Raw genomic sequence first — 40,727 nt, forward strand, 5'->3', positions numbered from 1 at the left:
GAGCGCCCGCGCCGGACCGGGACTCCCGGCGCGGGCCGGGACCGAACCGCTCTAGAACATCGGGCGGACCAGGTAGTAGGTGAGGGCGGCCATCGCCCCGGCGGCTGGGAAGGTGAGGACCCAGGCGCCGACGATGTTGCCGGCTACGCCCCAGCGGACCGCGGAGAGCTTCTTGGTCGCGCCTACGCCCATGATCGCTGAGGTGATCGTGTGGGTCGTCGAGATCGGGGCACCGAGGACGAGGGCGTTGAAGTAGAGGACGCCGCTCGCCACCGTTTCCGCCGCGAAGCCCTCTGGTGGGCCCAGGTGGATGATGCGGCGGCCCAGCGTGCGGATGATGCGCCAACCGCCCGCGTACGTGCCGAGGGCCAGCACCGAGGCCGACGTCCAGAACGCCCATTCCGGGATGAAGTCCGAGCTGCTCTGGTGCCCGCCGACGTACAGCGCGAGCACGATGATGCCGATCGTCTTCGCCGCGTCCTGCATGCCGTGGCCCACCGACATCGCCGCCGCGCTGGCCGTCTGTGCCCAGCGGAAGCCGCGGTTGAGCTTGGCCGGGTGGCCGTTCCGGAAGATCCACCGGATCAGCACCATCACGACGTAGCCCAGGGCGAAGCCGACGAGCGGCGAGAGCACCATCGGCAGCACGACGCTGTCGAGCACCTTGGCCCAGAGCACCGTGCCGGACGCCGCGATCGTGCTGCCGACGAGGCCGCCGATCAGGGCGTGTGACGAGGACGAGGGCAGGCCGAAGTACCAGGTGATCAGGTTCCAGACGATCGCGCCGGCTACGCCCGCGAAGACCACGCCCAGGCTGCCCGCGCCGGTGGGCAGGTCGACCAGGCCTGAGCCCACCGTCTTGGCGACCTTCTCGCCGAAGTGGGCACCGATGAAGTTGCCGATCGCGGCCATCAGCAGCGCCACGCCCGGGGTCAGCGCCCGCGTCGAGACGCTGGTGGCGATGGCGTTGGCGGCGTCGTGGAAGCCGTTGGTGTAGTCGAACGCGAGCGCGATGACGATCACCGCGAGCACGGCGATGAGGGGAGCGTCCAACGGTTCAGGATTCCTTGACAGCGATCGTCTGCACGGTGTTGGCCACGTGCTCGAAGGCGTCGCAGGCCGCCTCGAGCTCGTCGGCGACCTCCTTCATCTTGAGCACCGTCAGCGCGTCGTACTCACCGGAGAAGAGCCGGACCAGGAGCATCCGGTACGACCGGTCGCCCTCGTTCTCGAGCCGGTTGCACTCGATCCAGTAGTCCTCGAGGTCCTTCATCGACTTGAGGCGGGGCATCGCGTCGGCGGTCAGCTTGGCCTGCTGGTCGAGCACGTTGACGAGCTCGTGCATCTCCCGGGGCAGTGCCGGCAGCTTGGTCAGCCCGTAGAGGTAGAGCAGGTTGCCGACGGCTTCCAGGTGGTCCATCACGTCGTCGAGCAGCGAGCCGAGACGGTAGATGTCCTCGCGGTCGAACGGCGTGACGAACGTCGAGTTGATCTTCTGGTAGAGCTCGTGGGTGAGCTGGTCGCTGTCGTGCTCGACCTCGGTCAGCCGCTCGCTGACCGATTGCACGTCCACGCCGGGCAGGGCGAGTTCCTGGAGCAGCTCGGTGCCGCGGACGTGGTTGTCCGCCGCTCTGCTGAACAGCTCGTAGAAGGCGCCGTCGGTGGGGCGGAAGGAGAACTTCACGGCACGGACCTCGTCGCGTCGAAGGGGGTGTCCGGACGCGCTGCCGGAGAACGCGTTCACCGAATGCTAAGAAACCTCTGAACTGGCCTTTCGCCGGGCTACCAAGGTCAACCCGACCGCAACCCCGCGTTCACCTGTTGTTCACCTGAATCAACCGTCCGCTTCCAGACGGCGACGCTGCGCGGCCAGGTCGTAGTCGGGCTGGGGGTAGCTGAGGTTCAAGTCCGCGAACGTCTCGCGCAACAGGTGCGCCAGCGCCCAGTCGCGGTACCACTTGCGGTTGGCGGGCAGCACGTACCAGGGCGCCTCGTCGGTGCCGCAGCGCGCCAGCGCCTCGCCGTACGCGGCCTGGTAGTCGTCCCACTTCGCCCGCGAGTCGAGGTCGTCGGGGTTGAACTTCCAGTGCTTGGTCGGGTCGACCAGCCGCTGCGTCAGCCGCTCGCGCTGCTCGTCCCGGGAGATGTGCAACATCACCTTGACCACGGTGGTGCCGGCACCGACGAGTCGGCGCTCGAAGTCGTTGATCTTCTGGTAGCGGGGTCGCCAGACCGACTCCGGCGCGAGTCCGTTGACCCGGACCACCAGCACGTCCTCGTAGTGGGACCGGTTGAACACGCCGACGTAGCCGGCCGGCGGCAGTGCCTTGCGGATCCGCCAGAGGAAGTCGTGGCGGCGCTCCTCGGGGGTGGGCGGGCCGAACGCCTTGATGTGCAGGCCCAGGGGGTTCATCGCGCCGGCGACCCGCTTGACGGCACCGTCCTTGCCGCCACAGTCCATGGCCTGGAGTACGAGCAGCACCGAGCGCCCGAGCTGCGGCTCGACGGTGGCCTGGGCGAACAGCATCTCCTGCTGGGTGGCCAGCTCGGCGCCCATCAGCTCGAGCTCGGCCCGCGCCCAGACCTTGGGGTCGCGGCCGGTGGTCTTGCGACCGGGCAGGCCCGGCGTCGAGTTCGGATCGATCGCGGCAAGATCGACCGGCACGTCGGGGTCGGTGGACCCGACTCGCAGCAAGCTGCGCATATCCGACATATCGGTCACTCCCGGTGCGGCGACTGTGGCAACGACGACGCTGGCAGAATGCCCACAAGGGGAGGCTGGCATGCAAGACCTTGCGCGCGAGTTCGAAGCTGAGCGGGATCATCTGACCGCGGTGGCCTACCGGATGCTGGGCAGTCGCGCCGAGGCCGAGGACGCCGTGCAGGAGGCCTGGCTGCGCTACGCCGGCGCGCTGGCGGACCCGGCGGCACGGGCCGAGATCCGCGACCTGCGCGGCTGGCTGACCACCACGACCGCCCGGATCTGCCTCGACGTGCTGCGCTCGGCGCGGGTGCGGCGCGAGGCGTACCCCGGTCAGTGGCTCCCGGAACCGCTGGTGACGCGCCTGGCGGACCCCAGGCCCGACCCCGCGGAGCGGGCGGTACGCGGCGACGAGGTGGGCATGGCGCTGATGGTGGTGCTGGAGCGGCTGACACCGGAGCAGCGGGTGGCGTTCGTGCTGCACGACGCGTTCGGAGTGCCGTTCGACGACATCGCGGCGGCGCTGGGCACGACCGTGTCCGCCGCCCGGCAACTCGCCTCCCGCGGCCGGCGCGCGGCGACCGACGGCGCCCCGCGCAACACCGCCTCGCCCAGAGAGCAGCGCCGGGTCGTCGAGGCGTTCCTGACCGCGACGCAGACCGGTGACATCGAGAAGCTGATGGCCGTGCTGGCGCCGGACGTGGTCTTCGTCGGCGACTCCGGCGGCTACTTCCCGGCCGCCCGGCGGCCGCTGCTCGGTGCTTCGCAGGTGGCGAAGTTCGTGCTCGGGCTGGTGCGCCAGATGCCCGGCATGACGGCCAACCTGCGGGCGGAGATCGTCGACGTCAACGGGATGCCGGGCGTGCTGGTCGACGCGGTCTACAAGGACGGGCGCCCGTTCCGCTCGGTCATGTCGTTCGCGGTCTCGGACGGCGTGGTCACCGCGGCCTACAACCAACTCAACCCGGAGAAGATGGCCCGGGTGCCCGCGCCGGCAGCGGACGCGCGAGGGTGGCCGCCCCGCTAGACGACCAGGGCGAGCCACTTCCGGTACGCGGTGGCGAACGGCTCGGTGCCGTCGCCCAGTGCCTGGAAGAGCAGCTTGGCGGCGGCCTCGGCGTTGGCGACCAGGTCGTCCGGGTAGCCGAAGCGGGCGCGGTGGTCGGCGAACTCGTCCTCGTCGCGCAACTCGACGGTGCCGGTCGTGCGGCGGCGGACCACGTCGAGGTCGAGGTCGATCAGATGCACGGTGTCGCCGCGCCAGCGGGCCGGTGTCGTGATGTCGCAGTAGACCTCGCTGGTGCGCGGCGGCGGGTTGAACATGCCGCTCCACCAGGCGTCGTGGGGCACGAGCACGACGAACGGGATCTTCTCGACCGACGGCCGGCCGTGGTAGACGGACTCGGTGCCGCGGGTCACGCCGAGCCAGACACCAAGGTCGTCCTCGGCCAGGCGACGAGCGGGGTAGTCCCGGTGGGCTGATCCGTCATATTTGCGGTAGACGACCCGGACGATGTCGCTCGGCACACAGCTACCCTAGCCGATTTGTTGGTAACCGCTCTCGCGTTGCCGGGTTAACGGCACGTGGCGCGGAGCGGGTTCGTCGGTGGGTGCGGGTACCGTCGCACGGTGACCTCGTCAGCGCGTACCCGTCCGTCCGCCGAGGCATTGCTCACCGCCGCCGTCGGCGCGGTCCCCGGCGGTGCGGCCCGGCCGGGTCAGCAGCGGATGACCGACGCGATCGCGACGAGCCTGGCCGACCGCGAGCACCTGCTGGTGCAGGCCGGCACGGGCACCGGCAAGTCGCTGGGCTATCTCGCGCCCGCGCTGACCGTCGACGGGCCGGTGGTCATCTCGACCGCGACGCTGGCGCTGCAGTCGCAACTCGTCGACCACGACCTGCCCCGGCTCGCGGACGCGGTCGAGCCGGTGCTGGGGCGGCGGCCCACCTACGCCGTCCTCAAGGGACGCCACCACTACGTGTGCCTGGCCCGCCTGGAGAGCTCGGCCGAGGAGGAGCCCGACGACGCGCTCTTCGACGCGCCCGCCACGACGGCCGCGGCGCCGGTCAAGTGGCTCGGCGAGGCCGGCCGCCTCGGCAAGCAGATCCTCCGCCTGCAGGAGTGGGCGATGGAGACGGCGACCGGCGACCGCGACGAGCTCGACCCGGGCGTCGACGACCAGGCGTGGAAGCAGGTCTCGATGCCGGCCCGCGAGTGCGTCGGCGCGCAGCGCTGCCCCTACGGCACCGAGTGCTTCGCCGAGGCGTCCCGGGTGCGGGCCCGCGAGGCCGACATCGTCATCACCAACCACAGCCTGCTGGCGGTCGACATGCTCGCGGGCCGGCACATCGTGCCCCCGCACAAGCTGCTGGTCATCGACGAGGCCCACGAGCTGGCCGACCGGGTCTCGTCGGCGTCCCAGGCCGAGCTGACCCCGGAGCTGGTCGACCGGGCCGCCCGCCGGTCGCGCCCGTTGATCCAGCCGGAGCTGGCGGAGACGCTGCTCGAGGCCGGCGACGCGCTGGCGGTGGGCCTGGCCGAGGCGCCCGCCGGCCGGATCGTGGCGGGCCTGCCCGACGCCCTGCGCGAGGCCTGCACGCTGCTCGACGCCGCCACCCGCGGTGCGCTCGACAAGATCGGCGACGTCAAGGCAGACGATCCCGACCCGGTGACCAAGCAGCAGGCCAAGGCGCTGATCGACGACATCTCCAAGACGGCGCAGCGGTTGCTCGAAGAGGCCGACCACGACGTGGCCTGGGTCGAGAAGCCCGAGCGGCCAGGGCCGGGCCGGCGGGCGCTGGTCGTGGCGCCGCTGTCGGTGGCCGGCACGCTGGCGACCCACCTCTACGAGGAGCGCACGGTGGTCGCGACGTCGGCGACGCTGGCGCTGGGTGGCCGCTTCGACACGGTGGCCCGCGCGCTGGGGCTGCCGGCGGCGGAGCCCGGCGCCGTCCCGGCGCCGCGCACCGACAGCGCCCGCACCCCCGTGGCGGCCGCGGCGGCGGCGAAGACGGCGGCCCGCTCCCCCAACCTGTCGGTCGCGGCCGGTGAGGTCGCCGAGCAGGGCGGCCCGGGTTGGCGCTCGCTCGACGTCGGGTCACCCTTCGAATACGCCCGCCAGGGCATCCTCTACGTCGCCGCCCACCTGCCGCGCCCGGCCGCGTCGGGGCTGCCCGACCAGGCGGGTGAGGAGTTGCTGACGCTGGTGGGCGCGTTGGGCGGCCGCACGCTGGGGCTGTTCTCGTCGCGCCGGGCGGCCCAGCAGGCGGCCGACCTGGTCCGCGCGCGCACCGACCTGCCGGTGCTGCTCCAGGGCGACGAGTCGCTGCCGCTGCTGGTCCGCCGCTTCCGCGAAGACAAGGCGAGCTGCCTCTTCGGCGTGATGTCGCTGTGGCAGGGCGTCGACGTCCCCGGCGACGCCTGCCAACTGGTGGTCATCGACCGCCTGCCGTTTCCCCGCCCGGACGAGCCCCTGGCCGCGGCCCGCGCGGCGGCGGTCGACGCCAGCGGCGGCTCGGGCTTCGCGGCGGTCAGCGTCCCGATCGCGGCGATCCGCCTGGCCCAGGGCGCGGGCCGGCTGATCCGCTCCCACGGCGACAAGGGGGTGGTCGCGGTCCTGGACAGCCGCCTGGAGACGGCTCGTGGCTACGGCCCGTTCCTGCGCAGGTCTCTGCCGCCGTTCTGGTACACGACGAAGCAGGACGTCGCCGTCGGCGCCCTGAAACGCCTGGCCGCCACCAACTGAGTCCCTCGGTTTGAGGGTGACCCGCCGCGGAGGTGGCAGCGCAGCGGTGTCTGGCGGGAGCGGCGGTCGTGCCCACGACGGGCCCGAGCCCCGCATTCGCCGTTATTCGCGCGTGCTCACGACTTCGACGCCGGGCGGGATGCTGGGTGGGCGGCGTTTGTTCAGGCGGCGGATCGCCGTGTTCAGCACCGCGATCAGTGGCACCGCGATCAGCGCCCCCACGATGCCCGCGATGACCACGCCCGAGGCGATGCCGACGATCACCGCGAGCGGGTGGATCGCCACCGCGCGGCCCATGATCAAGGGCTGGAGGACGTGGCCTTCCAGTTGCTGCACGCCGATGACCGCGCCCAGGACGATCAGGGCGACGATCGGGCCCTGGGCCACCAGGGCGACCAGGACCGCCACCGCGCCCGAGAGGGTGGCGCCGACGATCGGGATGAAGGCGCCCAGGAAGACCAGGGCCGCCAGCGCGAACGCGAACGGGATGCGGCAGATCATCAGGGCGATGCCGATGCCGAGGGCGTCGATGAAGGCGACCAGCACCGTCGCCCGCACGTAGGAGCCCAGCGCCGACCAGGACGCCTGGCCCGCGTCGTCGATCCGCCAGCGGGCGCCGACCGGGAAGAGCCGCACGATGAAGCGCCAGATCTTGCGGCCGTCGCGGAGGAAGAAGAACGTCGAGAACATCACCAGCAGGGCGGCCGTCAGGACCTCGGCGACCGTCGCCGCCGTGGCCAGGGCGCCGCTGGTGACGCGGGACGAGTTGTCGGTGATCCAGGACTGCGCCTCGTCGACGTACCGGTTGATCTGCGCGTCGCTCATGTGCAGCGGGCCGGTCTGCAGCCAGTTCTGGATCTGCTTGATGCCCTTGGCGGCGTCCGCGCCGAGTTGCGGCGCGCCGGCGACGAACTCGTTGACCACCAGGGTGAGCGTGCCGGCCACCGCGGCCACGCCGCAGATCATCACGACCACGGTCGCCAGCGTGCGGTGCAGGCGCGCGCGCAGCAGCCAGCCGACGGCCGGCGAGAGGAACGCCGTGAGGAGCAGGGCGATCGCCAGCGGGATGACCACGAAGCGCAGGATCCCGATCACCCGGACCACGCCGTAGATCGCGATCGCCAGGACCAGTAGGCGCCAGGACCAGGCGGCCGAGATGCGCAGGCTGTACGGGACGTCCGCGTCGTCGCGGCTGGCCGTGGACGGGTGCGTCGGTGGCGGTGGCGGCGGGGGCGGTGGCGGCTCCGCCTCGGGGAGCACCGGCTGGAACCGGTCGCCCGGGCTCGACACCTCCCGCGCGACGCGTGCCGCCCGCACGGAGTCGCGGCCCGCCCGGTAGGCGCGCCGCAGGCTCGCCTGAACCTTCTGGAACCGACCCAAGACTCCCCCTGACGCGTGAATCGCCCTCCCACCGTAGCGGCTGGACCGATCGGCCCTTGGCCCATCCGACCCCGATCCGACCCCGGAGTTTGCCCAGATGCGGCCGCGCGGACAGCGCGAGGTACCGTTCCCGCGTGATGGCCGACGCTGACACTGAGAAGCTGCCCATCCGGATGCTCCACGACCGCGTGCTCGTCAAGCTCGACGGTGCCGAGGGTGAGCGCCGCTCGACCGCCGGCATCGTGATTCCGGCGACAGCGTCCATGGGCCGACGGCTCGCCTGGGCGACGGCGGTGGGCGTCGGCCCGCACGTCCGCTCGATCGTGATCGGTGACCGGGTGCTCTTCGACCCCGAGGACCGCTCCGAGGTCGAGTTGCAGGGCCGCGAATACGTGCTGCTCCGCGAGCGGGACGTGCACGCCGTCGCGGCCCAGCGGGTCGACAACGACGGCACGGGCCTCTACCTGTAGCCGGGCCCTCCGTAGTAGGGCCGTGGCGGCGCCAGCACCACCGGGATCGGCACGACCGGGTCCTCGGGCGCGGGCAGCGGGCGCCGCACCCCGTCCGGGAACATCACCTCGTAGCGCTCGCCGTCCCAGAGCGCCGGCGGCACCTGCGGGTCGCGGCCCACGAACGCCTGGCGGTAGGTCGAGATCTCGGCCAGCAGCCGCTGCTCGTCGCGCTCGGCCCGGCCGCGGTCGACCGGCCGGCTGTCGAGACCGCGCTCCAGCCCGTCGCGGAGCAGCGCGAGCCGGGTCGCCGCGAACTGGAAGCCGCGCATCGCCTTCACGCCGTCGGGGCCGGCCACCCGACGGGCCCACTGCCGGGCCGCGTGCCGGCGGGCCAGGGAACCGAGCGCGGCGACCTCGGGCGGGCTGAGCCAACCGGCCTGTACGTAGATCGGCAGCGCCCGCTCGGTGAGCCGCCCCTCGAAGCCACGCAGCCAGATGGTCAGCCCGAGCACGCCGAAGAAGACCGGCACCATCAGCGCGATGTAGCCGTACAACAGGATCAGTTCCTGACCCGTGGCCAGCGCCAGCGTCGGCAGCAGGTTCCAGGTGCCGTGCAGCATCATCGCGACCAGCAGGCCGGCCAGCGGAGCGCAGACCCGCACCCAGCGGTCGGCCGAGCGGGCCGCGATGCCGAGGCCGATGCCGGTCATCGAGGTGAACAGCGGGTGCGCGAAGCCCGTCAGGAAGATCCGGACGATGAACGTGAGGATCAGCATCTGCGCGCCGAAGGCGGGGCCGACCTCCTCGCGACCGGCGGCGTAGCCGTGCCCGCCCAGGTAGAGGATGTTCTCCACCATCGCGAAGCCGACCGCGGAGAGCCCGCAGTAGACGATGCCGTCGGTGATGCCGGAGAACTCCCGCCGGTAGAGCACCAGGATCAGCGCCGGCCCGAGGGCCTTCATCGTCTCCTCGATGAACGGCGCCACGAGCACGGCGACCAGGCTCTCCGGCAGGCCCCACTGGGCGAACCTGTCGGCGGCGAAGGAGTTGACGCCGTAGGCGGCCAGCGTCGCGACGAACGCGCCCCAGGTGAAGGCGACCGCGAGCAGCTTGGCCGGCTCGGGCTCGTAGCGGTCGAGCCAGAGGAAGCAGGCCACGAGCACCGGGACCGGCAGGATCGCGGCGGCGAGGCCGATCACGGTGGCCTGGACGCCGATGTTCCAGCCGAGCACGATCGACATGGTGATCGCGCAGAGCGCGATGAAGAGGATGACTCCCAACAGCACCAGGACCCGCCAGCCCCGGCGCTCCTCGGCCGGCGTGGCGATCATGGGCTGCGTCATGAAGACAGAGTAACGACGCCGACCACCCCCGGTCCGGCGAGAATGGTGGGGTGAGGGATCTCGCCACGCTGTGGCGTGCGGCCGCCCGGTCCGCCGGGGCGACCGCCGACGACCAGGCCGTCGACGCCGCCGGTTCCATGCTGCTGGCCCGCTGGGCGGAGCCGCACCGGCGCTACCACACGCTCGAGCACCTGGGCACGGTGCTCGCCGTCGTGGACGAGGAGGCCGACAGGGCCGACCACCCCGACCTGGTCCGGCTGGCGGCCTGGTTCCACGACGCGGTCTACGACCCGCGTACGCCCGGCGACGGCAACGAGCAGGCCTCCGCCGCGCTCGCGGTGAGCTGCCTGGGCTCGCTCGGCGTCCCGACGGCCGCGATCGCGGAGGTACGGCGGCTGGTGCTGCTCACGGCGGGCCACGCCGTGCCGGCGGAGGACGCCGACGGGGCGCTGCTCTGCGACGCGGACCTGGCGGTGCTGGCGGGCGCGCCGGCCGCCTACGACGGGTACGCCGCCGCCGTGCGGGAGGAGTACGAGTTCGTCCCCGAGGCCGAGTTCCGGGCGGGCCGGGCGGCGATCCTGCGCCGGCTGCTGGACCTGCCGGCCCTCTACCGGATCCCGGTGCTGGCGCGGCGCTGGACCGAGCCGGCCCGGGCCAACCTCATCCGTGAGCTGGGCGCTCTCGACCGTTGAGATGCTTGGGGCGGCGCAGGCCCGCGTCCCGCAGCAGCCGCGCGATCTCCCGGCTCGGCACCACGGTCGCGCCGAGCCACACCGCCGTCGCGAACCGGTCGGCCGGCACGTCGTAGTGGTCCCGGTCGAACGCGCGCCGGGGCGATCCCAGCATCTCCGCGAACGCGTGGAGCTCGGCGTACGAGACGTCGCTGATCAGATGTGACCAGAGTCGCCCGCGATGCGGCCACGCCGGCGGATCGAGATAGACCACCTCCAAAGGCTAACGTCGCGGGTATGGCAGACCTCATCTCGGAGTTGCGTGCCGGCTTGCCCGACGGTGCCGTGCTGACCGATCCCGACCTCCTCCGGGGCCACCAGCGTGACGAGGCCGACCTGGTGCCGTTCGGGCTGCCCGCGGTGGTGGTGCGGCCGCGGACGACCGCCGACGTGGTCACCGTGCTGCGGGCGGCGGCCCGGGCCGGCGTGCCGGTGGTGCCGCAGGGCGCCCGTACGGGCCTGGCCGGGGCCGCGAACGCCGTGGACGGGGCGGTGGTGCTCTCGACGGTCGCGATGGACCGGATCGTGGAGATCGACCCGGTCAACCGGTTCGCGGTCGTGCAGCCCGGCGTGGTCAACGCCGCCCTGGCCGGCGCGGTCGCCGCGGTGGGGCTGCGCTACCCGCCCGACCCGGGCTCGTGGGAGTCGTCGACGATCGGCGGCAACGTGGCCACCAACGCGGGCGGCATGTGCTGCGTGAAGTACGGCGTCACCGCCGAGTACGTGCTCGGCCTCGAGGTCGTGCTGGCCTCCGGCGAGGTCCTGCGCACGGGCCGCCGGACCGCCAAGGGCGTCGCCGGGTACGACCTGACCAAGCTGTTCGTCGGCTCCGAGGGCACCCTCGGCGTGATCACCGAGGTGACGGTGGGCCTGCGGCCGGCGGCCGACGCCGCGCTCACGCTGATCGCACTGTTCCCGACCACCGCGGCGGCCGGCGACGCGGTGGCCGCGATCTCCTCCGGCGGCTTCGCGCCGAGCCTGCTGGAGCTGCTCGACCAGACCCACCTGCGGGCGATCGAGGCGCTGCGGCCGATGGGGCTGCGCACCGACGCCAAGGCGCTGCTGCTGGCCTCCGTCGACACCGGCAGCCGGGCGCCCGACGACCTGGCCGCGCTGGAGGCGGTCTGCGCGTCGGCCGGCGCGCTGGAGGTGTTCGCGGCGACCGACGCGGTCGAGGCGGCCGAACTCCTGCGCGCCCGCCGGCTGGCGCACCCGGCGATGGAGAGGTTCGCCGCGGAGACCTACCCGGACGGCAGCGGTGGGCTGATCATCGACGACATCGCGGTGCCCCGGACGGCGCTGGCCGCGATGCTCGACGGGATCGAGAAGATCGCCGCCGAGTACGCGCTGCCGATCGGCGTCGTCGGGCACGCCGGCGACGGCAACCTGCACCCGAACATCGTGGTCGACCGCCACGATCCGGACTCGGTCGCGCGCGGCCGGGCCGCCTTCGACGAGATCATGCGGATCGGCCTGGAGCTGGGCGGCACCTGCACCGGCGAGCACGGTGTCGGGCTGCTCAAGAAGGACTGGCTGGCCCGGGAGATCGGCCCGGTCGGGATGGCGGTCCACCGGTCGATCAAGGCGGCGTTGGACCCGGGTGGTCTGCTGAACCCGGGCAAGATCCTTTAGCCGCTCAGGGCGTCACCAGCGGCGGTGGGGCGGTCGGGATCTCGAGGCCGCGGTCGGCGGCCAGGCCGCGGACGTCGGCGGCGCCCATCCGGGCCGCGTCGGCCGTGGCGTCGTCGGGCATCCGCTGGGACTCCCGCTCGGCGTCGACGCGGGCCAGGTAGTGCTCGATCTCGCGCTGCCGCACCGCGTCGTCCCAGCCGAGCACCCCGGCCATGACGGCCGCGGCGTGCCGGGCCGACTCGGCGCCCCGGTGGGCGGTCTCGAAGGAGATCCGGGTGCGCCGGGTGAGCACGTCGTCGAGGTGCAGCGCGCCCTCGGCGTAGGCGGCGTAGGCGACCTCGGCGGCCAGGTATTCCGGTGCCCCGGCCAGCGGCGCCGCGAGATCCGGGTCGGCGTCGATCAGCGCGAGCAACTCGGTGGTGAGCGTGCCGTAGCGCTCGAGCAGGTGCTCGACCACGCCGCCCTGGACGCCGCGCCGGCGGGCCAGGTCGGCCCGGTCCCGCCAGGCGGCGGTGTAGCCGTCGGCGCCGAGCAGCGGCAGTTCGGCGGTGCCGGACGGCTGGCCGCCGCCCAGCCGGCGGACGGCCCGGTCGACCACGTCGGCGGCCATCACCCGGTAGGTCGTGTACTTGCCGCCCGCGACGAGCAGCAGGCCGAGCATCGGCTCGATCACCGCGTGCTCGCGGGACAGCTTCGAGGTGGCGTCGGCCTCACCCGACAGCAGGGGGCGCAGGCCGGCGTACACGCCCTCGATGTCGTCCGTCGAGAGCGGCCGGGCGAGCCACGGGTTGACCTGGTCGAGGATGTATTGGATGTCCCGGGCCGAGGCGGCCGGGTGGGAGCGGTCGAGCTGCCAGTCGGTGTCGGTGGTGCCGATGATCCAGTGCCCGCCCCAGGGGATCACGAACAGCACCGAGGTCGGCGTGCGCAGGATCAGGCCGGCCTCGCCGGTGATCGCGCTGCGCGGCACGACGAGGTGGACGCCCTTGGAGGCCCGCACCCGGAAGCCCGGGCGGACGCCGACGTCACCGAGCATCCGGGACATGTCGTCGCTCCACACGCCGGTGGCGGCGATCACCGTGCGGGCGCGTACCTCGAACTCGGCGTCGGGATCGCCGGGCCGCGCCTCCATGTCGCGGACCCGGACACCGACGACCTCGCGGGCCTGGCGCAGGAAGCCGACCGCGCGGGCGCTCGTCACCATCGCGGCGCCCATGCTGGCGGCGGTGCGGGCGAGCGTGACGACCAGGCGCGCGTCGTCGACCTGCCCGTCGAAGTAGCGGATCGCGCCGGTCGTCACGTCGCCCCGCAGGCTCGGGAACATCCGGCGCGCGCCCTCGCGGCTCAGGTGGCGGTGCAGCGGCATGCCCCGGCCGTGACCGAAAACACCCGCGAAGACGTCGTACGCGGCGACGCCCATGCCGTAGTAGGACCGGCGGAACGCCCGCGCCGGCAGCTTGCCCGCCTGCAGCGGCACCAGGATCGGGACCGGGCGCACGAGGTGCGGGGCGAGGCGGGTGGCCAGCAGGCCGCGCTCGGTGAGCGCCTCGTGCACCAGGTGGAACTCGAGCTGCTCCAGGTAGCGCAGGCCGCCGTGGATCAGCTTGCTGGACCTGCTGGAGGTGCCGGCGGCGTAGTCGCGGGCCTCGATCAGGGCGACCTTGAGGCCGCGGGAGGCGGCGTCGAGGGCGGCGCCGACGCCGGTCACGCCGCCGCCGATCACCAGCACGTCGAACCGCTCGCCGCGCAGTCGGCGCAGGTCGTCGGCCCGCCGGCCGGCGGAGAGGTGGCTGGCGGTGAAGCGGGATATCGCGGGGTCTCGCACGAGACCACGGTAACCCTGCCGGCAATCGGGGTCAGCCCGGTAGCGTGCTGGCTCGTGGATCATGCGTACCAGCTCGCCGAGCTGACCCCCGAACGCGTACCGTCCGTGGCCGCGCTCTGCCGGGTGGCCCTCGACCTGCCCGAGGACGCCGCGGAGGCGGACGCCATCGTGGCCCGGCTGCGCGACCCCGGGCCGGTGCCGGGGTCGGCCGGGGCCCGACTGACCGTGGGCTGGGTCGCATTGTCCGGCGCCGAGGTGGTCGGGGTGGTGCTCGGATCATCCGGGTACGGGGACCCCGCGGTCGGGCACGTCGACCTGGTGGCGGTGCACCCCGCGCACCGGCGGCGCGGGATCGGGCGGGCGCTGTTGACGCAGGTGTCGGCGGGCCTGGCCGGGTTCGGCGCGACGTCGGTGGCGCTGGTCGGGAACGCGCCGGTGTACGCGTGGCCGGGGATCGACGTGCGCTACACGGCGGCCGTCTGTCTGGCTGCGGCGTGCGGGTTCGAGCGCACCGACATCGCCTGGAACATGACGGCGGACCTGACGCCGGGGTCGCCGGCGCTGGCTCCGACGGTGGCCGCGGAGGAGCGCCTCGCGTCCGCCGGGGTCGCCGTGCGGCGGGCGGTTCCGGCGGACGTACCGGGGCTGGTGGAGTTCGCGGTCACGCATTTCGGGCCCGGCTGGGGCGCCGAGGTGGGCGGGTCGGCGGGGGTCCACTACGCGGTGCGGGACGGCGCGGTGCTCGGGTTCGCCGCCTGGGGGTCGTCGCGGCCGTCGTGGTTCGGGCCGATGGGGACGGCCGCGGCCGCCCGGGGGTTGGGCGTGGGCGGGGTGCTGCTGCGGCGGTGCCTGCGGGACCAGTACGAGGCCGGGATGTCGTCGGCGCAGATCGGGTGGGTCGGGCCGGTGCCGTTCTACTCCGCGAACGCGGGGGCACGGATCGAGCGGGTCTTCTTCCTCTACCGACGGCGGGCCTGACGCTCCGGCCGCCACCGGCGGGGCCGCGAGCTCGAGGAGATGTAGCCCGAGCGGTGCATTGTGTCGCGAAACCCGGCGAAGGGCGGCGCGAGGGCCTAGCGTGCCGGCATGAGCCTCGAGGACGAGCCGCCCGGCCCGCCGCCGGTCGACGAGCCGTCACGGCCGGGGTCACCACCGGGCCCGACTCCCGCGGCCGGCGAATGGTGGTCGGCCGAGCAGCCGTCGCCGGGCGACTGGGCCGTGGCGCATGGCCTGTCCGTGCCGTTGGACGGCCCTGCGGACGAGGCGCCCGGCCTGCCGATGCCTCGCGACGGGTCGCTGGACGCGGATCGGCCCGGGCCGCTCGACGACGGGTGGGCGGGCGAGGACCGCAGCCCGCCGCGGAACGCCACGAGCCGGGCGGACAAGCGCCGCAACCAACGCCGCTAGGCCCGCCCACGGCGCGACATGCCGAAGGGCGGTCCGCTCGCGCGGACCGCCCTTCGGATGCTGCTTGGCTGGACTCAGAAGTCCATGTCACCGCCACCCGGCGCAGCCGGGGCCTTCTCCTTCTCCGGCTTGTCCGCCACCACAGCCTCGGTGGTGAGGAACAGGGCCGCGATCGACGACGCGTTCTGCAGCGCCGAGCGGGTCACCTTGGCCGGGTCGATGATGCCGGCCTTGAGCAGGTCGACGTAGTCACCGGTCGCCGCGTTGAGGCCGTGGTTGGTGTCCAGGTTGCGGACCTTCTCCACGACGACGCCACCCTCGAGGCCGGCGTTGACGGCGATCTGGCGCAGCGGGGCGTCGAGCGCGATCTTCACGATCGTCGCGCCGGTCGCCTCGTCGCCGACCAGGTCGAGCTTGTCGAAGGCGGTCTTGCCGGCCTGGACCAGCGCGACGCCACCACCGGGGACGATGCCCTCTTCGACAGCGGCCTTCGCGTTGCGGACGGCGTCCTCGATGCGGTGCTTGCGCTCCTTGAGCTCGACCTCGGTGGCCGCGCCGACCTTGATGACCGCAACACCGCCGGCCAGCTTGGCCAGGCGCTCCTGCAGCTTCTCGCGGTCGTAGTCGGAGTCGCTCTTCTCGATCTCGGCGCGGATCTGGTTGACCCGACCCTGGATCTGGTCCTGGTCGCCACCGCCGTCGACGATCGTGGTCTCGTCCTTGGTGACGACGATCTTGCGGGCGTGGCCCAGCATGTCGAGGCCGACGGCCTCGAGCTTGAGGCCCAGCTCCTCCGACACGACCTGGCCACCGGTCAGGATCGCGATGTCGGTCAGCATGGCCTTGCGGCGGTCACCGAAGCCCGGGGCCTTGACGGCGACGGACTTGAAGGTGCCACGGACCTTGTTGACGATCAGGGTGGCCAGGGCCTCGCCCTCGACGTCCTCGGCGATGACCAGCAGCGGCTTGCCGCCCTGCATGACCTTCTCGAGGATCGGGAGCAGGTCCTTGACCGACGAGATCTTGCTGTTGACGATCAGGATGTACGGGTCGTCGAGGACGGCCTCCATACGCTCCGGGTCGGTCCAGAAGTAGGGCGCGATGTAGCCCTTGTCGAAGCGCATGCCCTCGGTGAGCTCGAGCTCGAGGCCGAAGGTGTTGCTCTCCTCGACGGTGATGACGCCTTCCTTGCCGACCTTGTCCATCGCCTCGGCGATGATCTCGCCGACGCTGGTGTCACCGGCGGAGATCGAGGCGGTGGAGGCGATCTGCTCCTTCGTCTCGACGTCCTTGGCGATCTTGGCCAGCTCCTCCGCGACGCGCGCGACGGCGGCCTCGATGCCCCGCTTCAGGGCCATCGGGTTCGCACCGGCGGCGACGTTGCGCAGGCCCTCGCGGACGAGCGCCTGGGCGAGGACGGTCGCCGTCGTCGTGCCGTCACCGGCCACGTCGTCGGTCTTCTTGGCGACCTCCTTGACCAGCTCAGCGCCGATCTTCTCGTACGGGTCCTCGAGCTCGATCTCCTTGGCGATGCTCACACCATCGTTGGTGATGGTGGGCGCGCCCCACTTCTTCTCGAGCACGACGTTGCGGCCCTTGGGGCCCAGCGTCACCTTGACGGCGTCGGCGAGGGTGTTCATGCCCCGCTCGAGACCGCGGCGCGCCTCCTCGTCGAACGCAATGATCTTGGCCATCTGGCGTTGTCCTCCTGGACACTCACGGTCGCCGCGGCCCGGTCGGCCACGGAGAAACCGCCTGTTTTACGCACCTTCGGACGTCACTACCTGGCGACAGTGACGTCCGCCGGCCGGGCCGGATAGCCCGCGACGACCGGCCCCTTGCCGCGCCCGTCTCCATAGGGCGTCAGCGGTGGCCCCACCGTCCCGACCATTGGCACTCGCGGTTGGCGAGTGCCAAGACCTGTTTAGCACTCGGACCAGGCGAGTGCAAGCGAAGTCGGCCCACCGGGGGTGCGCCGCGACACCCCGATGATCTTGTCGCGGCGGTCGCCCGTACCCCGGTCGATTAATGACCTGTCAATTGTTGAAAGGCCTCGCTGTCCGCAATGCGCAAAGTCGCGAATAGATGGTGAGGTCAATGCATCATGCATCGAATCTCACTAACGCTGTGCCTTACAGCCAAAAAAGCGCCGATCCCGTGGGGGATCGGCGCTAGGTCGTCGTGGACCCGGGTGTGGTGCCCGGCTGAAGTTGGATCAGGCTCGAACCATTAGATGAGACGGACCTGCTCCGCCTGCGGGCCCTTCTGACCCTGCGCGATCTCGAACTCGACGCGCTGACCGTCGTCGAGTGCCTTGTAGCCGTCCATCTGGATCGCGGAGAAGTGGACGAACACGTCCTGGCCCCCATCGACCGCGATGAAACCGTAGCCCTTTTCACTGTTGAACCACTTGACGGTGCCCTGTGCCACGGTGCACTTCCTAACCTTTGATGCGCCTGCCGGTCCGAGACCGCCCATTCAAGGGTGTAGGTGAGCCCTCGAACATTGCGGCCGAAATCGTAAGGTACACGAGGAGTGACAAGCGTGCACTACCCCAAAATGGACACCCTGAGCGCCGACACCGGCGTCTCGCTCGTTAACCGAGCGTGTTTCGAGGCAAACACGGCGCACAGCCCGGCCGGCACCGGTCCCGTCAGCGGAACACGCTCCCGGTGCTCGTCGCGGTCCTGCTGATCACCCTCGGCGCCGCCCTCGCCATCCGCCACCTGGCACCGAAAGAGCAGGTCACGGTGGCCGCCGCGAAGCGCTCCGCACCGGCCGCCGGCGCCACCGCCATGCGGGTCGGCGAGGTCACGGCGCCGGGCGAGGGCTTCCGCTCCTGGGCGCTGCTGGACCGGACGACCGGCACGATCACGGGCTCGCCGAACATGGCCGCACCGAGCGACACGATGTCGATGGTGAAAGCCTGGTTGGCCGCGGATTATTTGCGAACGTCGGCCGAGAAAGACGAAGAGCCTTCGGATTTCCATCTGGGCCAACTCCGCATCATGATCCGCGACAGCGACAACGCGTCGGCGGTAGCCGTGTACAACCTGAACGGCGGCCGCGACTCGATCCTCCGCATGATCAAGATCTGCGGATTGACCGACAGCGCGCCCCATGCCGACAACTGGAGCAACACGACGATCTCGGCGCGCGACACGGTGCGCCTGGGCACGTGTCTGGCCGACGGCCGCGCGGCGGGCGCGACGTGGACACCGTGGCTGCTTTCGGAGATGCGCGCGGTCCGGGGAGTAGGCGATTTCGGCGTACGCCGCGCGCTTCCCGCACCCGCCGCGGCGGAAGTCGCGATCAAGAACGGCTGGCTCCTCCGCGACGAGGACGGCCAGTGGCACATAGCCTGCCTCGCGGTCACGGACCGCTGGGCGATCGGCGTACTGCTGCGCTATTCCGGATCACTCGGATTCGCGTACGGCGCGGCCCAGTGCACGGCGGTCGGCGCCGAACTCCTGGCCCCCACGACCCGCCTGGCGACACCCACGATGGCCGCGGCCGCGAGCCCGGGATGATCATTGCCATGCCTCTCCTCTTCTCGTACGGCACGCTCCGCGACCCGGCGGTCCAACAGGCCAACTTCGGCCGCCCACTGACGGGCCACCCGGACGCGGTGCCCGGTTACCGACTGGGCGTGCTGACCATCACCGACGCGGAGGTGGTCGCCCTCAGCGGCACGGCTGAACACCCGGTGGCGACCCCGTCGCCGAACCCCACGGACTCGATCGCCGGCGTGGTCTTCGAGATCACGGACGCGGAACTCGAGGCGGCCGACGGGTACGAGGTAGCCGACTACAAGCGGGTGCTACTCCCCCTGGCCTCAGGCGCGGAGGCCTGGGTCTACGTGGCCGCGTAGCGGGGGCTTTGCTCTGCACCCACATACGCACCACCCGCTCTGACCTGCGGTGCGTATATGGGTGCAGAGCAAAGCGGCCGGACAGGTTGCCGGCGTGGCCGGGCCGATTGCGTTGCATCAGAGGGGCTCGGCCCGGTAGGCATGCCCCCATGACCCGGACCGCGCCCATCCGCCCGCCGCAGCCGCCGCCCGCGGTGGAGGTGCGCCGGGTTCGCCCCGCGGACGCCGCCCGTACCCGGGCCATCCGCCTCGAGATGCTCGCCGACTCGCCGCTGGCGTTCCTGGAGACGCTGGCGCAGGCGGCGGCGCGCCCCCACGCCGACTACGCGGCCCGCATCGCGGCCAACGCAGAGGGCGACCGCGTGGCCCAGTTCATCGCGGTCGTGGACGGCCGGGTCGTGGCGCACGCCGGCGGCACCGTGATCGCCGAGGAGCCCGGGGTGACGGTGATCTTCGCGGTGTACGTGACCCCGGCCTGGCGCGGCAAGGGCCTGATCGCGGCGCTGACGGAGGCGGTCGCGGGCTGGTCCCGCGCGGCCGGCCGGCCGGACCTGATGCTCGAGGTGGTCGTCGGAAACGACCGGGCGGTACGCGCCTACGAGCGGGTCGGCTTCGTCGACACGGGAGTACGCCTCCCCCACCCGACAACGGCCGCGATGACAGAACTCCAGATGCGCCGCCCTGCGTAACCTGCCCTGGCTGCGCGGCCTCCGGGATCGGGTGCGTCACGATTGCGGCGACGCCTCCCCGGCGGAGGCCGCGGCGGCCGGTCCGGCAGGTCAGGCCGTCGTGTGGCGGCGGGATTGGACCACGCGGAAGCGGTTGCTGACGTAGGCCCCGTCCGTCAGGGCCGCGTTGGCCGCCGGGTTGGCGCCCGTCGCGTGGAAGTCCGAGAAGGCCGCCGACTGGTTGACGAAGACGCCGCCCGTCAGGTTGCAGGAGAGGTGGACGCCCGCGTCCAGGGAGGCTGATTCGACTGCCGCCAGAACTGACTCGTCCGTTGAGTAGACCGCCGCCGTCAGGGCGCCCTTCGAGAGGACCGTCGAGCGGAAGATGTCGATGCTCGACGTCGTCGAGTCGGTGGCGATGACGAAGGAGATCGGGCCGAACCACTCGCGGCCGTAGACCGCGGCGTCGGCCGACGTCAGCTTGACCACCGTGGGCGTGCGGACCGTCGCCTCGGCGAAGGCCGGGTGGGTGACCGACGACGACGGCAGGACCGCGTCGCCGATCGACTCGATCTCGGTCAGGCGGGCCAGGACGCCGTCGTTGACGATCGCGCCCGTGAGCTCGACGGCGCGGGCCGGGTCGCCGGTCAGCTTGGCCACCGTGCCCGCGATGCCGGCGGCGACCTCGTCGAAGGACTTGTGGCCCTGGTCGGTCTCGATGCCGGCCGCCGGGACCAGGATGTTCTGCGGCGTCGTGCACATCTGCCCGCTGTAGAGGGTCAGCGAGAAGCCGATGTTGCGGCACATGCCGGCGAAGTCGTCGGTCGAGTCGACGACGATCGTGTTGACGCCCGCCTTCTCGGTGTAGACGGCGGCCTGGCGGGCGTTGTCCTCGAGCCAGTCGCCGAACTCGGTCGAGCCCGTGAAGTCGATGATGCGGACCGCCGGGTCGAGCGCCAACGTCTTCGCCAGGCCCTCGCCGGGCGCCTCGGCCGCGAGCTGGATCAGGTTGGGGTCGAAGCCGGCCTCTTCCAGGGCGGCCCGGGCGTAGCGAACGGTGATCGCCAGCGGCAGCACCGCGCCCGGGTGGGGCTTGACCACGACCGGGTTGCCGGTGGCCAGGCTGGCGAACAGGCCCGGGTACGAGTTCCAGGTGGGGAACGTGTTGCAGCCGATCACCAGCGCCACGCCGCGCGGGACGACGTGGAAGGTCTTGGTCATGCGGAGCGGGTCGCCCTTGCCGGCCGGCTTCTCCCAACCGGCCACCGCCGGATGGCGGGTCATCTCGGCGTACGCGTAGGCCAGCGCCTCCAGCGCACGGTCGAGCGCGTGCGCCCCGCCCGCCTGGAACGCCATCACGAACGCCTGGCCGCTCGTGAACTGCACCGCGTTGGCCAGCTCGAAGATGTGCGCGTGCAGGCGCGACAGGATCTCGAGGCAGACGCCGACGCGGGTCTGCGGGCCGGCGTCGCGCCAGGCGGGCAGCGCGGCGGTCGCGGCCGCGATCAGCGTCGCCGGGTCGACGTGCGGGTAGGACACGCCGAGCGGCACGCCGAACGGGCTGCGCTCGGTGGCCACCCAGTCGCCCGCGCCCGGCTGGTCGAGCGGGAACTTGGCGTCGAGGTAGCCGCGGAACGCGGCCTCACCGTCGGCCGCGGCGGTCTCGCCGTAGACCCGGGGGCTGGGCGACTCGGGGTAGGCCGACCAGTAGCCGCGCTCCTTGATCGCGGTGGTGGCGCGCTCGAGCGTCTCGGCGTGGTTGGCGAACCAGGGGTGCGGGGTCTCCGTCATATGAGCATCATGCCCCGACCGGAGTGCCGGAGCGCCACAGGCGGAAACCTCACAGGGCGAGTTGCCAGTTGTGCCACCCGTCGACCGGTCGGAACCCCATCGCCTCGTTGATCGTGATCATGTGGGAGTTGACCGCCGCGTTCCAGGTGTCGATCGCCCGCAGCGCCGGCTCCGCGGGCAGCGCCGTACGCAGGTTTTCGACCTTGACCAGCACGCCGAGCCGGTGACCGCGGTGGTCCGGGTCGACCAGGGTGATCTGCTGGAAGGCGTGCCAGTCGACGGTCGCCCCGAGCTCCAGCGCCGTCACGGCCACGAGCCGCCCGGTCGCGTCGTGCCGGGCCGCGGTGGTGTAGCCCCGCTTGCCCCGCAGCTCGCGGGCCGCCTCCTGCTCGCGGATCCGCGCGCCGTCGATCTTCTCGGCCTCGTAGGCCAGGTCGCCCAGCGGCGCGTCGGCCATCAGCCGGCCGTCGAGATAGGCGACGTCGGCGAGGTATTCCTCGGGCACCGGCCCGTGCCAGCTCACCAGGCTGTAGCCGGCGGCCTTGGACCAGGCCGCGGCGACCATCGCGTCCAGCGCCGCGTCGTCGAGGGTCGAGATCTCCAACCGCCGGCGTACGTCGGTCAGGGCGAGCGTGGCGCCGGCGGAGCGCGCGAACGCCTCGCCGTCGACGGGGCGCGCCGGGCCACCGGGCAGCGCGTGCACGGTCGTGGCGATCAGCTGCTTGCGACCGTCGGCCCGCGCGGTGTTCGCGGCGAACTCGAGCAGCGCGCGCCCGACGCCCCGGCGCCGGTGCTCCGGCAGCACGTCGAGGCGCAGGTCGGCGATCGTCGTGTTCTCCAGGAACGGCAGGTCGAGCTCCAGGAACCCGACGGGCTCGTCGTCGAGCCAGGCGAGCGCGTTGCCCTTGCGCTTGCCCGGCCACGGGTGCGACAGCGACGGGAAGAAGTGTCGTGGGCACACCGGCGGGAAGTCGGGCACCTCGGCGGCGTCGCTCCGTGACCGGATGTCGAAGGCGTGCCGGGCGCCGACCTCGTCGGCCGACTCGAGTGGGGTGACCACGATGCTCATGCCCGCCAGGGTGCCCAACCCCCGGCGGGCGCGCGAGCCATTTACGCGGTCGCGCAGGTGACCGCCGGCGCCGGGTTCGCACCGGTCCAGCCGGCCAGGAAACCGAACGTGGCACTCGTACCCGGGGCGAGCGAGCCGTTCCAGGCGACGTTGCGCGCGGTGACCGCGGGCCCGGACTGGCTGACCGCCGCGTTCCAGGACTGCGTCACCTGCTGCCCGGCGAAGCTCCACCGCACGGTCCACCCGGCAATCGGGGCCGAACCGGAGTTCCGGACCGTAACTTCGCCCTGGAACCCATTCGTCCACTGATCGACGACACGGTAGGACGCCACGCAACCGCCATCGGCCGGCGGCGGCGTGGTGGGCCCGGACGTCGGCCCGGACGTCGGCGTCGCCGTCGGCCCCGGCGTCGGAACCCCGCCGTCCAGAATCGCGGTCAACGCCGGATACCACCGGTTCGCCATCTTCTGGTCACCGGCGGCATTCGGGTGTACGCCGTCGTAGGTGTCGCTCGCCGTGCTGAACCCGGTCCACTGGTCCACGACCACCACGGGACTCCCGGCGGTCGTGATGCCGGCGGCCCATCCGGGGATCGCGTCGTTCAGCGCCACGACCCGCGCCCCACAGGCGGCGCAACTGCTCGGCGCCATCGGGATGATCTGCGCGACCAGCACCCGCATGGCCGGGTTGCTGGCCCGCATCTGGTCGACCAGCCGGGTGTACGCGGCCAGAATCGTCGCCGTCGGCAGGTTGCTCCACACGTCGTTGGTGCCGAAGTGCATGAGCACGACGTCCGGCCGCGTCGCGGCGAGCCAGCCGGGCGATCCGGTGATCAAGTCGCGACCACGATCCCGAGGAGCGCGGTCGCGACCACCGACCTCAGTTCGGCGGCGCCAGGTAGTAGCCCGCCTGGTCGACGATCACGTGCACCGACCCGCGCCCGCCGTTGTAGATGTCGAAGGAACCGTTCTTCGTCGCCACCGTGGCGAGGTTGGAGATGGTCTGGCCCGCGGCGAAGTTGACCGTGGAGGCCGTGGGGACCGCGTCGCCGGACGGGTACGCGGTGACGTAGCCCGACGTGGTCGACCGCGTCAACGTGACGGTGGCGACCACCGACGTCGGCCGGCACCGGTAGCCACCGGTCAGGCAGGTGTCCCAGTAGTACTGATCCGGGTAGACCCGCAGCGACTTGCCGGGACCGAGGACGACCTCGCCGAGCTCCCGCGTGTCGAGGATGCGCACCGGCCCGGTGGGCACGTAGTTGTTCGACCCGCCCGCGGCGAACTGGCCCGCGAGGTCGACCAGGACGTGGACGGTGCCACGACCCGTGTGCGACAGCGCGATCTTCCCGTTGACCACGGGCGCGATCACCATGTTGGCGATGGTCTGGCCGGCCCCGAAGTTGAGGTTGGAGACGGTCGGCACCGCTCCGCCCGGCGGGAAGAACGTGAGCAGGCCGCCGTTGGTGGCACCGGTCGCCGTCGCGTTGAGCACCACGGCCGTCGTGCCCGCCGGGATCCGGCCCGTCAGGTCGACCTCGACCCGCCCGTCCGCCGGCACGGGCACGGTGCCCGGCACGCCGACCGCGGCCCGCGTGTCGAGGACCCGCAGCGGTTCCCGGGTCGTGATGCCGTGGCCACCGGCGCCGTAGAAGCCGGCGAGGTCGGCGATGACGTGCACCGTCCCCGCGCTGCCGTTGCGGAATCGCACGGCGCCGTTGCTCACGGGCACGGTCACCAGCGCGGCGACGGTCTGTCCCGGCTCGAAGAGCAGGTTCGACGCGGTCGGCGGCGAGCCCGGACCCGGGTACGCGGTGATGTAGCCGTTCTTCGTCGCCTGGGTCACCGTCACGTTCAGGACCACCGCGCTGATCCTGTCGGCCGGCACCCCGTCGATCGGGCCGACGGGAAGCACCACGTCCGAGTTCGCCGCGACCGGCGTCGTGGTCGGGACGCCGAGGGCCGCCCGGGTGTCGAGCACGCGGCTCGGCGGCACGGCCGTGAACCCGGCTCCGACGACGACGCAGCTCCGTGACTCGCTGCCCTGGCCGGTACGGAAGGAGTCGCTGTTGACGAACGTGTTCACGCAGTGCTCACCGGCGCGCGGGAAGGTGTGCCGGACGTCGGTCTCCCGGGTCACCACCTGGAAGCCGTCGTCGAACGTGTGGAAGACCGTGCCCGACGGGCCGTCGGTCACCCACGGGGACGTGAACTCGGCGCTCGCGACCGCCGTGAGCGGTTCGCCGTCCGGCGCGTTCGCGAACGGTGCCGGGTGGCCGCTAGCAAGGGACAGCTCCACCGAGCCGCGGTCGACGTAGCCGATTCCCGTGCCGGTGTTCGGAACGTCCGGGTTGTCGGCGTGCGCGTCACCGCCGATCCCGTACGGGAGCACGCCGGGCGCGTCCGCCCGGCCGGAGTCGACGGCGGGCGAGGTGGGCCGCGGAGTCCAGCCGACGTCGTCCCGGGTGAAGCGGTCGAGCTGGGGGTCCGCGGCGATGTCGTGCGCGGCCTGTCCGGTGGCGGCGCGGAACTCCGCCGGCGTCGCGTAGCGGGTGCCGGCCCACGAGTAGAGCGGGCCACCGAAGACCGGGTTGACCACGTTGTAGTCGACAGTGCTGCCCGCGGCGGAGGCCGCCGACACGGTCAGCGGCAACGCTTCGTCCGGCTTCGCGCACGGCACCGGGCCCGGGTTGTCCGCGAGGTTGTACTGCGCGGTGTCGATGATGTTGTTCTGCACCGCGAGCCGGGGCGAGGCCCCGTCGACCACGATCGCGGCCCGGCAGAACGGCGTGAGCGTGTTGTTGGTGATCACCGTGTCCGGCGCGTCGGTCACGGAGACGGCCGGCAGCGACGAGAGCACGGAGTTGCCGGCGATCACGGTGCCGGTGGCCCCGGCCTCGACGAAGATCGCCGCGGCGCTGGACTGGAACCAGGTGCGGGTGATGGCGACTCCCCGCGACGCACCCCGCACCACGACCCGCGCGACGCGCCCGTTGAACATCCGTGCGTCGGTCACCTCGACGTCACGCGCGGCATCGACCACGACGGCCGGGGTGGTGACCGTGCCGTACTCGAACCCGGCCACGACGACGTCGTGCACCCCGGCCAGGGTGACACCCGGGCCGGCCGCACCGGGCGTGATGCGCGCGAGCCCGCGCGGCACGCGCTCACCGCGGATCGTGATCGGGCGGCCAGGCTCCCCGGATCGCGTGACGACCACCGACTCCGCGTAGACGCCGGATCGCACGTAGACCGTCTGACCGGGCTCCGCGACGGCGACGGCCGCGCCGATCGTGCAGTAGGGCCGTTGCCACGAGCCGTCCGACGGCGACGCGCACGCCTGCGACGAGACATAGATGGTCGACGACGGTGCCGCCGCCGTGGCGGCGACGCCGGTGACTGTCAGCGACAGCAGCAACCCGACCGTGGACAGCGCGACGGTGCGCCAAGCTCTCATGTTGATCTCCCCGAGTGCGACGCGCGCACCTTACCGAAGATCACTCATGAAAGAAGGCCCCGTCCGCACCGGACGGGGCCTTCCATCAATGTTTGGTCGGAAGGGCGGTCGCACAACGCCTCCGGCGCTGGGTCGCTAGAACTTCAAAAGTCTACGGCGGCTCGCCCTCCCGCACGGAGCATCCTGCGGGGTACCCATCATGGTCGTCAAGTCCCTACGGACATGTTTTCTCGACGGACGGCAAAATCACCACTACGGGGCGCACATGACGCATCACCCGAACGGATGAGTCCATCCTGGATAAGGGCCTGCGTCAGCCCAGCAAACCGGCTTCGCGAGCTGCCCGAAGCGACGGCTTGACGCGATACGTCGGCCCCACCTGGCCCGCCACCGCGTCGATCGTCTTGAGGCCCTCGCCGGTGTTGAACACGACCGTCTCCAGCGAGGGGTCGAGCCGGCCCGAGGCGACCAGCTTCTGCAGCACCGCCGTCGTCACGCCGCCCGCCGTCTCCGCGAAGACACCCGTCGTGCGGGCCAGCAACCGGATCGCCGCGCGGATCTCGTCGTCGTCGGCGTAGTCCATCCACCCACCGGTGCGGCGCACCGCCTCCAGCGCGTACAGCCCCGCGGCGGGGTCACCGATGTTCAGCGACTTCGCGATGCCCGTCGGGCGTACCGGCGTGATCTCGTCGGTGTCGTTGTGCAGTGCCGTCGCGATCGGGTTGCAGCCCGCCGACTGGGCACCGAAGACGCGCCACCCGCCGGACGGCGCCGTCGCCAGCCCGATCTCGACCAGCTCGCTGAACGCCTTGTCGATCTTGGTGAGCAGCTCGCCGCTGGCCATCGGGATGACCACCTGCGCCGGGATCCGCCAGCCGAGCTGCTCGGCCACCTCGTAGCCGAGGGTCTTGGAGCCCTCCGCGTAGAACGGCCGCACGTTCACGTTGACGAACGCGGTGTCCTCGAACTCGTCGGTCTCCACGAGCTCGCTGCAGAGCCGGTTGACGTCGTCGTACGAGCCGTCGATGGCGACCAGGTCACCGCCGTACACCGCGGTCGTGATGACCTTGCCCTGCTCCAGGTCGCCGGGGATGAAGACGATCGACGGGACGCCGGCCCGGGCGGCGTGCGCGGCCACCGAGTTGGCCAGGTTGCCGGTCGACGCGCAGGCGAACCGGGTGAAGCCGAGCCCGCGGGCGGCGGTCAGCGCCACGGAGACCACGCGGTCCTTGAACGAGTGCGTCGGGTTGGCGCTGTCGTCCTTGACCCACAGCGGCGCGCTGATGCCCAGCTCGGCGGCGAGCGCGGGGGCCGACACCAACGGCGTCAGGCCCGGGTCGAGGGTGACCCGGCTGGCCGGGTCCTGGCCGACCGGCAGCAGCGGCGCGTACCGCCAGATGTTCTGGGGACCGGCGACGATCTGACCGCGGGTGACCCGCGCCAGCGCGGCCTGGTCGTAGGCGACCTCGAGCGGGCCGAAACACTCGTAGCAGGCGTGCTGTGCGGCCAGCGGGTATTCGGCGCCGCAGCCGCGACAGACGAGGGCGCGCGCGGGCGACTCGGCGACGGGAGAGGTGGTGGTCTCGTCGATGATCGACGTCATGAGGCTGAGGTCCTCTCATCTTCCCCACGCCGCACCGTGCGACGGGGACGGAATTGGCACCTGCGCACCGCACGCTCTGCGATGAGTCGTCAGCGGTGGTGGTTGCCGGGGCGTCTTCGGGCCGTATCCCTCAGCCCCTCTGGATGAGGTATGCAGTTGTGCTCACAAGAGTAAGGCCTGGACCACCAAACAGTCCTGTCCCTTCCCAACGTGTGAACCAGGCCTCAGCGGATCAACTGGTCACGTCCTTGCGGGTGAACCGCCAGAACGCCAGCGACCAGAACAGCGTCGCGTAGACGACGGCCGATATGACCCCTTTGACGATGTCGTCGACCTGCACCGGCGTGGAGAGCAGGCCGAGCCACGCCGTGCTGTAGTGGGTCGGCAACAGGTTGCGCACGAACCCCAGGGCGGTGATCTGGTCAAGGATGCTCGACAGGATCCACACCAGCACCGCACCGCCGACCGCGCCGAGCGGGGCGTCCGTCGTCACCGAGAGCAGGAACGCCAGCCCGGCCACGACGAGCAGCACCACCGCCAGATAGCCGAGGATGCCCAGCAGGCGGAGCAGGCCAGGGCCGGCGGCGATCTCGTTGGCCACCGTGCTCCGCAGCGGCTCCCAGCCGTACCGGGCCGTGCCGATCGCCAGCGCCGTGCCGGCCAGCGTCAGCAGCGCGAGCCCCGAGTAGCCGAGCGCGACGACCAGCTTGACCGCCACGAGCCGGGCCCGCGGCACCGGGACCGCCAGCAGGTAGCGCAGGCTGCCCCACTGCGCCTCGCTGGCCACGGTGTCGCCGCAGAACAGGGCCACGGCGACGACGAGCAGGAAGGTCGCCGACACGTAGAGGCAGAACAGCGTGAAGTTGAGGCCGCCGGAGGTGGCGAGGTCGATCAGGCTGCCGAACTCGCCGCCGCCGTTGTCGTCGTCGCCGGTGCTGTCGAACTGGAACGCGATCAGGATGATCACCGGAAGCAGGACCATCAGGCCCAGGGCCCATCGGGTACGCGCACGCGACCACTGCCGTCGCCACTCGGCGCGGATCGGCAGGGTACGGGCCGCCCGATAGTTCACGGCCGCACCGGCCTGGACGTCGGTCATCAGCGGTCTCCGCTTCCACTAGAGCTCTCGCCGACCAAGGCGAGGAACGCGTCTTCGAGGCGGCGCCGGGGCACCACCCGCTCCACGCCGATGCCGGCCCGCACCAGCGAGGCCACCACCTCGCTGCGCGCGGTGCCGTTGGTGTCGACCACGAGCTGCCGCGGGTCGCCGTCGACCGCGACCGACCGCACGCCGGCCAGCTTCCCGAGCAGCTCGACCGCCGCGGGGGCGTCCGAGACCTCGATCTGCACGGTCGGCGACTCGCCGACGATCTCGTCGACCTGCCCGGACGCCACGATCGCGCCCTTGTTGACCACGACCACGTGGGTGCAGGTCTGCTCCACCTCGGCCAGCAGGTGGCTGGAGACCAGCACCGCCCGCCCGTCGGTGGCGTACCGCTTGAGCACGCGGCGCATCTCGGCGATCTGCGGCGGGTCGAGCCCGTCCGTCGGCTCGTCGAGCACGAGCAGCTCCGGCAGGCCGAGCATGGCCTGCGCGATGGCGAGCCGCTGCCGCATGCCGTGGCTGTAGGTCTTGACGCGGCGGTGCACCGACGCGCCCAGCCCGGCGATCTCCAGCGCGCGCTCGAACTGGGCGTCGGCCTCCGGGCGCCCGGTGGCGGCCCAGTACGCGCGCAGGTTGGCCAGCCCGCTCAGGTGCGGCAGGAACCCCGGCCCCTCGACCAGCGCGCCGATCCGCGAGAGCACCGGCGAACCGGGCACCAGCGGGTGCCCGAACACGTGCACCTGGCCGGCGGTCGGCTTGGTCAGCCCCATCAGCACCCGCAGCGTCGTCGTCTTGCCGGCGCCGTTCGGGCCGAGCAGACCGACCACCTGGCCGCGGCGCACCTCGAAGTCGACGCGGTCGACCGCCACGAAGTCGCCGTACACCTTGCGTAGTCCGTCGACCCGCAGCGGCACGTCCGCGTACTCGGGATGCACCGAGCTGTCGTGCCGGTTCCGCCGCCGGCGCACGACCAGGACGACCACGACGAGCCCGACCACGATCGCGGCGAGCAGGGCGACCAGCACGTACCGCCAGATCACCTGGGGGCTGGCGATCGGCTCGCCGGTCACGGTCGGCAGCGTCACGGCGGTCGCGTCGCCGGGCAGCCCCACGGTGTAGACGGTCGGCTGGGCCGGGGTCGTGAACGCCTGGTCAGCCGTGGCCACCGCGATCCGCAGCGTGTGGCCGGCCTCGACCCGGTGCACGATCGCCGGCAGCGTCACCGTCACGGGCTGGGCGGCGGCGAGGTCCGCCGGCAGACCGGTCAGCCGCACCGGCGCGATCAGCCCGCTGGACAGCGTCGCCGTCCCGCTCGGGTCGACGTCGTAGAGCTTGACGAAGAGCACCGCCTCGCCGGTCGGGGACGCGGCCCTGATCCGGACGGTCGGCGCGCCGACGATGTCCAGCGGCCGGTCGAGCGGCTCCGAGGTGAACCGGGCGTGCTGGCCGGGCAGATCGCTGACCACCCCGTTGACGAACGAGGAGAGCCCGCCGCCCGTGCCCGGCAGCGAGGAGATCGCCGCGGGGTTGCCGGCCGGCGGGTTGGCGACCGGCTGCGCCGGCCCGGCGACGGTCACCGTGGAGGAGCCGGTGCCCGCCAGGCCGGGGTACGCGGGGTCCGAGTAGCCGCTGGTCACCACGCCCCGGTCGAGGGCGTTGAAGCCGGTGATCCGCGACCAGGTGAAGCTCGTGGCCGGTGCGTCGCCGGTGCCCTTGACGTAGTGGTCGAGCCACTGCGCCATCACGAACTTGACCCGGTCGCGGTCGGACTGCGGCCCGTCGCCGCCGTCGTGGCCGCCGGTGAACCAGGCGACCCGCACGGGCGTGCCGGTGGCGGCGATGCCCCGGGCGTTGGCGTCGGCCTCGGCCAGCGGGAACAGGGTGTCCGCGGTGCCCTGCACGAGCAGGGTGGGCGCCTTGATTCGGTCGAGCACGCCGGCGGGGCTGGACCGGCGGAGCAGGTCGACGGCGGCCTGGTCGGCCCGGCCGGTGGTGGCGATCCGCTGGTAGGCGGCGCAGACGTCGGCCGCGAACCGCCCGCAGGACGGGTCCAGGCCCGGCAGCGCCGCGCCGGCGAGAGCCGCGGGGTCGGGGGCGGCGGCGCTGTCGCCCAGCGCGCCGAGGCCGACCCCGGCACCGTTGCCGAAGAACAGCCCGGCCCAGGTCTTCTTGAAGACGCCGTCGACCGGGCCGCGGCCGGTGGACTCGGGCAGGAACGCGTTCGCGAGGTCGTTCCAGGTGGCCATCGGCACCGCCGCGTCGACGCGCTGGTCCTGGGCTGCCAGCAGCAGGGCCAGACCACCGCCGTACGAGCTGCCGACGACTCCGACCCGTGGGTCGCCCGGGCCGTCGGTGCTGATCTCCGGGCGGGCGGCCAGCCAGTCGACCAGTCGCTGCGCGTCGCGTACCTCGTAGTCGGGGTTGTCGAGGTGGATCTGCCCGCCGCTGCGGCCGAAGCCGCGGGCCGTCCAGGTCAGCACGGCGTATCCGATGCCGGCCAGCTCCTCGGCGTCGGCGTAGGTGCTCTCCTTGGTGCCGCCGAAGCCGTGCGCCAGCAGCACCGCCGGCACCGTGTCGGTGGCCGACGCGCCGTCGGGCAGGAACAGCCGGGTGTCGAGGTCGACCGGCTCGTCGCCGCCCGGCCCCGAGCGGACCGTGATCCGCGCGTCCTGGGTGCGGTAGTCCGGGTCGTCCGGCCAGGCCGCCCACGTGCCGACTCCGGCGAGAACGAGCAGGACCGCGCCGGCGGCGAACAGCCGGCGGCGCGCACGGGACAGCGGTGGCGACATGCCGCCAAAGGTACGGCGCGGACGCTGAGCATTTTCTGAGTCCCGCAGGGAGCCGATCCGTGGGACACATGCTTATCCCGCGAAATCCGACGTATCACGCCGAGCGGGCAATGAACCGACAGCAAGTTACCCTGCGTGATCATTCGCGTCGTGATCCATCACAGAGGGCCATAGAAACCGACGGATGAAGGAGAAATGGCTGTTCGGTTTGGCCCGGCCTGGGTGCCCCTCCACTAGTTTCTCCGTCCGGTGGACGGGACGGTCGGGGTGCGCATTTCAACCCGTGCCACCACTTCGTGGAGGGGTTGCCGATGACACGTTCCGCACCGCGTTCCCGCGTTCGCTCGGGAGCGCTGACCGTGCTGCTGTCCATCCTGGTCCTGGCGCTACTGGTGCCGACCGGGGTGCTGTTCGCGCAGAACTGGCGCAGCGAGGGCGACCGCGCCCGGGCGACAGCACGCGAGCTCGACGGCGTCGCCTACCTACGCACCCTCCAGCAGGTCGCGTTCGCCGTCGCCGACGCCCAGTCCGCGGCCGTGGCCGGCCAGACGGGGGGCCGGGAGGCGCTCGCCGTCGCGGTGCAGCAGGCCGACGCGACCGACGCCCGGCTCGGCGGCACCCTGCGCACGACGGAGCGCTGGACGGGCATCCGCAGCCGGCTCGAGACCCTGCGCGCCGCACCCGCCGGCAGCGACCCGACGCAGACGCTGGCCGCGTACCGCGAGATCGGCGACCTGGTGCTCGCCCTCTACGCGAAGGTGCGCGACGAGAGCGGCCTCGCGCACGACCCCGACGGCGACGCGTTCCACCTGCAGAGCACGGCCGCCGGCGAACTGCCGGTCGCCGTCATCGCGGTGGGCCGGCTGGCCGACGCCGCCGTGCTGGCGAAGGCCGCGACCGCGCCGGCGCAGCCCGGGCAGAACCGGCCGCAGCTGACCCCGGAGCAGATCGCGCGGCTGCAGGCCCAGCTCACCACGCAGCTCATCACGGAGCGGGTCCTGCTGCTCGACGCCTCGAACCGGCTGGTCGACAACCTGCGGGCGGCGGTGGACAGCACCGAGAGCCGCACGCTGGGCGGCAACCTGCTCAGCCGGCTCGACCGCTACCAGCGCGCGGCGGACGGCATCTCGGCGATGTTCGCGCAGGCGAGCGCGGCCGGCGCCAGCATCACCCAGGCGGATCCGTCGCTGATCAACGTGGCGCGCGGCGAGCTGCAGACCGCGGCCGGCGAGCTGTCCAGCACGATCCTCAACGAGGTCGAACGGCTGCTCGACACCCGCGTCGAGGGCATCGACCAGGCCCGGCTGCTGGCCGGCGGCGCGGCGCTGCTCGCCGTGCTGCTCACGGTCGGGTTCTTCCTCGCCTACTTTCTCGGCGGCCGGCCGCGCACGCAGCGCCCCGCCGGCCCGTTCCCCGCGGGTGACCCGGGCGCGCCGCAACCGGACGAGGCCGTGGCGTGGCCGACCGTCGCGCCGATCACCGGTGCGCCCTACCAGGGCGCGCCCCAGGACAAGCCGACACAGTGGGAGCGATCCGGTGCTGCTCGGTAGGTTACGCATCCGCGGAAAGCTCGCGCTGCTGCTCATCGCCCCGCTGCTCGGCATCGTCGCGCTGGCGGTGCCGGTGGTCGGCGACCGGATCAGCATCGCCGCCCGGGCCGAGGAGACCGCGCGCACCGTCGAGATCGCGGGTCAGGTCGGTTCGCTGGTGCAGAACATCCAGCAGGAACGGATGCTCTCCATCGGCTACCTCTTCCGCGTCGTCGACCGCAGCCGGCTCGTGTTGCAGAGCGCCCAGGTCAGCGACGACGTCGCCGACCTGCGGGCCAACCAGGACCTGCCCGGCGAGCTGCGGGACGCGCTCGACGGGCTGCCCTCGCTGGCGATCACCCGGGCGTCGGTGCTCACCGGCGAGGGCCGGCCCGACGTGGTGCTGGCGCAGTACGGCGCACAGGTCAAGGGCCTGATCAACTCGCTGCAGCTGCAGCTGAAGGCCGACACGACCACCGCCGCCGGCCGGCAGGTCATGGCGCTCGACTCGGTGCTCCGCTCCGACGAGGGCATCAGCCTGGTCGCCACCCAGCTCGTGCTGCTCGCCGCGCTGCGCGAGCAGGCGCCGGCCGGCGTCTCCGGGACGACCATGGCGGTCCTGCTGCAGGACGTCGACCGGTTCCGCGCGTACGCGACGGTCGAGCAGAACGGCCTGTACGACCTGGTGCAGCAGGGCGTCGACGCGCGCAGCACGACCGGCAACTTCCTGGGCCGGCTCGCCGAGGACCCGATCGCCGCGCTGCGCGACATCACGCTGCCCGCCCTGTTCCCGATCGCCGAGTCGCTGATGACGCTCGGCCGGTTCGTCGAGGACCGGATCATCGCCGACGTCAAGGTCGAGGTCGCCGACCGGGAGCGCCGAGCCCTGACCGAGGCGTACGGCGTGGGCCTGGCCTGCGTACTCCTGCTGCTCTGTGTCGTGCTGTTGAGCGTCGCGGTGGCCCGCGCGGTGGCCCGGCCGCTGACCCGGCTCACCGAGTCGGCCGACGGCGTCGCCAAGGTCGCCGAGGCCGAGCTGACCAAGGTGGCCGACGGCGAGCTGGACCCGTCGGTGCCCGTCCGGTTGGAAGCGGTCGACGTGCGCGCCAAGGACGAGGTCGGCGACCTCGCCCGGGCGTTCGAGCGGGTCCAGGCGACCGCCGCCCGGCTGGTCGAGCGCCAGGTCGCCGGCCGGCGCAACGTCGCGCAGATGTTCGGCCACGTCGGCCGCCGCACCCAGAACCTGGTCGGCCGCCAGCTCGCGCTGATCGACCGGCTGGAGCGGCAGGAGACCGACCCCGGCCGGCTGCAGCACCTCTACCGGCTCGACCACATCTCCAGCCGGCTGCGGCGCAGCGCGAGCAGCCTCGTGGTGCTCTCCGGCTCCGCCGGCGCCGACAGCCACGTCGCGCCGCTGCCGCTGACCGACGTCATCCGGCTGGCCCTCGGTGAGATCGAGGACTACCTGCGCGTCGACATCAAGGTGCCGACCGAGATCAGCGTCGCACCGTCGATGATCGGCGACCTGGTGCTGGTGCTGGCCGAGCTGATGGAGAACGCGACCACGTTCTCGCCGCCGCACACCCGGGTCACGGTCACGGGCGTCGTCAGCGACCCGGGCATCCGCCTGCTGGTCGTCGACCACGGCCTGGGCATGTCGCCCGAGCGGATGGCCGAGGAGAACGCCCGGCTGGCCCGCCGCGAGCGGCTCGACCTGGTGCCCACCGAGGTGCTCGGCCTGTTCGTGGTCGGCCGGCTGGCCCGCCGCCACGGCATGCGGGTCACGCTGACCCCGACGCCCGGTGGCGGCGTCACCGCCGAGCTCGAGGTGCACGAGCGCGACCTGGTCACCGACGGCCGCGAGGTGCCGCCGGTCGCCGCGGTCGCCCGGGCCCGGGTCGGCAGCCCGCCCGAGCCGCCCGTGGAGCGGCCGATCTCCCCGCCGGTGATCGGCGGCGACGGCTCCGCCGCACCCGTCTACGACCCGTTCCGGCCCGACCGCCGCACCGGCGTCGGGCCCGGTGGATCGTCCGCGGCACCGGCCTCCGGGCCGGCACCCGCGCCGGCCGGTGCCGCGGATCCCCACCAGGAACCCGAAGCCACCCCGGCGGCCGCGCCCCCGGCGGCGGCCGCACCCGAGTGGCCGATCCGCCAGCGCGTGCCCGGCCGCACGGACCCGCCGACGCCGACACCGGCCAAGGCGGACGAGCCCGACGAGCCGCAGGTGACCCGCCGGTCGGCCCCGGTGAGCCGCCGCACCACCGCGCCGGCGGGCAACGGGCCCGGCTTCGACGAGGCGGCGCTCGACCGGGCCAGCCGGATGCTGGCCAACGGGCAGCCCTGGAACGCGTTCGTGCCCCAGCCGCGGGTCACCGGTGAGGCCGAGGCGCCGGCGAAGCCGGCCGGACCGCCGGCCAACCAGCGCCCGACCCGGCCGGCCGCCGCCGAGACCAACCAGCCGCCCGGGCCCGGCACACCGGCCCGCCCGGCCCAGCCCGCGCGGCCGGCGCAGCCCGCCCAGCCACCCAAGCCGGGCAAGCCAGGCCCGGCACAGGGCAAGCGCAAGCCGCAGCCGGAACTCTCCGACGAGGAGACCCAGGCCGTCCTGCGCCGCCGGGTGCCGGGGGCGCAGCTACCGACCGCCGAGCCCGAGCCCACGCCGACCTCCGCACCGCCGTCGCCGGCCGACCCGGCCGCGGCCCGCGCGCTGGTCGAGGAGTTCGAGGCCGGCGTCCGGTACGCCGAGCGCCAGGTGCGCGGCGGTGGCGTGCCGGGGGCGAAGCCCGTACCCATGAACGGCTCGTCGAACGGCTCCAACGGTGCCGTGGCGACCAACCGCAAGCCCGCGGCGGCCGAACCAGGTCAGCCGCTGCGCAGGCGCCAACCCGGCGCCACGCTGGACGAGCCGGCGGTCAACACCGAGCGCCAGACGTCCGACCAACCACCGGACCCGGACGCCGCGCGCGACCTGGTCCAGCAGTTCGAATCCGGTGTGGCACGCGCGTTGCGCCAGATCAGTGCCGGCAATGGCGACGAAGAGGGAACCCGATGACGAGCCCGTACATCCACGAAAGCATCGAGCGGCCGGATGCCGACGTGTCGAATGGCCAGCTCAGCCAGGAGGCGCAGACCTTCAACTGGCTGCTCGACTCGTTCACCTCGGGCACCGCCGGTGTCCTGGAAGCCATCGCCGTCTCCAGCGACGGCCTGCTGATGGCGATGTCCGCGATCAAGGACCGGGCCAACGCCGAGCGGCTGGCCGCGATCGTCTCCGGCATGACCAGCCTGGCCGGCGGAGCCGCCAACTGGTACACGCTGGGCGGCCTCAACCGCGTCATCGTCGACATGGCCGACGGCTATCTGCTGATCACCTCGATCAGCAGCGGCTCGGTGCTCGGCGTGATCGCCGACCGGTCGGCCAACCTCGGCACGCTGGCGTACGAGATGACGCTGTTCGCGAGCCGGGCCGGCGGTGCGCTGACGCCCCGCCTGATCGCCGAGCTGAAGAACTCCGTGCAGTCATGACCCCGGCGCAGGACCCCGAGCCGGGTGCGGGCGTGCGCCCGTACCTGCAGGCGGGGCTGACCGGCGGCGACGGCGGCCCCGCGCCGCCCGACGTCGACCCGTCGGCGGCGCTGCGGCCGTTCGTCCTGACCTCCGGTCGGGTCGTCGGCGTCGATCCGGCGATCGGCATGGAGACGCAGGTGACCGTCCACGACGGACCCCCGCACAGCCACCTGCCGAGCAGCGCGCGCGAACTGCACGCGATCGTGGCGCTCTGCGTCAACCCGTTGTCCGTGGCCGAGATTTCGGCGCGGTTGCGCATGCACCTCGGGGTGACCCGGGTGCTGGTCGGAGACCTCCGGGCGACCGGCCATCTGGATGTACACACGCTTGATGTCGCGGACCCTCGCGACCCAGAGACGATACGGCGGGTGATCCGTGGACTACGTGCGATCTCCTGAGTGGCCGTTGACCATCGACCGCCCGCCGGTCGTTGGCCCTGGCGCGGACCCCGGTGGGCGGCACCGGGAGCAGCAGTCGGCCTATGCGCCCAACGTGGGCTGGCACCACATCGGCGCGCCCCCGCCGGCCGTCGACGCGCGCGTGGTCGGCCCGCCGCAGAAGCGGCGCCGGGCGCCGATCCCGGTCAAGATCGTTATCGCGGGCGGCTTCGGCGTCGGCAAGACCACCACGGTCGGCGCCATCTCCGAGATCGCGCCGCTGACGACCGAGGCCGAGATGACCACCGCCTCCATCGGCGTCGACGACCTGCATCCCGACTCGACCAAGACCACCACCACGGTGGCGATGGACTTCGGCTGCGTCACGATCGACGGGAGCCTCAAGCTCTACCTGTTCGGTACGCCCGGCCAGTCCCGGTTCGGTTTCATGTGGGACGACCTCACCCGCGGCGCTCTCGGCGCGCTGGTAGTGGTTGACAGCGCTCGATTGGACGAGTGTCATTTCGCCATCGACTACTTCGAACGGGCCGATCTGCCGTTCGTGGTGGCCGTGAACGCGTTCGACGGGCAGCTGACCCACGACCTCAACGCGGTGCGGTGGGCGCTGGCGGTCGGCGACCACGTGCCGGTGGTCCGGTTCGACGCGCGGCAGCGCCTGTCGGTCCGCGACGCGCTGCTCGTGCTCCTCGACCGGGCACTGGATCGGGCCCTGCGCGAACGCGGAGGTGTGTAGAGCTGGGCAGGGTGACGGGGACGGAGGTCGGTCCGGATGAGAGACGCGTTCGGCGACGCGCTCGACCGCATGGCGCGGCGGGAGGAACTCGAACGGCTGCGGGCGGACGCGGCGACCAACAGACGGACGTCCGTGGCGGCTGAGGTGGCCGAGGCCGTCCGGCGGATCGTCGAGCGGCATCCCGACACGATGGTGACGATCTCCGTCGAGTCGGCGGGCGACAGCACGGCGTTCACGGTGGGCTGGGTCAACGAGACGGTGTCGATCTCGCCGGGCCCGGTCAAGGACGCGGCGGCGCAGCTCGCCGACCTGATCCGCCGCGACCACCGGCTGCTCGGGCCGGATCCGGATTAGTGTCGGCGGGGTGGCCGATCGTGACCTTGTCCTGACCGTCAGCCTGCGCCCGGCGGCACTCGACGCCCGGCGCGGCATCGTCCGGTTGCACCCCGAGGTGCTCAGCGCGCTCGGCCTGCGGCCCGGTGACCCCGTGCGGCTGACCGGGCGGCGCACCACCGCCGGGATCGTCGCCCCCGGGGAGGCTTCGGACGGGCGCGGGCTGCTCCATGCCGACGACCTGATGCTCGGCAACCTGGGCGTACGCGACGGCGCCCAGGTGACCATCGCGCCCGCGCCGGTGGTCGCGGCCCGGCGGGCGACGCTGCGGGGTGCGCCGCAGGTGGTGGCGGTGGTCTCGCCGGAGATGCTGCGGCTGGCGCTGCTGGGCAAGGTCATCTCTACCGGCGACGATGTGTCACTGCTGCCGCAGGACGTCGTGCCTGACGAGGCGGCGCGGTCCTTGGTGGCCGCGGCGCGGCAGAGCCTGGCCAACCGGGTGGGTTACGCCTGGACCAGCACGTTGCTCAGCGTGGTGGATGTGACGCCGGCGGATGCGGCCTTGATCACGATGGACACGGTGGTGGGCTGGGAGAACGGACAAATAACCCAAGCCTCAGGTGTACGAACGGCCGCGGACCCGGTCGGCGCCGGCCGTGGCGGCCCGGGCGGCGGTGATGCCTCTGGCTGGGCCGGCGGCGGAGCCGGAACGGGCGGGCCTGGTTCCGACTGGAGCGGTCCTGCCGGGGGCGGTGCTGGTTGGGACGGCCCGGGCGGCCGCGGCGGTAGCGGTGCTGGTGACGGTCCCGGCGGCCGTGGCGGGAGCGGTCTCGGTTGGGTCGGTCCCGGCGGCGGAACCGGATCGGGCCGACCCGGTGGCGGATCGGCCGGCCGTGGTGGCGCGACCCGCGGTTCTTCGGGCGGCGCGGCCGGCGAGGACGATGTGAACGTCATCGACGGCGAGGTGGTCGAGGAGTCGGTGGTCGACGAGGCCGTCGGCCGGAACGCGCCCGGCGTCGACGATCTGCCCGGCCTGCGCAGCCAGGCGCAGCAGCTCACCGAACTGCTGGACCTCGGTTTTCACCACCGGGACGTGCTGGCGCGGCTGGCTACATCGGTCTCGCTGGGAGTGTTGGTCACCGGCCCGGCCGGTTCGGGCAAGTCGGACCTGGTGCGCGCGGTCGCCGCCGCGGTCGGCGCCCGGGTGTTGACCGTCTGGGCACCGGGGGTCGCCGCGCTCACCAACGACGCGGCCGCGGCCCGGCTGCGCGCCGTCGTCGCCGATCTCACCACCGAATCGGCCCCACCGCCGAGCGTCGTGCTGATCACCGACGTCGACGCGCTCGCGCCGCGGGAGAGCCCGGGCCCGTTGGCCACCGTGTTCCGGCAGGTGCTCAGCGCCATGGTCGGCGCCGGGGCCGCCGTGGTCTGCACGAGCAGCCGGCCCGAGGAGATCGACCCCGCGCTGCGGGCGCCCGACCTGCTCTCGCTGGAGATCGCGGTGCCACTGCCGGACCAGGCGATGCGCCGCGAGCAGCTCGCCGTGCTCACCCGGTCGACCCCGCTGGCGGCGGACGTGCAGCTCGACGACGTGGCGGCGCGTACACCCGGGTTCGTCGCCGCCGACCTGGCCGCGCTCGTCCGCGAGGCCGGCGTCCGCGCGGCGCTGCGCCAGCGCGAGGTGGAGGCGCCGGTGGTGACGGCCGCGGACTTCGCCGCGGCGCTGGAGGTCGTGCGACCGACCTCGATGGCAACGTCCACACTGGAGCTTTCGGGCCTGACCCTGGACGACGTCGGCGACCTCGTCGAGGTCAAGGAGGTGTTGACGGAGTCGGTGCTCTGGCCGCTGACCTACCCGGACACGTTCGCCCGGCTCGGGGTGCGCCCACCACGCGGGGTGCTGCTCTACGGCCCACCCGGCTGCGGGAAGACCTTCCTGGTGACGGCGCTGGCGGGCAGCGGCAAGGCGAACGTGCTGTCGGTCAAGGGCGCCGAACTGCTCAGCAAGTGGGTAGGCGAGAGCGAGCGCGCGGTCCGCGAGCTGTTCCGGAGGGCCCGCGAGGCGGCCCCAACCTTGATTTTCCTGGACGAGGTGGACGCGCTGGCCCCGCTCCGCGGCCAATCCACCGACGGCGGCACCACGGACCGCGTGGTAGCGGCCCTCCTCACGGAACTGGACGGCGTAGAAACCCTGCGCGACGTCGTGGTGATCGGCGCGACGAACCGTCCGGACCTGATCGACCCGGCCCTGCTGCGACCGGGAAGGTTGGAACGCCTGGTCTTCGTACCACCCCCGGACGCGGACGCCCGCGCGGAGATCCTCAAGGCAACAGCCCGCGGCGTCCCCCTGGATCCGGAGGTCGACCTCACGACCCTGGCCCGCGAACTCGACGGCTTCTCGGCGGCGGACTGCGCGGCCCTGATCCGCGAGTCGGCCTTCGTAGCGATGCGCGAGTCCCTCGAGGCCACCACGGTCACGGCGAAAAACGTGGCCGCGGCCCGGCAGCGCATCCGCCCCTCCCTCGACCCGGCACAGGTCGCCCGCTTGGCCGCATACGCGGAACAGCGCAACGCCTGACCCGGACCGCACTCTCCGC

General features: G+C 72.5%; 34 protein-coding genes and 1 riboswitch. Of the genes, 17 read left to right on the plus strand and 17 right to left on the minus strand.

The window, feature by feature from the left end; translation table 11 throughout:
• Positions 1–51: 51 nt before the first annotated feature.
• The 3 genes from Asi02nite_RS31695 to Asi02nite_RS31705 form a co-directional block, all read right to left on the minus strand.
• Positions 52–1,053 carry an inorganic phosphate transporter gene (locus Asi02nite_RS31695; RefSeq protein ID WP_203717682.1) on the minus strand — a complete coding sequence of 334 codons (1,002 nt, stop codon included), beginning with the start codon at positions 1,051–1,053 and terminating at the stop codon, positions 52–54.
• A gap of 4 nt (positions 1,054–1,057) precedes the next feature.
• Complete coding sequence (locus Asi02nite_RS31700; protein ID WP_203702839.1) at positions 1,058–1,684, minus strand: DUF47 domain-containing protein; 627 nt, start codon at positions 1,682–1,684, stop codon at positions 1,058–1,060.
• A gap of 150 nt (positions 1,685–1,834) precedes the next feature.
• Entirely contained in the window at positions 1,835–2,713 is an 879-nt protein-coding gene (locus Asi02nite_RS31705) for a PPK2 family polyphosphate kinase (RefSeq protein ID WP_373312362.1), read from the minus strand.
• 70 nt (positions 2,714–2,783) lie between these two features.
• Between Asi02nite_RS31705 and sigJ the strand changes: the two genes are divergently transcribed.
• Positions 2,784–3,728: an RNA polymerase sigma factor SigJ gene (gene sigJ / locus Asi02nite_RS31710; RefSeq protein WP_203717684.1), complete on the plus strand. Its 945-nt coding sequence runs from the start codon at positions 2,784–2,786 to the stop codon at positions 3,726–3,728.
• On the opposite strand, the gene Asi02nite_RS31715 is transcribed toward sigJ, so the two are convergent.
• Positions 3,725–4,228, minus strand: a complete 504-nt coding sequence (locus Asi02nite_RS31715) for a DUF402 domain-containing protein (RefSeq protein WP_203717685.1) — start codon at positions 4,226–4,228, stop codon at positions 3,725–3,727. The genes sigJ and Asi02nite_RS31715 overlap by 4 nt on opposite strands.
• Before the next feature lie 201 nt (positions 4,229–4,429).
• On the opposite strand from Asi02nite_RS31715, the gene Asi02nite_RS31720 reads away from it, so the two are divergent.
• The gene (locus tag Asi02nite_RS31720; RefSeq protein ID WP_239127300.1) at positions 4,430–6,448 is read left to right on the plus strand and encodes an ATP-dependent DNA helicase; all 2,019 of its coding nucleotides are present in this window, start codon (positions 4,430–4,432) and stop codon (positions 6,446–6,448) included.
• Positions 6,449–6,550: 102 nt separating this feature from the next.
• On the opposite strand, the gene Asi02nite_RS31725 is transcribed toward Asi02nite_RS31720, so the two are convergent.
• On the minus strand, positions 6,551–7,828 hold the full coding sequence (locus tag Asi02nite_RS31725) for an AI-2E family transporter (protein WP_203717686.1): 1,278 nt from the start codon (positions 7,826–7,828) through the stop codon (positions 6,551–6,553).
• A 137-nt stretch (positions 7,829–7,965) separates the two neighbouring features.
• Between Asi02nite_RS31725 and Asi02nite_RS31730 the strand changes: the two genes are divergently transcribed.
• Positions 7,966–8,298, plus strand: coding sequence for a GroES family chaperonin (locus Asi02nite_RS31730; RefSeq protein WP_203717710.1), 333 nt, complete (start codon positions 7,966–7,968; stop codon positions 8,296–8,298).
• Here the strand turns inward: Asi02nite_RS31730 and Asi02nite_RS31735 are convergent.
• Complete coding sequence (locus Asi02nite_RS31735) at positions 8,289–9,623, minus strand: PrsW family intramembrane metalloprotease (protein WP_203717687.1); 1,335 nt, start codon at positions 9,621–9,623, stop codon at positions 8,289–8,291. The genes Asi02nite_RS31730 and Asi02nite_RS31735 overlap by 10 nt on opposite strands.
• Before the next feature lie 50 nt (positions 9,624–9,673).
• On the opposite strand from Asi02nite_RS31735, the gene Asi02nite_RS31740 reads away from it, so the two are divergent.
• Positions 9,674–10,315 (plus strand): HD domain-containing protein, encoded by a 642-nt coding sequence (locus tag Asi02nite_RS31740; protein WP_203717688.1) that lies wholly within the window; start codon positions 9,674–9,676, stop codon positions 10,313–10,315.
• Here the strand turns inward: Asi02nite_RS31740 and Asi02nite_RS31745 are convergent.
• Entirely contained in the window at positions 10,284–10,568 is a 285-nt protein-coding gene (locus Asi02nite_RS31745; RefSeq protein WP_203717689.1) for a DUF4031 domain-containing protein, read from the minus strand. The two genes, Asi02nite_RS31740 and Asi02nite_RS31745, sit on opposite strands and share 32 nt — an antisense overlap.
• A 23-nt stretch (positions 10,569–10,591) precedes the next feature.
• Between Asi02nite_RS31745 and Asi02nite_RS31750 the strand changes: the two genes are divergently transcribed.
• Positions 10,592–11,986, plus strand: coding sequence for an FAD-binding oxidoreductase (locus Asi02nite_RS31750; RefSeq protein WP_203717690.1), 1,395 nt, complete (start codon positions 10,592–10,594; stop codon positions 11,984–11,986).
• Between the two features lie 4 nt (positions 11,987–11,990).
• Here Asi02nite_RS31750 and Asi02nite_RS31755 read toward each other — a convergent pair whose 3' ends face one another.
• Positions 11,991–13,796, minus strand: a complete 1,806-nt coding sequence (locus tag Asi02nite_RS31755; protein ID WP_203717711.1) for a glycerol-3-phosphate dehydrogenase/oxidase — start codon at positions 13,794–13,796, stop codon at positions 11,991–11,993.
• Between the two features lie 69 nt (positions 13,797–13,865).
• Between Asi02nite_RS31755 and Asi02nite_RS31760 the strand changes: the two genes are divergently transcribed.
• Positions 13,866–14,789 (plus strand): GNAT family N-acetyltransferase, encoded by a 924-nt coding sequence (locus Asi02nite_RS31760; protein WP_203717691.1) that lies wholly within the window; start codon positions 13,866–13,868, stop codon positions 14,787–14,789.
• Between the two features lie 108 nt (positions 14,790–14,897).
• Positions 14,898–15,218 carry a hypothetical protein gene (locus tag Asi02nite_RS31765; protein ID WP_203717692.1) on the plus strand — a complete coding sequence of 107 codons (321 nt, stop codon included), beginning with the start codon at positions 14,898–14,900 and terminating at the stop codon, positions 15,216–15,218.
• A gap of 74 nt (positions 15,219–15,292) precedes the next feature.
• Here Asi02nite_RS31765 and groL read toward each other — a convergent pair whose 3' ends face one another.
• Together groL and Asi02nite_RS31775 are read right to left on the minus strand one after the other, a co-directional pair.
• Positions 15,293–16,912, minus strand: a complete 1,620-nt coding sequence (gene groL / locus Asi02nite_RS31770) for a chaperonin GroEL (protein WP_203717693.1) — start codon at positions 16,910–16,912, stop codon at positions 15,293–15,295.
• Between the two features lie 535 nt (positions 16,913–17,447).
• Positions 17,448–17,648, minus strand: coding sequence for a cold-shock protein (locus Asi02nite_RS31775; protein ID WP_203717694.1), 201 nt, complete (start codon positions 17,646–17,648; stop codon positions 17,448–17,450).
• A 242-nt stretch (positions 17,649–17,890) separates the two neighbouring features.
• Here Asi02nite_RS31775 and Asi02nite_RS31780 point away from each other — a divergent pair, with 242 nt between their 5' ends.
• From Asi02nite_RS31780 to Asi02nite_RS31790, 3 genes are all read left to right on the plus strand, one after another.
• A complete protein-coding gene (locus tag Asi02nite_RS31780) occupies positions 17,891–18,748 on the plus strand; it encodes a hypothetical protein (RefSeq protein WP_203717695.1) in 858 nt (285 codons plus the stop codon).
• 8 nt (positions 18,749–18,756) lie between these two features.
• On the plus strand, positions 18,757–19,089 hold the full coding sequence (locus Asi02nite_RS31785; RefSeq protein ID WP_203717696.1) for a gamma-glutamylcyclotransferase family protein: 333 nt from the start codon (positions 18,757–18,759) through the stop codon (positions 19,087–19,089).
• Positions 19,090–19,238: 149 nt separating this feature from the next.
• Positions 19,239–19,778, plus strand: coding sequence for a GNAT family N-acetyltransferase (locus tag Asi02nite_RS31790; protein WP_203717697.1), 540 nt, complete (start codon positions 19,239–19,241; stop codon positions 19,776–19,778).
• Positions 19,779–19,868: 90 nt separating this feature from the next.
• Here the strand turns inward: Asi02nite_RS31790 and paaN are convergent, their stop codons facing one another.
• The 7 genes from paaN to Asi02nite_RS31825 form a co-directional block, all read right to left on the minus strand.
• Complete coding sequence (gene paaN, locus Asi02nite_RS31795; protein ID WP_203717698.1) at positions 19,869–21,548, minus strand: phenylacetic acid degradation protein PaaN; 1,680 nt, start codon at positions 21,546–21,548, stop codon at positions 19,869–19,871.
• 49 nt (positions 21,549–21,597) lie between these two features.
• On the minus strand, positions 21,598–22,617 hold the full coding sequence (locus Asi02nite_RS31800; protein WP_203717699.1) for a GNAT family N-acetyltransferase: 1,020 nt from the start codon (positions 22,615–22,617) through the stop codon (positions 21,598–21,600).
• Positions 22,618–22,658: 41 nt separating this feature from the next.
• Positions 22,659–23,453: a cellulose binding domain-containing protein gene (locus Asi02nite_RS31805; RefSeq protein ID WP_239127296.1), complete on the minus strand. Its 795-nt coding sequence runs from the start codon at positions 23,451–23,453 to the stop codon at positions 22,659–22,661.
• A gap of 43 nt (positions 23,454–23,496) precedes the next feature.
• Positions 23,497–26,073: a NosD domain-containing protein gene (locus Asi02nite_RS31810; protein WP_203717700.1), complete on the minus strand. Its 2,577-nt coding sequence runs from the start codon at positions 26,071–26,073 to the stop codon at positions 23,497–23,499.
• A gap of 313 nt (positions 26,074–26,386) precedes the next feature.
• Entirely contained in the window at positions 26,387–27,676 is a 1,290-nt protein-coding gene (gene thrC, locus Asi02nite_RS31815; RefSeq protein WP_203717701.1) for a threonine synthase, read from the minus strand.
• Positions 27,677–27,688: 12 nt separating this feature from the next.
• Positions 27,689–27,826: riboswitch (SAM riboswitch) on the minus strand.
• An 82-nt stretch (positions 27,827–27,908) separates the two neighbouring features.
• A complete protein-coding gene (locus Asi02nite_RS31820) occupies positions 27,909–28,775 on the minus strand; it encodes an ABC transporter permease (RefSeq protein WP_203717702.1) in 867 nt (288 codons plus the stop codon).
• Positions 28,775–31,570: an alpha/beta fold hydrolase gene (locus Asi02nite_RS31825; RefSeq protein ID WP_203717703.1), complete on the minus strand. Its 2,796-nt coding sequence runs from the start codon at positions 31,568–31,570 to the stop codon at positions 28,775–28,777. Before Asi02nite_RS31825 ends, Asi02nite_RS31820 begins: the two co-directional genes overlap by 1 nt.
• 311 nt (positions 31,571–31,881) lie before the next feature.
• On the opposite strand from Asi02nite_RS31825, the gene Asi02nite_RS31830 reads away from it, so the two are divergent.
• The 7 genes from Asi02nite_RS31830 (at position 31,882) to Asi02nite_RS31860 (ending at position 40,708) form a co-directional block, all read left to right on the plus strand.
• On the plus strand, positions 31,882–33,120 hold the full coding sequence (locus Asi02nite_RS31830) for a Rossmann-fold NAD(P)-binding domain-containing protein (RefSeq protein ID WP_203717704.1): 1,239 nt from the start codon (positions 31,882–31,884) through the stop codon (positions 33,118–33,120).
• A complete protein-coding gene (locus tag Asi02nite_RS31835) occupies positions 33,107–36,151 on the plus strand; it encodes a sensor histidine kinase (protein WP_203717705.1) in 3,045 nt (1,014 codons plus the stop codon). The genes Asi02nite_RS31830 and Asi02nite_RS31835 overlap by 14 nt, the downstream gene beginning before the upstream one ends.
• Complete coding sequence (locus Asi02nite_RS31840; RefSeq protein WP_203717706.1) at positions 36,148–36,624, plus strand: roadblock/LC7 domain-containing protein; 477 nt, start codon at positions 36,148–36,150, stop codon at positions 36,622–36,624. Before Asi02nite_RS31835 ends, Asi02nite_RS31840 begins: the two co-directional genes overlap by 4 nt.
• Positions 36,621–37,064 carry a DUF742 domain-containing protein gene (locus Asi02nite_RS31845; protein ID WP_203717707.1) on the plus strand — a complete coding sequence of 148 codons (444 nt, stop codon included), beginning with the start codon at positions 36,621–36,623 and terminating at the stop codon, positions 37,062–37,064. Before Asi02nite_RS31840 ends, Asi02nite_RS31845 begins: the two co-directional genes overlap by 4 nt.
• Before the next feature lie 142 nt (positions 37,065–37,206).
• Complete coding sequence (locus Asi02nite_RS31850) at positions 37,207–37,797, plus strand: GTP-binding protein (RefSeq protein WP_203717713.1); 591 nt, start codon at positions 37,207–37,209, stop codon at positions 37,795–37,797.
• Between the two features lie 36 nt (positions 37,798–37,833).
• On the plus strand, positions 37,834–38,151 hold the full coding sequence (locus Asi02nite_RS31855; RefSeq protein WP_203717708.1) for a hypothetical protein: 318 nt from the start codon (positions 37,834–37,836) through the stop codon (positions 38,149–38,151).
• Between the two features lie 10 nt (positions 38,152–38,161).
• On the plus strand, positions 38,162–40,708 hold the full coding sequence (locus Asi02nite_RS31860) for an AAA family ATPase (RefSeq protein ID WP_239127298.1): 2,547 nt from the start codon (positions 38,162–38,164) through the stop codon (positions 40,706–40,708).
• Positions 40,709–40,727 lie beyond the last annotated feature (19 nt).

It is taken from the genome of Asanoa siamensis, from assembly GCF_016862555.1.
GTDB lineage: Bacteria > Actinomycetota > Actinomycetes > Mycobacteriales > Micromonosporaceae > Asanoa > Asanoa siamensis.

Bases quoted from the DNA above. Each gene is read 5' to 3' on its own strand.
- Asi02nite_RS31750 (WP_203717690.1), top strand. From the start codon at position 10,592: ATGGCAGACCTCATCTCGGAGTTGCGTGCCGGCTTGCCCGACGGTGCC.
- thrC (WP_203717701.1), bottom strand. From the start codon at position 27,676: ATGACGTCGATCATCGACGAGACCACCACCTCTCCCGTCGCCGAGTCG.
- Asi02nite_RS31855 (WP_203717708.1), top strand. From the start codon at position 37,834: ATGAGAGACGCGTTCGGCGACGCGCTCGACCGCATGGCGCGGCGGGAG.
- Asi02nite_RS31845 (WP_203717707.1), top strand. From the start codon at position 36,621: ATGACCCCGGCGCAGGACCCCGAGCCGGGTGCGGGCGTGCGCCCGTAC.
- Asi02nite_RS31720 (WP_239127300.1), top strand. From the start codon at position 4,430: ATGACCGACGCGATCGCGACGAGCCTGGCCGACCGCGAGCACCTGCTG.
- Asi02nite_RS31705 (WP_373312362.1), bottom strand. From the start codon at position 2,713: ATGTCGGATATGCGCAGCTTGCTGCGAGTCGGGTCCACCGACCCCGAC.
- groL (WP_203717693.1), bottom strand. From the start codon at position 16,912: ATGGCCAAGATCATTGCGTTCGACGAGGAGGCGCGCCGCGGTCTCGAG.
- paaN (WP_203717698.1), bottom strand. From the start codon at position 21,548: ATGACGGAGACCCCGCACCCCTGGTTCGCCAACCACGCCGAGACGCTC.
- Asi02nite_RS31785 (WP_203717696.1), top strand. From the start codon at position 18,757: ATGCCTCTCCTCTTCTCGTACGGCACGCTCCGCGACCCGGCGGTCCAA.
- sigJ (WP_203717684.1), top strand. From the start codon at position 2,784: ATGCAAGACCTTGCGCGCGAGTTCGAAGCTGAGCGGGATCATCTGACC.
- Asi02nite_RS31735 (WP_203717687.1), bottom strand. From the start codon at position 9,623: ATGACGCAGCCCATGATCGCCACGCCGGCCGAGGAGCGCCGGGGCTGG.
- Asi02nite_RS31830 (WP_203717704.1), top strand. From the start codon at position 31,882: ATGACACGTTCCGCACCGCGTTCCCGCGTTCGCTCGGGAGCGCTGACC.
- Asi02nite_RS31800 (WP_203717699.1), bottom strand. From the start codon at position 22,617: ATGAGCATCGTGGTCACCCCACTCGAGTCGGCCGACGAGGTCGGCGCC.
- Asi02nite_RS31765 (WP_203717692.1), top strand. From the start codon at position 14,898: ATGAGCCTCGAGGACGAGCCGCCCGGCCCGCCGCCGGTCGACGAGCCG.
- Asi02nite_RS31730 (WP_203717710.1), top strand. From the start codon at position 7,966: ATGGCCGACGCTGACACTGAGAAGCTGCCCATCCGGATGCTCCACGAC.
- Asi02nite_RS31790 (WP_203717697.1), top strand. From the start codon at position 19,239: ATGACCCGGACCGCGCCCATCCGCCCGCCGCAGCCGCCGCCCGCGGTG.
- Asi02nite_RS31820 (WP_203717702.1), bottom strand. From the start codon at position 28,775: ATGACCGACGTCCAGGCCGGTGCGGCCGTGAACTATCGGGCGGCCCGT.
- Asi02nite_RS31840 (WP_203717706.1), top strand. From the start codon at position 36,148: ATGACGAGCCCGTACATCCACGAAAGCATCGAGCGGCCGGATGCCGAC.
- Asi02nite_RS31825 (WP_203717703.1), bottom strand. From the start codon at position 31,570: ATGTCGCCACCGCTGTCCCGTGCGCGCCGCCGGCTGTTCGCCGCCGGC.
- Asi02nite_RS31810 (WP_203717700.1), bottom strand. From the start codon at position 26,073: ATGAGAGCTTGGCGCACCGTCGCGCTGTCCACGGTCGGGTTGCTGCTG.